We start from the raw sequence: 57671 nt of genomic DNA, 5'->3' as shown, positions 1-57671 counted from the left end.
AGATCGCGGGCGGTGTGGCCCATCTCCGCGTGCAGACGTTCGCTGTCGCGGCCGAGTTCACCCATGTCGCCGAGTACCAGCCAGTGCTCTTCGCCACCCATTTCGGAAAGCGCCTGGAGGGCCGCGTAGAGCGAGGCCGGATTGGCGTTGTAGGTGTCATCAACCAGCTGCCAGCCGTCCGGGTGGCGGCGAAACTGCAGCCGTCCGGGCAGGCTTGCCATGTTCGAAAGCGCATCGACAATGCGCGCTGTCGGCACATCCAGGGCGACGGCCACCGCCGTGGCGGTCAGGGCGTTGTAGAAGTTGTGACGGCCCGGCAGGGCCGGCTGAAACTCGAAGTCGCTCGCCGGCGTATGGACGCGCCCGAGGCCTCTTGTCAGCACACCGGAGACGTTGGCCGCCCCGTCGATACCGAAGCTGATGATTCGACGATCGCCGGCGAGCTCGCGCCACAATGGGGCGTACTCATCGTCGGCATTGATCACGGCGGTTCCCTCGACCGGTAGTGCCGTAAACATCTGACCCTTGGCCCGGGCCACCCCTTCGAGGCTGCCGAAGCCCTCAAGATGCGCCGCGGCCGCATTGGTCACGACACCGATCGACGGTTTGGCAAGGCCGGCGAGATAGCCGATATCGTTCGGACCGTTGGCGCCCATTTCGATGACGGCGAACTGGTGTGAGGGATCCAACCGCGCCAGGGTCAGCGGCACACCGAGTTCGTTGTTGTAGTTGCCCTGCGTGGCCAGGGTTGGACCCTCGCTTGCCAGGATTGCCGCCACCATTTCCTTGACCGTGGTCTTGCCGTTGCTGCCGGTGATGCCGACAACGGTCACGTCCAGCCGCTCGCGCCAGGCCCGGGCAATGACGCCCATGGCTTCGCGCACATCGTCGACAACCAGTTGCGGCAAGGCATCCTCGACCGGGCGGGCGACCAGCGCCGCGGCGGCGCCGTTCTCACGCGCCTGGACGATGAAATCGTGGCCGTCGTGGTGCTCACCCGGCAAGGCACAGAACAGGTTGTCGGCCTCGACGCGCCGGGCGTCGTGGGTCATGCCGCGGACCTCGGCGTCCCCGCCAACCAGGCGACCGCGCGCGAATTTCGCCATTGCCGAGAGGGTGAACTGCATCATGCCGCCACCCCCAGCGCTTCTCGCACGCTGACGTGATCGTCACAAGGCAGGCGTTGGTCACCGATGACCTGGTCGGTCTCATGGCCCTTGCCGGCCACGAGCACGATATCGCCGGGCTCACCGCTTGACAGGGCATGCGAGATCGCCCGGGCGCGATCGCGGATCACGACTGAACGCTGCGGCTGCTGCATGCCGGCCTGGATGGCACGGATGATGGCCAGCCCGTCTTCACCTCTCGGATTGTCGTCGGTCAGCACGATGTGGTCGGCCAATCGCTCGGCAATCCGGCCCATGCGCGGGCGCTTTTCGATGTCACGGTCGCCGCCGCAGCCGAACACGCACCACAGCGTTCCGGCACCGAGTTCCCGCGCGCTGATCAGGGCGGTCTCGAGCGCATCGGGCGTGTGGGCGTAGTCGATGATGGCCAGCGGCGCGCCGTCGCGGCCGATGGGTTCCATGCGGCCCGGTACCGGTTCGAGCCGGGCCAGGGCCGCGGCGATGGCCTCGGAGTCCTTTCCGCGCTCGGCCAGTTCGGCAGCCACGATCAGCAGATTCCAGAGGTTGACGCGTCCCAGCAGGCTCGAACGCGCCTCGAGGCGGCCGCATGAAAGCTCGAACTCCGCCGACAGGCCGCTCATATCCGCGCTCAACAGCTTCGCCTTGGCCCGGGCATCGGGGTGGTAGGCCTGCGAGTAACCCACGACACGGCCACGGCCGGCAAGCTGCCCGACCAGGGATTCCCCGAAGTCGTCATCGAGGTTGATGAGCTTTCGCTCGCTGTCGAACTCGGTGAAAAGGCGGGCCTTGGCGGCACCGTAGCTTGCGCGGTCGCCGTGATAATCGAGGTGGTCGTGACCCAGCGTGGTGAAGATTGTGCTGGTAAACGACAGCCCGTCGAGCCGGCCCTGATCCAGGGCATGGGAGGAGGCCTCCAGAACGACACTGTCAAAACCCTCACGGGCCAGATCGGCAAGTTGCCGATAGACGCTGAAGATGTCGGGCGTGGTGAGCGAGCCGGTCTGATGTTGCCCCGGGCGCCCGAAGCCGAGGGTGCCGATCATGGCGCCGTCGAGCGCCTGGGCCAGCAGCCATGCGACCGAGGTCTTGCCGTTGGTGCCGGTCACGGCCACGAGATCCAGGCCGTCGACGGCATCACCCCAGAAACGATGCGCCAGCGTGGGCAGACGATCGGAGAGACCGGGCACCGCGAGTTCGGGCAGCCCAAGGTCTTCGGGCGAAGCCAGCCGTCCATCGTGAACGACCGCCACTGCCCCCTTGTCGCGTGCCTGGTAGACGAATTTCATGCCGTGCTCCGTGGCGCCGGCCAGCGCCACGAACAGGTCACCCGGCCTGACCTGCCGGGAATCGAGGCAGAGGCCCGAAACGGTCGGCCACTCGCCCTCCGGCAGGTCCACCAGGCCGTCGAGGAGTGCCTGCATGTTCAACAGCCGGTCACTCATGGGACTCCTCCACGCGCGTCAGCAGCATGCCGGGGTCGTCGGGCGGCACGTTGAAAAGGCGCAGACCGGCGGCCATCACGTCGGCGAAAAGGGGGGCGGCGACCTGGCCGCCGTAGTACTCCTCGCCCGAGGGATCATTGATTACGACCACGGCGACCAGCTCCGGGTCGGATACCGGCGCGAAACCGGCGAAACTGGCAACGTAACGATCACCGTAAGTACCGGCAGCCGCCTTGCGCGAGGTGCCGGTCTTGCCGGCGACGCGATAGCCTTCGACCCGGGCAGCCTGACCGGTGCCCTCGGGGCCGGTGACCGTCTCGAGTATGCCGGCAAGCTGGTCCGCCAGGTTGGGATCGAGTACCGAATGCGGGGGATTGTCGGAATCGGCAATGAAGGTGGGCTGACGCAGACGGCCCTGGTCGGCGATGGCGCCCATGGCACGCGCCAGCTGCAACGGCGTCACCGAAAGTCCATAACCATAGGCCAGCGTGGCCTGCTCGAGCTTGCGCCAGCGCTCGTAGTCGCGAAGCACGCCGGCCGATTCGCCGGGAAAGCCCGTGCCGGCAACCGAACCGAAACCGAAACGCGAATACATGCTCCACAGATGCCGAGCGTCCATCGACAGCACCAGCTGTACGACACCGACGTTGGATGACTTGGTCAGCAACTGCTCGACCGTGAGTTCACCGTAGTTGCGCACGTCGCGGATATCGTGGCCGGATACGTTGATCACGCCCGGGGAGGTGTCGACCACCATGTCGCGCTGCGCGATGCCGGCCTCCATCGCGGCAGCCACGGCGAAGGGCTTCATCACCGAGCCGGGCTCGAGCACGTCGGTCAGCGCGCGGTTGCGCAAGCCTTCGGAAGGAATACGCGTGGCGGCATTGGGATTGTAGGAAGGGTAGTTGACCATGGCGAGGATTTCGCCGGAGTCCACATCGAGCACGACGACCGAACCCGACCGGGCACCGTATTCCATGATTGTGGTCTTGAGATCGCGAAAAGCGAGGTACTGCAGCCGCCGGTCGACGGTCAGCTTCAGGTCGCGACCCGGGCTCGCCTCACGGATCAACTCGACGTTCTGGACGACGCGGCCGAAGCGATCCTGGATGACCCGCTTGGCGCCGGGCTGGCCCTGCAGCCAATCGTTGTAGGCCAGTTCCAGGCCTTCCTGGCCCACGTCGTCGATGTTGGTAAAACCCAGCACCTGGGCGCTGACTTCACCGGTGGGATAGAAACGGCGGTATTCACGCTGCAGGAATACGCCCGGGATCTCGAGTTCGCGAATCTTTTCGGCCAGGTCGGGATTGATCTGACGACGCAACCAGACGAACTCGCGGCCGGCACGCTGGGTCAGGCGCCGCTCCATGTCTTCGGCGTCGGCATCGAGCAGGCTGGCGAGCATGGGAATACGATCGGCCGCCTGCAGCAGCTCACCGGGATGCGCCCACACCGACTCCACCGGCGTGGATACGGCCAGTGGCTCGCCGTTGCGATCAAGGATGCTGCCGCGCACTGTGGGAACCGAGACCTCGCGCAGGTAGCGCGCCTCGCCCTGGCTCTGCAGGAACTCGGTCTCCATGACCTGCAGGTTGACCGCACGCGCCACCACGGTTACCGCCGCCAGCAGCATCAGGCCAGCGGTGATCCACACGCGCAGGGTGCCCCGATTGTTCGGCTTGTCGGTCATGGCGAGGTCACCAGGATTCGAACGTCTTCGGGCGATTTCATCCCCAGCTCATCGCGCGCCTGGCCCTCGACCCGGCCAGCATCACCCAGCCATGCCTGCTCGAGCTGCAGACGACTCCACTCCATGCGGGCCGCGTCACGCTCGGTCTCGGCCTCCTGCAGCGCGACAAACAACTGGCGCGATTCGTGGCGCAAGACCACCACCCCGATGGCGCTGGCCATTACTGCCGCGGTCAGAAGGAGCAGGAGCAGCCAGCGGATCATGCTGCCTCCCCGACTGTTTTCTCGGCCACGCGCATGCGGGCACTCCGAGCTCGCGGGTTGCGTTCCACTTCGTCTTCATCGGCCTGCACCAGGCCGCCGATAAGCTTCAGGCTCGGCACGAATGTCTCCATCGCGGGCAAACGACGGCTGGCGGGCGGCGGCTTGGCGGCCTTTGCAAAACGGCGCTTGACCAGCCGGTCTTCGAGCGAGTGAAAGCTGATGACGACGAATCGTCCGCCCGGGGCGAGCAATTCGATCCCCTCATCCAGCGCGCGCTCGAGCGCGCCGAGTTCGTCGTTGATGAAGATGCGAAGCGCCTGAAAAGTGCGCGTGGCCGGATGACGGGGCGATGGCGAACCCGGTACCGCATCGCTGACGATGGCGGCCAGTTGCGCGGTCCGCTCGATGGGCTCTGTTTCACGAATCTGGACGATGGCGCGAGCAATGCGACGGGCAAAGCGCTCCTCGCCGTATTCCTTGATGACGCGGGCAATATCGGACGCATCGGCACGGGCGAGCCACTCGGCCACCGACTCACCGCTTTCGGGATCCATGCGCATGTCCAGGGGGCCGTCGTGCTGAAAGCTGAAACCGCGCTCGGGGTCCTCGAGCTGGGGCGAGGAAACGCCGACATCCAGCAGAAGACCGTCCACGCGACCACCAAGGCCAAGCTCGTCGACAATCGAACCGATCTCGGCGAAATTCGCCCGCCGAATCGTCACCCGGCCGTCGTCGGCATATTTCGCGCGGGCATCGGCAATGGCCTGTGGATCTCGATCTGTTACCACCAGTCGCCCTTCCTCGCCGAGCCGGGCCAGCATGGCTGCGCTGTGCCCGCCCCGACCGTATGTGCCATCGACGTAAACGCCATCGGCACGAATCCTCAACGCATCCAGTGCCGGCCCTTGCAGCACCGGTACATGTTCGTGGCCCTTGGACATGACTAAAGGACCAGTTGCGCCATTTCTGGCGAGGCCTGCTCCTGGATCTCTCGCTCCTCGGCAGCACGGCGTTGATTGAGGATGTCCTCGTTCCAGATTTCGAATCGCTGGCCCATGCCCATGAAGACCACGCGTTTTTCCAGCCCGGCCACCTGCCTGAGTGTGGCCGGCATAAGGATTCGGGAATTGGCGTCCAGTTCGAGCTGCGTGGCCGAACCCACCAGCCGACGTTGCAAGCTGCGATGGCTGGGATTGAAGGTGGACAGCCCCATCACTTCGTCGCGGATTCGCTCCCACTCAGGATGCGGGTACAACCACAGGCAGCCGGAATCGAAAGCGGAGTAGGTGAGCACCAGCCGATTGTCGCAATCTGCCTCGAGCGCCTCGCGGTAACGCGTCGGCACCGCCAGGCGGCCCTTGGCGTCCAGATTGATTGCGGTTTCACCAAAAAACACGGCTCGACACTCGCTTCCACTCCAATACCACTAAATCCCACAATTTCCCACTTCGCGCCACCATAGCCCTGGGGCGGCAGAGTGTCAAGCAGTTTCAGGGGGTTGGGGCCGGTCGGTGGTCGGTGGTCGGTGGTCGGTGGTCGGTGGTCGGTGGTCGGTGGTCGGTGGTCGGTGGTCGGTTGGCTGGTTGGCTGGTTGGCTGGTTGGCTGGTTGGCTGGTTGGCTGGTTGGCCAATGATCTCAGATGCCACCGAGAAACACGCGGTGAAGCCGCCCCGCGAAACCATCGGGTGCCGAACCAGCAAACAAGCGAACAAGCCAACCAGCCAACACCGGTTCACTATGCCGCGGCCGAGGCGGGCCGCTTCCGGCCTTGGAGATCAGTTCACGATGCGATAACAGGGCTGATAAGGCTTGTCGCCGGGGAGCTTCATGCGGTGCTGGTCGACGAAGCGCTTGAGCAGGTCGTCCAGGGCGCGAAGCACCGCCGGTTCACCCTTGATTTCGAACGGGCCGTGCTCGCGGATCGCGCGCAGGCCGTTGGGCTTTACGTTGCCGGTAACGATGCCCGAGAACATCCGGCGCAGGTTGGCCGCCATTTCGTGCACCGGAAGATCCGGCGAAATATCGAGAGCCGCCATGCTCTCGTGGGTGACTTCGAATGGCTCCTGAAAAGCCAGGTCGGTCTTCAGCATCCAGTTGAAGTAGAAGGCGTCGTTGGTGTCCACACGCCACTGCCGCACCCGCTGCATTCCCTCGGCCATGTGCCGGGCCACGGCCACCGGGTTGTCGATGATGATGTGATAGCGCTTGCGCGCAGCTTCTCCCAGGGTCAGCCCCACGAAGCGGTCGATTTCCTCAAAGTAATCGCGCGCCGATTCGGGGCCGGTAAAGACCAGCGGAAACGGCATGTCCTGGTTCTCGGGGTTGAGCAACACGCCGAGCAGGTAGAGGATTTCCTCCGCCGTCCCCACGCCCCCGGGAAAGACGATGATGCCGTGCCCCAGACGCACGAAGGCCTCCAGGCGCTTTTCGATGTCGGGCATGATGACCAGATCGTTGACGATCGGGTTGGGTGATTCGGCGGCGATGATGCCGGGCTCGGAAATACCGATATAGCGGCCGGGCAGCGTTCGCTGCTTGGCGTGGGCGATGGTCGCGCCCTTCATCGGTCCCTTCATGGCGCCCGGCCCGCAGCCGGTACAGATGTCCATGCCGCGCAGGCCCAGCTGGTAACCGGTTTCCTTGGTGTAGTCGTATTCCTCGCTGCTGATCGAGTGCCCGCCCCAGCACACGACCATCTGCGGGTCGAGTTCGGTATCGAGAAGCTTGGCGTTGCGCAGGCTCTCGAAGACGGTGTTGGTGATGCCGTCCGAACTGTCGAGATCGAAGTAGGGGCTCGGATGGATCTCGGTGTGGAAATAGACGATGTCGCGCACGACCGATGACAGCAACTCACGAATGCCGCGGATCATCTCACCGTCGACGAAGGCACAGCCCGGAGCGTTCTCGAGGTCGATTCGCATCCCGCGGTTGACCTGGTGCACTTCGATGCTGAAATCGGAGTAGGTCTCGAGCATTTGTTCGGCATCGTCGCCCTGCTCGCCGGAGGTCAACACGGCCAACGCGACCTGGCGGAGCAACTCGCCCACCTCTTCCGTGGCATCCGACAGCCGCGCGACTTCCGCACGTGATAGCACCTTGAGGCTGCGGGCCGGATAGACGCGAGTGGAAACCGTGTCCTTCATGCACTCACTCGTATGTTCTGCAGTCTTGTTCATCAGTTCTGTATTCATTTCCCAACCGGTCATTATGAACCCCAAATACAGAAACGGCCAGCACGCGGGCTGGCCGTTTCCTTCGAGTCCCCCGACCGAAGCCGGGCGCTCGAACCTTTCTAATCCGCGCGATCAGAAATCATAGCGCAGGGTCAGGCGGATTTCGTAGACCGAACGCTCACGATCGGTAAACGCAGTGGGGTCACCGTCAAAATCATTGTAACGGTAGACGCAGTCTCCGGCGCTCTGGCAGACCTGACGCGGCTGGTCGCCGGTCAGAGCATCAGCGCCGTCGATGCCGTTGGCGGCCACATCGGCGGCCGACACCAGGTCTGCTGCCACGACCGGCGCCTGACCGAAGAACGGTCCGTTCGTATAACGACCCCAATCATCGTTGATCAGGTTCAGGAAGTTCTCGATATCGAGGACGACCTTGAACCGGTTGTCGCCGACGAAACGATCCAGCCCCGGAATGCTCGGGATCTCCTGCTGGAAGCGCAGGTCCCAGATATTGTTCCAGTCGTTGGATACCGACGAGTAGGGGTCATGGATTTCACCGGTCGAGATGTTGTTGTCGCGAACGTACTGGGCAAACTCGTCAAAGTTGAAGCCTGAACCATAGACAACGCGTGGGTCGCCATTAAGATCCGGGATATAGAGCGGGCTGTTATCGAACGGATCTTCACCCAGACCGGCGCGGCCGAACAGAGCATTGTCGTCTGACACGTCAAACGAAGTGCTGAACACGTCGCCCTTGAATACGCGCCCGAACAAATCGACACGGGTAGCGTAGCTGCCGAAGAACGCTCGCTCGTAGCCAAGGTTGAGCTTGAAGGAGTGCTCGACCTGGAAAGGCGACGTACGCGGGTCCGGATTGTTTCTGTCGGCCGCGAAAATCGAACGCCAGTTGGAAATGCCCCGCGAGGAAGTACCCTCGGAAACGATTTCCGTGTCCTGGTAGGCATAGCTGAAGTTGAAATTGACGCCACTGTCGAAGTACTTGGCCAGACCCACCGAGATGACGCTGCTGTTGGCGCCGCTGCTGTTGGTCAGCTGAGTAAGGTTTGGAATACCCAGGTCTTCCAGGTCGGCGTAGATCGGGCGGCCGTCCGGAGCGGTGCCCAGGGGCAAGGCCGCATCGTTTTCATGGGCCAGATTCTTCCAGATGAAACCGTCACGCGCCTCGGTATACAGATACTGTGCGGTGAAGCGGTAATTGTCGCCCAGGTCGAGACCGCCGATTTGGAAATCGAAAGCCTGCTCGAAGCGCACCGAACCTTTCCAGTCCGACGGCGTGTCGAAGTCTTCGTCGATGTAGTCGATCGGCATGGCCGTGCCCTGCGCGACCTGGTCAATCAACTGCTGCGGCACCTGGGTGAAATCCACGCCCTGCACACCGCCGGCGAAGGCGCCGAAGGTGGGATTCTGGAAGGCATTGGACGTCCAGACCTTCGGATCGCCACCGGCGTAGAGGCCAAAGCCACCGCTGATGCTGGCGCGATCCCACGGGCGCCAGAAGAAGCCGATGCGCGGCATGATCAGATCGTTGCCGTCGATGTTGTTGCTGGTATCCACGCCGTACTCGTCGAACACGGCCTGGCTGAATTGCGGCGCATCGCTCTGATCAAAGCGCTCGTAGCGCACACCGTAGCTCAGCTCGAAGTCCGGCGTAACCGACCAGGTATCCTGCACGAAGAAGGCCCAGTGATCGTAGCCCCACTGAGCAGCGCCCTGCTGGGCGTCGTTCGAGGAAACGTTGCTGTAGAACACGTCGGCCGTGCCGTTGACCAGATCATCGTAGCTGCTGAACTGGAAGTCGCCGTTGGAGAACGGGATAAAGGCGTTGAACAGGTCGTACTGCTGGTACTCGGTACCGAAAGTGATCAGGTGATCGCCCATGAAGTACTCGCCGGAGGCGAAGACCTGCAGCCGCTCATCGTCGAAGGCGTTGGCGTGACGGAAGTTGTCACAACCGGCGATGAAGCTGTTGCCGTCTTCGGTGAGCAGGCCTTCAAGCGGGCTACCGGCAACACTGTCGAGGTCGAAAAAGTCGAGCGAGATCTGTCCGAACTGGGTACCTGCGCGGCAGTTCTGGCCACGAACCTTTTCGGTGTAGTTAACGCGCAGGTTGGTCGAGAAGTTGTAGGTCCAGTCCGAGAAAAGCTCGGCGGTGTAGGCCTCGATCGACAGCGGGATGTCGTACCAGGCCGATTCGAACTCATCGGCGCCGACGCTGGTGTCGTTTTCTTCCGACTTCTGATAGGTCAGCGAAAGCCGCTGGGTGCTGGTGATGTTCCAGTCCACCTTGGCCAGCGTGCGCTCTGAGATTTCCGGCACGTTGACGACCTGCGGGCGGCCGCCCGGATCGAAGCCGTAGGTGTCCTGGATGGCCTGACGGGCAACCTCAAAGAAGCCCGGATCAACGCCATTGAACTGGTCGGAGTTGGTGAAGTCCACCGGCGAAGCGTTTTCGTATTCATCGTAGGAAACGAAGAAGAACAGCTTGTCCTTGACGATCGGGCCGCCCAGGGTGAAGCCGTATTCCTCTTCCTCGAAATCGCCCGGATCGAAGGTGCCGCCGTCGAAATCCTCGCCGATCATGGAGTCATCCTGATAGGCGTAGTACAGCGAGCCATCGAACTCGTTGGTGCCCGACTTGGTGACCACGTTGACCAGGCCGCCGGTAAAGCCGCTGGATGTCACCGAGTAGTCGGAGGCAACCAGGGTGGCCGATTCCACGGCGTCGAGGTTGATCGGGGACCGGGTGGTGGCATACGTACCGTCGGACAGGCCGAAATCATCCTGCTGCAGCGAGCCGTCAATGGCGAAGGCGTTGAAACGCGGGTTCGTACCCGCGACCGACATGATGCCGACCTCCTCGCTCTGAACCAGCGGATCACGGGCCAGGGTGGAAATGACGTCACGATCGGCCGACGGCTGATTCTGGATGTCGCGCGCACTGAAGGTCGAACCGACACCGTTGTTCAGCGCCGTCGCCTCGGAAATCGCGGTACCGACGACCTGGAGTCGATCCAGATCGCGACCGGTCTCGCTCAGGGTGAAAACGAGCGGATCCTGCGAGCCCGGCTCGAGGAAGATATCCCCTTCCTGCTCACCCTCGTAGCCCTCGGCCTGAACCGTGATCTGGTACGGACCACCGACGCGGAGACCGCTGCGGAAGAAGCCGCCCGTTTCGCCGGTTTCGGCCTCGGAGACCGTGCCGGAAGGCAGGTGAAGAATCTGGACAGTGGCGCCGGAAACGGCGTTGCCGCCCTCGCTGACCACACGACCACGAATATCGGCAGACGTGCTCTGGGCGACGGCGTCGATTGCCGGCAAACTGACGAGCGCCAGCATACCGAGCACCATGAACGCCGACCAGACGCGCGAAAGTCGCGAAAAGCCTACAAATTTCATGAAGTTACTCCATTGGGTGACATTTTGGATCCGATACACTTCAAGGCACGGCCCGCAGCTCGTTACCTCGGCGACGAGTGCGACCAATTCTAGAAACCCTCGGTGACAGCGGGATTACAGTATTTTAACTTTCCGACCACATCGCGACAACTATCAGAACAAACTTTCGCTCGGCCGGACGCAGCGATCCCTCATCACCAACTGTTGCATTCCCCGTTCTCGCGACCCGACCGACTGAATTCACCCTCCGAAGAGTGGCTGTCGCGGGCCCGAAAACAGAGTCAACTATACGCCCAATGCCGCCTCGATTCGAGGGTCTGACCCGCGCGAGAAAAATGCCGCCAGCAGGCTTGCCCCACGGGGGCAGTTGCACTAGAATGGCCGGCTTCCGTCGGGGTGTAGCTCAGCTTGGTAGAGCACTGTCTTCGGGAGGCAGGAGTCGCTGGTTCGAATCCAGTCACCCCGACCACCGCTTCTTCTCCCCATCTTCCCTGCCGCGCCGAGCCTTTACAATGAGGGCCGGATTGCAATGAGGGAACCATCCATGACCCTGCTGATTCTCGGCCTGGTGCTGTTTCTGGGCACGCACTCGATCAGTATCATTTCCTGGCGCTGGCGCGACTCGATGGTTGCGAAGATGGGCGAGATGCCGTTCAAGGGTGTCTACGGCCTTTTGGCCATCGTCGGGCTGGTGCTTATCGTCATCGGCTACGGCCAGGCGCGGATGGATCCGACCTGGCTTTACCAGCCGCCGGCCTTCCTGCGCCATGTGAACATGCTGCTGATGCTGTTCGTGTTCCCGGCCCTGCTGGCGGCGTATTTTCCCGGCCGCATCCAGCAGGCACTGGGGCACCCGATGCTGGTGGCGGTCAAGGCCTGGGCGCTGGCCCATCTGCTGGTCAACGGCACCCTGGCCGACGTGTTGCTGTTCGGCGGCTTCCTCGTCTGGGCGGTGGCCGACCGGATTTCGCTCAAGCGCCGGCCCAAGCGTGACATTCCGCAGCTGCCGGCCTCGCGCGCCAACGACATCATCGTGGTCGTGGGCGGGCTGGCGCTCTACGTCGCCTTCGCCTTCTGGCTGCATCCGATCCTGTTCGGCGTCCCCGTCATCAGCTAGCGGACCGGCCGATGAGCGACTCGGTCGAATCGGCACCCCAACGACGAGAACCCGCCGAACTGCTGCGCCGGGTGGCGCTTGTCGTCCTGCTCGGCGCGCTCGCCGGCATGGTCTCGGCGGTGCTGGCCAACGGCTTTGTCGCCGCCATCGGCTGGCTCAACGACCTGCTGCTGATATCGCCGCGCAGCCGGATGATGGAAGAAGACGCCTGGCTGGTCACGCTGGCGATCATCATCGTTCCCACCGCCGGCGGACTCGTCGGCGGCATCCTGCATCGCTTCATTCCGGACCGGCGACCGCACTCGCCCGCCGACTTGATCGCCGCCGTCCAGACCCGCAAGGGTCGCCTGCCCCTGCGCACCGGCCTGCTCACGGGCGTATCCAGCCTGGTTTCCCTGGGCTCGGGGGCGTCGGTGGGCCAGTACGGGCCACTGGTTCACGTCGGCGGCAGCGTCGGTTCCGGACTGGCGCGGCTGTTTCGCGCCGATGTGAGCAGCGACAATATCGCGATTGCCTGCGGCGTGGCCGCGGCCATCTCCACGGTCTTCCACGCGCCGATTGCCGGCATCCTGTTCGCACACGAGGTTGTATTGCGCCACTTCGCCCTGCGCGCCTTCGCGCCGGTGGCCGTGGCCTCGGTGCTCGGGCACGTGACCGCCCAGTTGATCTGGCCGCAGCCGCCGCTGTTCCAGGTGGCCGAGGCGGAAGTCGCCCATCTCTGGGAATTCGGACTGTTCATCATCCTGGGCATCGCCAGCGCCGGCGTGGCGGTCGCCTACATGTCGGCGCTGCTGCGCATGGCCCGCATCGCCAGGCGCATGAAGGTGCCGGCCGTGCTACGCCCGGCGCTGGCCGGCCTGGGGCTGGGCCTGACCGCGCTGTGGGTGCCGGATATTCTCGGCATGGGTTCGGAGACGCTGCGCCTGGCCTTCATCGAGGGCGCGTTCACCCAGTGGGAGCTGCTGCTGGTGATGACGCTCAAGCTGCTGGCCACCGCCTGGTGCCTGGGGATGGGCTTTGCCGGCGGCGTGTTCAGCCCGGCGCTGGTTATCGGCAGCCTGTTCGGCGCACTGTTCGGCAGCGTAGTCGCCACGGTCTTCAGCCTGGATCTGTCGGCACTGGTGGTCTACGCCGTCTGCGGCATGGTGGCGGTGACCGCGCCGGTCATCGGTGCGCCGCTGACGACGGTCATCATCGTCTTCGAAATGACCGCCAGCTATCCGCTGACGATTGCCGCGCTGGCCAGCGTGGCCCTGGCCAACCTGGTGGCCTCGAGATTCTTCGGGCGCTCCTTGTTCGACCGGCAATTAACCGAGCGCGGCCACGATCTCTCCGGCGGCCGCAGCCGCGCCATCCTGCGCACGCACACGCTTGCCGAGCTGATTTCGGACGACTATGTCACGGTCCGGCCGGACGCCCGGGCGGGTGAAGCGCGCGAGGCGATCGTCAAGGCCGGCTCGGCCGAAGCCTACCTGGTCGACGCCCGCGGTTACTACGTGGGCACCGTCCACCTCCACGAGCTGGTCGCCGCCGATGATGACGAGCCGGCTCAGCGATGGTGCGACAGCAATGCGCTGAGCATGCGCGAAGACGAAACGGTCTGGGATGCGATGAACGCGATGCGCCACTTCGTCGGTGAGGGGGTCGCGGTCCTCGACAAGGACGGGCGCCTGGCGGGTACCGTATTCGAGTCGGAACTGATCAACGCCTACCTGGAATTGCTCGAACGGATGCGCAAGGAGGAACATGCCACGGCCTGACCGGACTTTGATTTGCGCGCTTCTGGCCGGCCTGACCGCCGCACCGCTCGCGGCCGAGGAGGAGCCGCTGGTGATCGCGACCTGGGGCGGTGCCTACGAGCGCGTACAGCGTGAGGTGCTGTTCGAGCCGTTCGAAGCCGAGACCGGAGTGCCCGTCGAAACGATGCCCTACAACGGCGGCACCGGCATTCTCGAACAGGCACCGGACCTGGTGGACATGGCCATAAGCGAATCCCTGGCCGCCTGCGCGGACGATCGCCTGGCGTCGATCGACGATCTCGAACTGCCGCCGGGCAGCGACGGGACCCCCGCCCGGGAAGACTTCATCGGCGGCGCCCGCCACCGCTGCGCCATCACCCATACCGTCTACGCCACCGTCATCGCCTACGACAACCGGGCGTTTTCCGGCCAGCGTCCCAGCCGGGTGGCCGATCTGTTCGATACCGAGACCTTCCCGGGCAAGCGCGCGCTGCGCAAGACGCCGGCCGACAACATGGAATGGGCGCTGTTGGCCAGCGGCGTGCCGCGCCAAGAGCTCTACAACCTGCTGTCGACCCCGCGCGGCCTGGACCTGGCCTTCCGGCGCCTGGACGACATTCGAGATTCCATCACCTGGTGGGAGGCCGGCGACGAGCCGGTTCGACTTCTAGAGTCCGGCGAGGCGGTCATGGCCTCCGGCTACAACGGTCGCTTCTTCAACGCCCAACTCGATCCCGGCAGCAGCATCGAGATCATCTGGGACGGCCAGGTGCAGGAATTCCAGACCTGGGTGATTCCGGCCGATGCCGGCCGGCCCGAGGCCGCGCGCGCATTCATTCGCTTTGCCACGCAAACCGAGCCGCTGGTCGAACTGGCCGAACGACTCGCCTACGGGCCGGCGCGGCACTCGGCCGAGGCCCAGATCCGGCGCCACCCCGAAACCGGCATCGACATGCGCCCGCATATCCCCACCCACGCCTACAACAGCGCGAACGCGGTGGCCAAGGACATCGTCTGGTACGCCCATACCCTTGACCGCATCCGCGAACGATTCCGCCGCTGGCTGGACACAGACGCTCAATAGTCGAAGCGAACACCCGCGTAGAGCCATCGCCCCGGCAGCGGCGCGAACCCGGCCTCCACCAGGCGCTTGTCGAGCAGATTATTGCCCTCGGCGAACAGTTCGACGTTCGATACCCGCCATCCCAGGCGCAGGTCGACCAGCGTGCCGGACTCGCCCGTGCTCCGATCCTGGTAACGGGCGCGTGTCGTCAGGCGTACGGACTCACCCAACCGCCAGACCGCGCCGCCGGTCACGCCCCGCTCGGGGTAGTCGAGCGCGTACTTGATCTCCAGGCCACGCGCGTCCAGCTCGGTGTCGAGCACGGTTGCGGCCAGGTCCACGCGTTCGAGCCAGCGCTGCTCGGGAAACCAGCGCCACTCGATTTCGCCGCCGCGGCTGCGGTGACCGTCGAACTGTCCGGCTTGCCACTGGACGTCACCCGGTGTGCGCGCCCAGTCGATGAGCGTATCGGTGCGGCGCTCGAACAACGCCAGGTTGATCCGGTGTGCACGGAAGCGAAAACGCAGGCCCGCCTCGGCGTAGTCGGAGCGCTCGGGTTCCAGTTCCGGGTTGCCCAGGTTGCCGCCAGTCTGCAGGAACAACTCGGTGTAGGACGGCACGCGCGCCGAGCGCGCCCATGACGCGAAGGCCGTCCAGCGTTCATTGATTTTGTGTCGAACGGCGAGCGTCGGCAGGCCATAGCGCCCGTAATCGCTGTAGTCGACCAGCGAAACACCGGCCTCGACGGCCGTGCGCTCGCCCAGCGGCTGGCGGTGCACCAGCCAGGCCTGGGTCTCGTCGCGATCGTGACGATCGAGCGCATTGGAGTCGATACGCTGGCGCGAATGCGAAGCGCCGAGCGCGCTCACGCCGCCGCCCCAGTTGCGCCGGCCTGACACTCGCAGGCCCTGCACCCGGGTGGCATGGCGATTGATGAATGCATTGCCGGCCACCAGCGTGCGGAACCAGTCGTCGTGCTCACGCCACCACAACTGCGGCGTCAGCGCCCAGTCGCCCGCGCTGGTGTCGGCGGCCAGCCAAGCCGTTCGCGTCTGCGTGCGCTCGCGCTGGTCGGGAAAGTCGGCCGTGTAGAACTTCCAGGCGCCGAAGTCGCGGTTTTCCGCGCCGAGGCCCCATCTCAGGCCGGCCGTGTCCAGATTTACCCCGCCGGTGTAGAGCCCGCGGGTCAGATCGGCGTCGGCGCGCTTCTCCGGCAAGTGACCGTCGGTTCGCAGGTGGTCGAAGCTCAGGCGATGATCGCTCGACCCCACTGCAGCGGCGCCGGAAAAGCTGCCTGATCGGGTGTCGTGGCTGCCCAGGCGCGCCTGTGCGGTCAGCGTAGTTTCGTCACTACGACGGGTCACGATATTGATCACCCCACCGGTGGCATTGCCACCGTAGGCCATCGCACCGGGGCCCTTGACCACCTCGATGCGCTCGATGTGCTCGATCGGCACGGGCAGATTGAGGTTGTGGTGACCCGTCTGCGGATCGCCCATGGGCATGCCGTCGAGCAGGATCACGGTCTGCTCGAAGCCGGTGCCGCGAATGCCGACATCGGCCTGCACGCCCGGTTCGCCGCGGCGCTGGACATCCACGCCGGCCACGCCGGCAAGCAGGTCCGCCAGGGTCGCGGCCGGCCAGGTCTCGATCCGGTCGCGGCCGATGACGGTCACCGACTGGAAGCTCTCGGCCAGGCTACGCCCCGCGGGGCTGGCGCTCACCGTAACCGGGTCGAACACCGCGGTGGCATCCGGCTGCGCCCGCACCGGGAAGACCGCGGCACCGAGAAACAGAACCAGAATGAGCCAATATCGGGCGGTAATGGACACGCTTTTCAACTCCTTGCATCGAGGAAAAGCGCGACAGTCTACCGTAAATAGACTCTAAAAGTTTACAGCCTCAGAATCGGCCTCGCAGGCCGAATCCAACATTGCGCCCCGGCAGCGGCGCGAAGTTCTTCAGGAAGGACGTGTGCACGCGCGCTTCCTCGTCGAGCAGGTTGGACAGCTTGGCGAAAGCTTCGAGCTCGGCAGTACCGAGCGGGAAAAAGTAGCTGACGTTGAGGTCGAGCATGTCGTAGCCGTCGGTCTGCGTCTCGTTGGGAGCCAGTTCATCGGCGTCGGTGACGTGCTGGTATTCCAGGCTGCCGCGCAGGTCGCCGCGATGCCAGTCCACGCCGGCGGTATAGCGCGCCGGGGAAATACGCGGCAGGTTCTCGCCCGAGTCCAGTTCGGCGCGCACCCAGTCGTAGCCGGCGCGCAGGTCGAAGTGACCGGCGGCCGTGCGCGGCAGGTGCCACACCGCCTGCAGTTCCCCGCCGTAGAAGGTTGCGTCCTGCTGCCGGGTCTGGCGCAGCGGCAGGCCATCGAGCTCCTCGCCGGTCTCGTCCAGATAGATGAAGTCGTCGATTGCGTTGTAGAACAGGCTCGCTTCCACGTCGAAATCGTCGCCGTGACGGTGAACGATGAAGTCCAGTCCGTTGGTGACTTCCTCATCCAGGTCGCTCGCACCGCGCTCGAAGGTGAAGGTGGCCGCGTGCGGGCCGTTGGCGAACAGGTCGCCCTGCGACGGCGCGCGCTCGGCGTAGGAGTAGTTCAACGAAGTCTGCCAGCGCTCGTCGATGCGCCACAACGCACCGGCGCTTCCCGATACGGTCGTGAAACTACGCCGCAAGGGCCCCTCATCCTCGTGCTCTTCCTCGTGCTCGTGGCCCTCATCATGCGCCAGCAATTCGTCGACCTCGATCTCGTTGCGCTCCACGCGCGCGCCCAGCGTCCAGGTCAGGGGGCCGGTTTGCTTTTCCTCGAGCGCGAACAAGGCCCAGGAACGCGTATCACCGTCGGGTATGTAGGCTTCCTCGCCGATGGCCGAAAGGGTCTTGTTCTCGAACTGGAAACCCAGCGCGCCGCGCCAACCGGCAAGCGGCTGGTGCTCCATTTCAAGCCGGGCGTTCCAGGCCTCGACGTCGAAGATCGTGTGAGCATCTTCAGGGCCATGCTCATCGCCCTCTTCATGCTCGTCACCCTCTTCTTCATGTCCACCGCCGACATCGCGTTCGGCGTGCGTGTAGTCGCTGTAGCTGGTGCGAAGGGTCGCGCGGGTAAAGCCCGGCAGGGGATCGTTGAGCGCGCCCTTGGCGTCCCAGCGCGTCTGCTCGAGATCGATGAAGACATCCTCCCCTTCTTCGCCGTGTTCGTCCTCCTCGTGATCGTCTTCGGAAAGGCGCGCGTAACGGAAAGCGTCGAGACCGTGCTCACCGTGTTCGTCTTCATCTTCGTGCGCATGCGGCGCAGGGATACCGTAATCGGTCTCGAACTGCTTGATCGAGACGCCGAAGAAGCCGCGCTCACCGATCCAGCTCAGGCCAGCCGAACCGGACTTTGACTCAACGAAACTGTTGGGCAGGACACCGAAGGCTTCGTCCTCTTCATGACCTTGCTCCTCCTCATCGTGTTCCTCTTCGGGCTCGGCCTCGGCCAGGCCGGGAATCTCGTAGTCCCCGGCATCGCGCCAGGTGCCCGAGATGTTCCAGGCCCAGTTACCGCTGCCGCCGTCGAGTCGCAGCACGCCGGTGCGCTCATCGGCCACCGTGTTGCCTCGCAGTTCGAAGCGACCCTCCAGCGACTCGGCCGGGACACGCTCGGGAATGCGTCCATCGATCACATTGACCACCCCACCGATGGCTCCCGAGCCGAACAGCAGGGTCGACGGGCCACGCAGAATCTCGACGCGGTCGATCAGCATCGGCTCCACGCTGACGGCGTGGTCGTCCGACTGCGCCGAGACGTCGACGGCGGGCAGGCTGTCCTCGAGCACCTGCACGCGGCCGGCGCCCAGCCCGCGGATCACCGGCCGGCCGGCACCGGGACCATAGCTGGTCGAGTGCACGCCCGGCTGCTTCATCAGCGTCTCGCCCAGGGTCAGGCCGCGCCGGTCGTCGAGTTCCTCGCCGAACAGCACGTCGATCGGCTGGGCGGAATCCAGCTTGCTGCGTGCGATCGGCAGGGCGCTGACCACGACCCGCTCCAGTTCCGTATGTTCGGTGTGCGAATCGCCATCTTGTTCGGTTTCGGCATCCTGCGCCATAACAATCAGTGGCAACAGGCCGGTCAGCAGAAGTGTCGATCGAAGCATCAAGGTCTCCATCCGGTCTATAAATGTAATGTTATATCAATTCATTATTGCCGGGAATTCCTCAGTGGTCAAGACGTCCGATTGGCAGGAAGCGTCTAGAATGCTCATCGAACCCGGCTCAAAGATCCGTAATAGTGAACCGAATCGAAATCAGACGCCCCGACGACTGGCACCTGCACCTGCGAGACGGCGACATGCTTGCTGCCGTGGTCCCGGCCACCGCCCACGTTTTTGGCCGCGCCATCGTCATGCCCAACCTCAAGCCGCCGGTGCGAACCGTTGCCGACGCACACGCCTATCGCGACCGCATACTGGCGGCGCTGCCGAAGGGCAGCCGCTTCGAACCGCTGATGACGCTGTACCTGACCGAAACCACCACGACCGACGATATTCGACAGGCGGCCGAAAGCGATTTCGTGCACGCGGTCAAGTACTACCCGGCCGGTGCGACCACCAACTCAGATTCGGGAGTGCGCGACCTCGAGCACGTCTACCCGGTGATCGAGGCGATGGAGAAACACGGCCTGCCGCTGCTGATGCACGGCGAAGTCACCGACGGCGACATCGACGTCTTCGACCGCGAGGCGGTGTTCATCGAACGCCACCTGGAAAAGCTGAGAGCGCGCTTTCCCGCGCTGAAGATGGTGCTCGAGCACGCCACCACAAGCGACGCAATCGACTACGTGAAATCGGCGCCCGGCCCGATCGCGGCGACCATTACCGTCCACCATCTGATGTTCAATCGTAATGCCCTGTTCGACGGCGGCCTGCGCCCGCACCATTACTGCCTGCCGCTGATCAAGCGCGAGCGCCACCGCCGGGCCCTGGTCGCCGCCGCCACCAGTGGCAGCGAACGCTTCTTCCTGGGAACGGACAGCGCCCCGCACCCGAAGCACGCCAAGGAGTCCGACTGCGGCTGCGCCGGCGTCTATTCGGCGCCGGCGGCGATCGAACTCTATACGAAAGTTTTCGAAGCCGCCGATGCACTGGACAAGCTCGAAGGCTTTGCCAGCCTGCACGGCCCTGCCTTCTACGGCCTGGAGCCCAACGCCGATTGCATCGTCCTCGAACGCTCGGACCGGTGCATTCCCGAACGAGTTCGCTGCGGCAAAGACATCGTCGTCCCTCTGTTCGCCGGACAGGCGCCAGGCTGGCAGTTGTTCGAGGGTGCCAGCCCCCCCGGGTGACTGAACCCCGGCGGCAATGTGGCGTCCCAGCTCCCACGATGCCCGAAACCACCCCTCACCTGCTGTCCACACGCCTGCGGCGCATCCGGCGCCGGCTCGGCCGCCGCCTAGGCACACGCTCGGTGCTTACACTGCAGTTGGCCGGCTTCGCGCTGGTGGCGCTGCCGCTGCTTATCGCACTGATCATCGCCGGCGGGCAGATCGACCGCGTCACACGCGAGGGCGAACAACTGCTCGACCGCAGCCTGTCGGTCACGCGCTCAGCGCGACAGATCGGTGAGCGCGTGACGGCCTTCGAGCGCGCCGCGCGTCAGTACCGCGTGCTGCGCGACCGCGAGGCACGCAGCAGCCTGCTGGGGCGCCACCGCACCCTGACCGAGGATCTTGAAAACTTCATGATTCTCACCGCCACGGAACCACTCGTTCGCCATGCCGATGCGCTCCGGGAGCGAAGTCAGGTCCTGTTAGACCGGACTCTGGATGCACAAACCGACGAAGACTGGCCACGGCACCTGGCCGACGACTTCGGACGCCTCAACGAACGCGCCAGCACCCTGCTTCTCGACAGCGAAGCGGCCGCCGGCGAGGGGCTCGAACGGCTCGAGCAAATGGGCGAGTCGGCTCGCAATTTCTCTTTCCTGAGTCTCGGCCTGACCGTTCCGCTGGCCATCGCTCTGGCGCTGTTGATGGCGAGTTTTCTGAACCGGCGTGTACGCCGGCTCGACCAGGGCATGCGGGCCCTGGCGCGGCCGGAGCAGGCGCGCATCGAGCAAATCACCAGCCCGCGCGACTTGCGCGCGCTGTCGATCCGCATGGAGTGGGTGCGCCGTCGCCTGACGCGAACCGAACGCGACCGGCGCCGCCTCGTCGGTCAGGTTTCGCACGAACTCAAGACACCATTGAGCGCCATCCGCGAGGGCGCCAGTCTGCTGTCCGACCAGAGCTTCGGCGCGCTCGGCAGTCAGCAGCATGAGGTCATCGGCATCATCCAGTCCAACATCGAACGGCTGCAGGAACAGATCGAGAACCTGCTGCGCTTCAATCGCCTGCAAAGCGGGACGCAACCGCACCTCCATCGGAAAGTGCGGCTCGATGAACTGGCCGGCCGCGTACTCGCCAACCACCGGCTGGCCATGGAGGCGCGCAACATGCAGGTCGAACTAGACGCTTCCGGGCCGGTGACCGTCGAGGGCGACCCGGACATGCTTGCCACAGCCCTCGACAACCTCGTATCCAACGCCCTGAAGTTCTCGCATGACGGTGGCACAATCGGCGTCGATATCCATAACGGTGACGACCATGCCATCATCCGGGTCGCCGACCGGGGCCCCGGGATCCAGGCTCGCGATCACGATCAGCTTTTCGAGCCCTTCTACCGGGGCGACAGCAGACACACGCGCACCCGCCCCGGCAGCGGGCTGGGCCTGGCGATCTGCCGGGACCTGGTGCGTGCCCACCGCGGCGATGTCGCCCTGGTCGGTCAGCCCGGCTGGTCCACCGTCTTCGAAATCCGTATTCCATTGAAGCAACCACGAGACTCGAACCCATGAGCGTTTCCGTTCCGCGACTTGTCGCCGTAATCATCCTTGCGGGTATCGCGCTTTCCGCCGGCGCCCGACCGGACGGAGAGGGAAATGACGACGCGATCACCCCCACCGATATCGTGGTACGCGTAGACCGCGCGCTGCGTATCGATGACACCAACGCGCATACCTGGTACGCCGGCCTGACGCATATCGAAGACTGGACCGCCCGACTCGAGCGCTCACTGCTGGAAATACTCGGCCCGGCCGAAATCCGCAATGCCGACCGCGCCCTCGAGGGCCTCGAGCAGCTGGCGCAGGACACGCCGACCGACCGCCGCCTTGAGCAAGGGACCAGCACGACCCTCAAAGTCATCACCGAGCTGCTGGCCCGGCAGATCGACAGTAATCGCGACCGGCAACGACTGTCACGAGCGCTGGATACCGAGCGCGAAGCACACCTTCGCACGCTCGAGAAACTGGCCGCACTGCGCGAGATCGATGAAGAGCTCGAGGAGCGTGATCGGGAGCCGGACAGCGAGGAGCGCTAGCCATGGCTGAAGCCGCCCCGACGGGACACGACTCGAGCGACAATGCGCCGCGCATTCTGTTGGTCGATGACGACCCGGGATTGCTAAGGCTGATCTCCCTGCGCCTGAGTTCCAACGGTTACCGCGTCGATACAGCCGCCAGCGGCGAAGACGCGCTAGGCCGGGCAGCGAGCCACACGCCCGACGTAGTCGTCACCGACCTGCGGATGGAGGGCATGGACGGCATGGCGCTGTTTCGCCAACTACGCGAGAGCGATCCAACCCTGCCCGTGATCATCCTGACCGCCCACGGCACCATTCCCGATGCCGTCACCGCCACAAGCGAGGGCGCATTCGGCTTTCTGACCAAGCCTTTCGACAGCCAGGAACTGCTCGAGACCATCGCCGAGGCCATCGACACCCGCTCCGGCCAGCCGCGGGCACCGGGCAGGCAGGATCACGGCATCATCACCCGCAGCCAGGCCATGGAGCGTCTGCTGTCGGAAATCGAACTGATCGCCGAAAGCGACGCCAGCGTTCTCATCCACGGCGAGAGCGGCTCGGGCAAGGAGATTATCGCCCGCGCCATTCACAATGCCGGGCCGCGCCGCGATGGACCTTTTGTGGCCATCAACTGCGCCGCCGTCCCGGCGGAGCTACTTGAATCGGAACTGTTCGGTTACCGCAAGGGCGCGTTCACCGGCGCCGACCGCGATCACGACGGACTGTTCGTCCAGGCTGCCGGCGGAACGCTGCTGCTCGACGAGATCGGCGACATGCCGCCGGCCTTCCAGGCCAAGCTGCTGCGCGCCCTGCAGGAAGAACGCATCCGCCCGGTCGGTGCAACCGAGGAAATCGAGACCGACGTGCACGTCATCTCCGCCACCCACCGGGACCTGGAACAGGCCATTCGCGACGAACGGTTTCGCGAGGACCTCTATTATCGGCTCAACGTCGTTCAGCTCGACATTCCAGCGCTGCGCGAACGACCTGAAGACATCGTGCCCCTGGCCGAGCACTTCCTTGCTGACATCCAGGCCGACAAGCCGGAGGGCGAGCAAATCCGCGGCTTCTCGCGTGAAGCCCTGCGTGTGCTGCTTGGCCATGACTGGCCGGGCAATGTTCGCCAACTTCGCAATGTCGTCGAGCAGGCCTGCGTACTGTCGCGCCGCGGGCCCGTTCCCGCTGATCTGGTACGGCGCGCCCTGCGTCGGGAATCCGGGGGGATCAAGCCACTGGCCGAGGCCCGCGACAGCTTTGAGCGCGACTATCTCTCTCGCATCATGCGCATGAGCCAGGGCAATGTCAGTGAAGCCGCACGCCTGGCCGGTCGTAACCGCACTGAGTTCTATCGCCTGCTCAAGCGCCACCGGCTCGACCCGTCCGACTTCAAGCCCTGAACCCGCCTGTCGCCAATCGGCGACACTCGCGATCGGCGCACTCGCAGGGTTCGTAGCACGATGCCCCACCGACCTGTCGCCTGAAGGCAACAACTTTATCCGCCGTCTGCCCTGCCAGAAATCGTACACCCCTGATTAACCAGTATTTTTCCGATTTGGCACGGCATCTGCTGGGGAGTAACCGAGCCTCAAGGCTTGTTTTTTCGAGCAACGCTAGAAGGAGTTGATCATGATGAAACTCAGAAAACTTTCCCTCATGTCATTCATCGCCGCACTCGCCATGGCTGCATCGGTGGCCGTGGCCCAGAACCCCAGTTTCGAGGAAATGGACCGTAACGAAGACGGACTGATCAGCGGCAGCGAAGCCATGGCCCTGCCCTGTCTCGCGCAAGCCTACGACCAGATCAAGAAAGAGGACGACGCGGGGCTCAATCGGAGCGAATACAACGCTGCGATCCAGAAGCACTGTCAGCGTTCACAGCCCCAGGAAGATGACTGGCCCGAGTCATAAGCGCAACACCGGCGTCTTGCCTGGGCCGGCATGACGCACCCTGCACTCCCCAACCGATTGCCCGTCGGCACCACGTTGTCGGCGGGCTTTTTTGTGTCGGCCGTCCAACGCAAGGGGGCATAATACCGGTTGGTCTGTCAGTCATCGCCAGCAGGCATGGGATTCATTGCTTCAGTCATTTCCGCCGAGCCGATCAGCCCAGTGCCGCAGCAGCCGGTGGCCTTCCAAATGCTATACACCAGGACGCTTCGGCCATGATCCGCCTGAACAGCAGCGATGAAGACCTCAACCGCGCTGCCGAGCTGCTGGCGCGAGGCAAACTCGTCGCCCTTCCCACGGAGACGGTCTACGGCCTTGCCGCCGATGCCAGCAACGCCGACGCCGTTGGCCGGATTTTTGCCGCCAAGGGCCGGCCGGCCGACCATCCGCTTATTGTCCACCTGCCGGGAACCGAAGCCCTCGAGGAATGGGCCGACTCGCCCCCCGAGTCGGCCCGTCGCCTTGCGCGCGCCTTCTGGCCCGGCCCGCTGACCCTGATTGTGCGAAAGGCCACACGGGTTTCCGATGTCGTCACCGGCGGCCAGGAAACGGTCGGCCTGCGGGTCCCCGGCCACCCGGTGGCCCTGAAACTCCTGAAGATTTTCGGCCGGGCGCTCGCCGCGCCCTCGGCCAACCGCTTCGGGCGCATCAGCCCGACCACGGCCGAGCACGTCCTCGACGAGTTCGCAGACCAGGACACGGTTGCCGCCGTAATCGACGGCGGGCCTTGCGAAGTGGGCGTGGAGTCGACCATTGTCGATTGCAGCGGAGCGCAGCCGAGAATTCTGAGACCGGGCATGATCAGCCTTGAACAACTCAGCCAGGTGCTCGGCGAAGTGCCGACTCGTGCCGGCGAATCGGAGGGCCCGCGGGCATCGGGACGCCTGCCCTCCCACTATGCTCCGGCAACGAGAGTCGAATTGGTCGAAGCGCCTAGCCTGGCCCGGCCCGATCCACAAGCGGCCGTGCTGGCGCTGGCCCACACGCCGGATCCGGGCGGCTTCATGGGCTGGCGAGCATTACCGGTCGAACCCGCCGCCTATGCCAGGGGCCTCTACGCCGCACTGCGCTCACTCGACGCTCTCGGCGCCAACCGCATACTTATCCAGCGCCCACCCGACGAGCCGGCCTGGGTCGCCATTCACGACCGGCTCGCGCGCGCCGCGGCCTGACCGCCCTCAGCCATAAGCAAGCAGCAGCGCCAGACTGGAAACACCGAGGGCGAGAACGGAAACCGCCAGCGCCGCCAGTCCAAGGTTACGACCCCGTCGCCCGTCGCGGCGTGCTTCGCGCAGGCCGCCGAGCGTGCCCCCGCAGTCGCCCAGTCGATAGCCTCGACGGGGCACCGTCTCGATGACCGGCTCGTCGATTCCCAGGCGATCGAAGTGGCGGCGCAGGCGAGAGACGATGACCGTCAGCGCGTCTTCGCACACGTCCCCGTCGCCCCAGATCGCGTCGAGCAATTGGTTTCTCGAGATGACCTCACCCGGTTTCGATTGCAAAAGGGCGGCAAGAAGTTCCGCCTCCCTCGGCGCAAGATGCCGACTGCGCCCGCCTCGTTCGAGCGTGCGCGAGTCGACGTCGAAGTCGATTTGCAACCGTGACAGCAACGGGTGTTCCGTTCGCGCTTGTGACCCGGTAACCAGCACGCCATACCTCCCCGAAAACACGCTCGAGCGCGTAGACGCTTTCCTTTCTAGCGACTTTCAGCCGGCTTCGCAAGTATTTCGACAGGACAGCCGGAGGCCCCGCCTCCATGATCCGACCCCGGTGCGATCGGAAACCGGCGCACCCGTTACCCCACGAACAACGAGCGGCGATGAGCCGCAACGGAGACTTCAACAATGAAATCGATTCGGATCATTACCCTGACAGTTCTTCTACTGGGCTGCACCACTGCAGCCTGGGCCCAGGACCATAGCCGCTCCTGGGAACCCGGCGCCGTCCTGTCCCTGACCGAAGTGCACGTCAAAGACGGAATGTGGAATGCCTACATCAACGATCTCAAGGCCAACTGGCGCCGAAGTCTCGAAGCACAAATCGAAGCCGGCGACGTCCTCGGGTACGGCATGTACGCCGTGGTTTCCCCCCGCGGCGACGAGCCCGACCTGATCTTGCGGGTGAGCTATCCCAACTGGGCCGCCTTCGACCGCGGACCGGGCTACTTCGAGGAGTTGATGAAGAATACGTTCGGCGGGATGGACGAGGCGCGCGAAGCCGGTATCGAGCGCGGCGAACTGCGCACGCTGGGCAGCGAAATAATGCTGCGCGAAATCAAGTTCGTCGATTAAAGGAACGGGCTGGAAAGCAGCGCCGCGGGCGATCTCGCCCGCGGCGGCTTTTGATTTCTGATCAGCATGCCCCGGCCGGGCCGGTTCGCGTCTCAGAAGAACATCGGCCCGACGGAGCGGGCCGATTCAGAAGCGAAAATCAGGGCGTGTCCAGAACCGGCATCGGCCCCGGGCCCATGAGCTGGCGCAGCTGGCGGCGACTCGCTTCCTGATTGCGCTCGAAATCGCCGGCCGAGACGCAGGTGGTCCGGCGGAAATTTGTGCCGACCGTGTGCTCGCGGCGACAGATGACATGGTTCTCGGGGTCGCCGATGACCACTCCCTGCAGTTCCTCGTGGAGGTTGAACACGCGAATCTGATTGTCTTCACCGAGCTGCTCGACGGTTTCCACACCGGCCAGTTCATTGCGCAACTGGCGATTTATGCGCTGAAATTCCTTGTATTCGCGCCTGTTGAAGTCGCGGATATCCCCGCTTTCGACTGCGACCTTGAGATTGTCGAGGAACTCGATATATTCGTCTACCGAAACCGTTTCCGACAGGTCGGCCACGGGTTCCGGCTCGAGTTCGGGATTCTGCTGGGCCTGGCGCTGGTTCTGGCCACCGCCGGCACAGGCGACGCAAACGACGGTTGCGGTGATGATGAATAGCTTCTGCCACATGATTGGTACTACCTCGCATTTTGGTCAGGTGGATGAACTACGAAAAATTTAGTATCTACGAAACCAATAGTAGAACATCGTCGGCCTCTTTGGCAAATCGTATTTGGCCCGGCTGAGCCAGCACCTGGAAACCCCTCATCGTCTCACCTGGCGCCGTAAGGCCTTGAGCTGGCAGTCAGTGACCGGCCCGGGGTTTATACTCGCGATGTTCAACACCGCCGGTGCCTGCCCTGAGCCAACCAGAAACGCAACATCGCGACCTCTACCCCGACGCACTGCGCGCACTGGCGCTGCTGATCGTCGTATTCGGGCACTGGTTCGCCACCCTGCCACGGATGGAAGGCGGCGAGCTGATTGCCATCGATCACATGCTGCATGCCTGGATCCCGGCCGCCTTTCTGACCTGGGCCGTTCAGGTTGTACCCCTGTTCGTGTTCGTGTCCGCCGCGGTCAGCACCGACGGTGCCGCCCGGCGCCTGCACCGGGGCCACTCGCAGCTGGCGTGGTGGGGAAGCCGCGCGCTGCGCCTGGCGCGGCCCACCGTCACTTACCTCGCGGCCCTGACTTTGCTGATGATCATCGCCAATTTCACCGGGGGACGCTTTCTGGGTACCTTCGACGGCTCGCTGACCGTCCACCTGTGGTTCCTGATCATGCTGCTGACTGTCCAGGCCCTGCTGCCACTCAGCGTGGAAGCCGACCGGCGCTTCGGTCTGGGGGCGGTCATCGCACTGATCTTGCTCGCGGCCGCTATCGACATGCTCCGCGCCGGCGCTTTCTGGCCCACACAATGGCCTACTCTGGGCGCGCGCGTGACCGGCACCGACGGCGGCATCGGATGGCTCAACACCTTCTTCGTCTGGCTGCTGCCGCAGCAACTTGGCATCGCCTGGAAGCGCGGTCGATTCCAGGGGGCCGTTACCGGCCTGCTCCTGGTGATTCTGGGCACCGCTTGGCTGGTCGGTACAGTCATGAGCGGCTATCCCGTGGGCATGATCGGCAACGACCTGGAAGGCAACAGCAACATGCTGCCCCCGACCCTGGCGCTGATGGGCGTCATGTGGCTGCAGGTGGGCCTGGTGCTTCTGTGCGAGCGCCCGGCGCGCTGGCTGCTCGACCGCGAGCGCCTGGCCGGCATCGTCGCCTTCCTCGGCGCCTTCGGCATGCCGCTGTATTTATGGCACAAGCTGGCCGAACTCCCCGCCGCCTGGCTGGGCGAGAAGATCGGCGCGCCGATCGATGCAGGCACGCCCGGAGACCCCGGCTTCTGGAGCGGCCGACTCTGGTGGATCGGCCTGTGCCTGCTGATGGTCGTTCCCGTCCTGGCGATCGTGGCCTGGATCGAAATGCAGCGACGGCGAACCGTGCCGCACGCCGAGTCGCCCCCCGCGATCGTTATCGGCGGCCTGGCGCTGTTGCTCGGCCTGGGCTGCGCGCTGGTTTTGGGGACGATGCCGGGCGCGCTGATTGGACTGGCCGGGGTGGTACTGGCTTCGCTGCTGCTTCGCCGGCACTCACAAGCCTGAACTGCCGTTGGATCGAAGGATGGCTATTTCGACCGAACAGTCTCGCTCCGGCAGCGAAATTCGCCGTTGACGCGCTTTTCCAGCGGGATGATGGGAAACTCGCCGGCCAGGTCCGGATCGTCGATGGTGTACTGGACCACGCCTCGATCGCAATCGGAAAACTCGATGGTCATGCTGCCGACTTCCACCGACTCCTGCCCGGGCTGGGCCGGGGCGTCAAAGCGCCCGCCCGTCGAAGCGTACAGAGGGCCGCTCGCGACATCGCCGTCCACATCGAGTGAAGCAGTCAGCCAGCGATTGTCGACCGCACCGACCGTGTCAACACCCTCGGACGAATCGGTTTCACCCGCGTCGACATAGGTAAACCAGGCCACGAAGAGCAGGTCGGCAAAGGGCATGTGATCAAAGGTCAGGCCCTGCCCGTGCCCGATCAGCTCCTCTTCATCGGCCACCCACTGGCCATCGGCATCCAGCGCGAAATCGAAGGCCTGCGGCGTTTGTTCGTTGCAGGCCGACGCTTCGCTGTCGGGCGATTCCTTGCAGTGCGCCACGTAGTCGACTTCCATGGTCGCCTGGTCGAGATCCGGATCGATGGCGCCGCCCAGGTTGCCGCCCATGGCCAGGTTGAGCAGCACGAACATCGGCTCCTCGTAGACCGGGCAATCACTGACGTCGTAGCTGCGCATCAGCTCACCGTCCATGAAGAAAGCAATCTCGTCAGCGCTCCATTCCATGGCGTAGGTATGCCACTCGGTCACGTCGGCCGCGCCGCCGGGATAGGGAAAGCGGGCTTCGCTGCCGCAGGCGCCACCGTAGTTATTGAAGAAATTGACGATGTAGGAATCGGGTTCGTTGGAAAACCACTCCCACACGTCGATCTCCGAAGCCCCCGGGTTGGGCCACCCGACGTTGTCGTCGTCGCCCTTGACGGGTTGCTCGTCGATGCGGTTTTCCAGCATCCAGAACGCGGGCCAGGTTCCGCCCTCGAGATCGTGGAAGCGGATTCGCGCCTCGATACGGCCGTAGAGAAATTCCCGTTTGTCCTTGCTGTTGATGCGCCCCGAGGTCCAGCTCTTGGGCGTGCCGTTCAGTCCGGGGCAATTGATGTCCTGCCGGCGCGCGATGATCTTGAGCGTGCCGTCGGAGACGTCGTAGTTTCGATCCGGAGACGAGTCGTCGTCGGTATAGCACTGGACTTCGTTGTTGTAGTTGGCGGCCGTCTGGGCCGTCCAGTTGTCCCAGTTCACGCCTTCGCCATCGAAGCGCTCGATCCACTCGAGCTGCCAGCCTGCAGACGCTGAGGCGGCAAGCGAAAGCCCGACGCCAACCAATAGAATTCTGACCATGATGACAACGCTGTCTTTTAGACCAGCCGCTAAGATAATCCATCGGACCGGCACGCGTCCATCGCGACGAAGCCATCGAGAAAGAGCTGGAAGGCATCCTTCCCCGCTACGTTGGTTGCTCCGGGCCGGAAAACCGCCAGGTCGGGGGTCGGGACCGCGAGCGCAGCCGCTCGCCGCTCAATCGCTTCGTTCGGCCCGTCGACGTAGTGCCAGTGCCAGCAACAGCATGAATGCAGGCGCGGTGATTCCCCAGGGGAACGCCAGCATCAGCAGGGCATGCGAAAAAACAGGATAGAAATAAACGATGCCGATCAACGGCGTCGTGAGCACGTGCGCGATCAAGGCAATCCGGACCCAGCGCTCGGATCCGACTCGGTCGAAAGCCGGAATCGCCAATAGTGCCGCCAGGCCCATGGCGATATAGCCCACCGCGTCATAGTTCCAGAACATCGAATGCGGCGACTGTTCCAGAACCCGGATAACCGAAGCCTCCCCCGCAACCTGCGCCGGAATGACAGTCGCCAGCTGAACGACATAATTGGCGGTTACGAACACAGCGTAGATGACGGTGAAAATCAGCGCTGCGTGTGTCCAGAAACGTTTCTGGGGTACGGTCAGGTAATGCAGTGCCAGCATCATGAGCACGAATGGCACCACAATGCACAGTGACGTCGCATAGATGAGAACGGCATCCAGCGGAAAGGCCGTCAGGCCAAGCAATTGCATGCTTTGGACGATAAGAAAGGCGAGGGTCGCCGCAGCTGCACCAAGCCCCGACCAGTACCCTACTTTGCTGACTCGTACCGCCATGATGAGTGTTCCCAATAGGCTTCCGACCAATTCAAGCAAGACTTCCCAACGAGCCGGGATCGAGCTCTCACTCTATTTCAACATCAGTGCGACGGCAATAATTATGCGAATACTCCTATCCCCCGGGATTTTCCAGTAACTGTGTCAGTCCGATCATGTCACGGAACAAATACACAAATGCGATTGCCAGAACCAAAAGAAGGAATGGAATCAGGATCCGTTCCAAGCGTCCGGGCCCCTCGGATAATGAGATGTGCTCACCCCGATCACGAACGTGCTCTATATAGGCTATACACGTAGCCAGCACAAAAACCGGGCGAATGCATAGCTTGATCACACCAACTGCGACAACGAGCGGCACACCAGCCCAGAGATAAGCGGCATAGACCCAATTCTCAGCCTCGAATGCATCGACCATGCTCAGGAAGAAAATGGCAGCGATGTAGGTACCGATCCCCACAATCCAGCACAGAACGCTGTATGCCGCACGCAAGCGCACGGCAACACCGGTCTTATCGAGAACAAACGATACGGAATCCTTTCCGGCGGCGATCAAGCCCTTGCCGGTCACGATAGCCGGAACGATGGCCATCGTCGCGGTCTTCCACGCGTAGTACAGCACCTCGGTTGCGGCCAGCCAGGCCAGATCGCTACCCCAGCCACGCTTGGGCAACCGGGCCAGGATTCGCTCTGTTGTGATCCACGAATCGATCCACTGAAACACCCAGAGAGAGCCGACCGACCGGAACGACAGCGACAAGCAAGCGGCGAGCGTGGAGCTCCTGCCTTCGCTGCGCAACAGATGCGCCGCTGCCATGGCACCCGTAAGAAGGCCGATGAAGAACGCTGCAACCCCCACGCAGACGAAACTCCAGGCAAGAAAAACCAGGTTGATTCCAAGTTCTGCCAGATCGTCGTCGCTCTCCCAAACCTCGGGAGGAATCCAGCCCAGAAACTGCACCCAGACGTAATACATGATTCCGATTGCCACCCACTGCAGCGCAGAGAAGACCAGGATCTCCTTCTCCTCGAGAATCAGAGAAACTGCAGACCGAACGAGGCGGGCATCCCTTTTCCAGAAACTGTCCGCCGATGCGGCGGAACGTGCTTCACGGAATTTGCGGTCATTGGCAAGGTGGTCCGCGACGAAACTCAGCCGACCGCCGCTGATTTCATGTTCGCTGTCAGAACTCTCGACTGTCATACCTGCCCAGGCGGGTTTCCCTCAGGGACAGAACGGTACCAAACGATTCTCCATCCTGCACTGGCGCCATTTGCGCAGTGGCGCACACCGAAGACGACGCTCTCCTGGCCTGGTCGCGAGTCGGCTCGGGACCGAAGTTGCTCAAAGCGGCCAACTGGTTGACGCACTTGCAATACGACTGGGAAAGCCCGGTCTGGCGTCACTGGATGGAATTCCTCGCCGGCCACCTTTCATTCGTGCGCTAGGATGAACGCGGCTGCGGCATGGAGGTCGTTCACCAGGCTGCAGAGGAATCACCCGTCGGACTTGCGGCCGGTGATCATTGCGCGCACCAGGTTTTCGCGGTGCAGTCGGCTGGTGACCACGACGCCTACGACGTGGACGATGACCAGGCCGAGCATCAGGTTAACCAGCACTTCGTGAGTGTCTTCCCAGAAGTGCTCGTCAGCCGACCAGAGCGCCTGGGCGCCATCTTCCCCCGCCTCGACGACCCAACCGGCCAGCGGCCCGGCGTTTTCCTCGAGCGCGTAGAGCACGATACCGCTGAAAGCCAGCGCAGCCATACACGCAAGCAGCAGCAGAATCATGATGCCGCCGGCAGGATTGTGGCCCCGGTAGTGCCTTGCCCGTCCGCGGAAGAGATTGCCGAGATACTGCGAGACCGTCGACGGCGAACGGACAAAGTCGCCGAAGCGGGCATGCTCGGTACCGACGAAACCCCACAGTACCCTCAACAGCACGATAGCGACGATCGAGTAACCGATCCACACGTGCAGGCCCATCACCTCGTCTTCCATGATGTAGTTGGTGAAAAAGCCGGCAACCAGCAACCAGTGTCCGACGCGCACCACCGGATCCCAGACCCGGGTCGATGAAGTATTCTCTGGATGACTCATGACGATGCTCCGAGCAATTGACTGGGAGCAAGCATGCAACCGGCCGGCTTTTATTAGAATCCGGCAAATGACCTATTGGCCGTGAGATCCCGAATATGTCGAATGACACATCCACCTCCCCCGGCACACCACTGCTGTTGATCGTCTTCGGCGTGATCGCGCTGTTGATCGGCTGGGACCTCCTTTCGGACTCCGCGAAGGGCGTCGAGCCGATACACGTCATGGTGGAACTGGCACTGCTGGTGCTGGCGGCCAGCATGTTCGGCTGGTTGCTCGCACAGGTCATCCGCGGACGGCGGCAATTGAATCACTTGCACACCCGGCTCGATTCGGCGCGCACCGAATCCCGACGCTGGCGCGCACGCTACCGCTCCACGATTCGCGGCTTGAGCGAGGCCATCCAGGATCAGTTCGAGACCTGGCAGCTGAGCAAGGCCGAAGCCGAGATCGCCCTGCTGCTGCTCAAGGGGCTGAGCCTGAAGGAGATAGCGGCCGTGCGCGAAACCGGAGAGCGGACGGTACGTGAACAGGCTCGCGCCGTTTACCGCAAGGCCGGACTGGCCGGCCGCTCGGAACTGTCGGCGTTCTTTCTAGAGGATCTTCTACTGCCCGACCCCGATGCAATGCTCGACAGGGAATGAGCGTCATTCATGGAATCGGAAATCCGCAGCCTCGAACAACTACTGGATCGCATACGAAAGGTCGACCCGATTCACGATCCCGTGCATCTGGACGCAATCCTGCAGGCCATTGGTCGACGTTCATTCGGGCCGATCATCCTGCTGACCGGCCTGATCACCCTGGCGCCGCTGATCGGGGATATTCCCGGCATACCGACCCTGATGGCGCTGCTGGTGCTGCTGACCGCCGGCCAGTTGCTGCTGGGCCGAAAGACGTTCTGGTTACCGGGCTTTCTCCTGCAGCGGTCGGTGCAACGGGCGCGTCTACACCGCGCGCTGGATCACCTCGAGAAGCCGGTCCGCTTCATCGATCGATTCCTGCACCCGCGCCTGGAAGTAATCACCCGCGGTCACGGCACGCTGGTCATTGCCACAGCCTGCATCTGCATCGCGCTCACCATGCCGGCGCTGGAATTCATTCCCTTCAGCGCTAACCTTGCCGGCGCCGCCCTGACCGCTTTCGGCCTGTCCCTGATCGCACGCGACGGCTACCTGGCCGTTTTTGCGCTGACCATCACAGTGGGAACGTTCTGGGTGGTCATCGCCAACCTCTCCAGGATCGGTGTCGGGTAGGCGGTCAAACCGCTGACGTGCCGTCAGTCCCCCGCCTGAATCGCCGGACGCTGACTGACGGCTCGATACCAGCGCACCAGGTGAGTCAAATCGTCGGGTAGCGGCGCTTTCAGGCCCCACTGGGCGAAATCCACGGTCACCAGTGCCGTGATGTCGGCAACGGAAAACGCCTCGCCCGCGACATGCTCGGTTTTCGCCAGGATGGCGTCGAGATCTTCGAGAAACCAGCGAAAGCGCTGGCGGCCACGTTCGGCCAGCTCAGGAATCTGGGCCACCGGCCTTCGGCCGGGCACCGCATGATCCTTCATCCTGGGCGCGATGTTGCGGAACCCTTCCATCACCGCCAGCATCCCGTTCATTTCGACCCAGCGGTCGCGGTCGTCTATGCGGGCACGTTCTTCCGGCGTAGTGCCCAACAACGGCGGATCATCGGGCTGAACGGATTCCAGATAGCGGCAGATCGCGGCACAGGAGCTCAGGCACGTGCCGTCGCCGAGTTCGAGCACCGGCAGGGTACAGTCGGGACTGATGGCCGCGAACTCGTCGGTCATGTGCCCGCCCTTGCGCATATCGACAGTCACCTGCTCGATTTCCATGCCCTTCTCGGCCAGGAACAGGTGAACACGACGCGGGCTGGGGGCTTCCGGATAGGTATGCAGTTTCATGCCGTCTGTCTCCTGGATCAAGCTTCACGATCCGGCATCATAACGCCGCCATGACCTCTCAGGGCTCGACGGTATGACTGAGACGCAACTTGTCGTTGTCACGGTAGACACGCACTCGCCGGCGCTCGAACAAGCCGAGAAAAGCCGGTTGCATTCGCTCTTCCCCGGCGCGCGATTCCTCGCGGGCCAGGGTTTCGTGTTCCTTGATCAGGGTCGATCGAACCAGTGCGTAGAGTTCCGCCCTGCCCTTGTCGCTGGCTTGCGTGGGGGTCTCGCCCGATTCCTGCAGCTCACCCAGGGCGTCGAGCACGCTTGCACCCCACAGGCGCAGGTTTGTCCAGGTGGCGGTGAATTCATTCAGGGCGCGCCGGGGATCCGGAATACGATCGACCAGTTCGGCGAACTCAACGAGTTGCCGCGGCAATTCCGCCAGGCCGAGCAGGCCGCAGTCCGGATTGAAGTGCAGACCATTGGCGTACATGTAAGTCACCATCCGGTGGCGCCGATTGGCCGCAGTGCGGCGATCGGCACGTTCCAGGCGCGTGGCCTCGGAGCGCATCAGGGCCTCGGCCGTTTGATAAAGCTTGGCCACCTGTTGCCGTGTGATGTCACGACGACGAAAATCGCAGGCAAGATGGTCGAGCATCTCGATCACGCGCGGATCGAGCCATACACCCAGGCCGTTGCGGTTGTCCCGCGGGTGCTGGAAGAGCGGCGTGATGCGCTTCTTGCTCTTGATGGTCTCCGAGCGGAGGCTGACAATATCCAGTAACCGGCCGTCACACTGCTGCATGGCCGACTCGAGGTCATGCATGACCTGCCTGTCTTCCTTCTTGCCTTCGCGCTTGCGACGGATCACCTCGGCAAGGTGCTTGCCGACACGCTCCTGCGCCAGCTCACGGCCCTTGATCCGTCGCGCCTCCTCTTCCGGGGGGATGCAGTCGACGAGGGTCCCGTAGACGATTTCCCAGGCGGTCGTACCGCGGTTGGCGATGTCCTGTTCCAGCAGCAGCGCATCGATGCGCGGCAACTCCCCGCCCTGCTTCCTCAGTACCGTCGGCTGCGTGCCCTGGCTCAATCCCAGGCTGGTGAACTTCCAGCTCGAATAACGAATCGAGGTGGGCAAGCCTTCCCCTCGGGCCAGGTTGTCGACCGCCCCCTCGCGCCCGAAATGGATACCTGAAAAGTCGCCTTCGAAGGTCGATTCACCTGCGGTCATGATTTCGAGTTCTTGGTTCGAGAGGCGGTCCCAGCCTTTTCGCCTGGCCTTGAGCAGGGCACGGAAGGCCGCACCGGGTTGGTTGAGGATATTCTCCGGCTTGAGATCGGTATGGGTGACGTCGTCCTCGAGCATCTGATGCCCATTACGAAAGAGGTTGGCCGCCATGCGCAGGCGATGACTGAGTGAGCACTCCTCGAGCAGACGTCTTTGCGCCTCATCGTCGGAAAGCATGCCCGCCTCGCTCCAGTCGAGCACGGCCAGCAGCAGCTTGTGCTCGTAGTCGATGGTTACCTGGTGCAAGAGCGGGCCGATATCGCGAGTGAACAGGCCGCTCCAGTCCGTCTCGACGGCTTTCCGTCCCGCGGCTCCCCGCCGGGCCCTGACATTGGCGCGTTCACTGAGCAGACTCGTGGCGCTGGTGAGGATTTCATCGGAAAGTTCGGGATGGGCACTGGCCTGCGCAACCAGCGCCGGCGCCTGCACGCCGTGAACATACTGATGAGCCTGCATCAGGCGGACCAGGTCACCCGCCGACTCGAAGGGCACGGCCTTGACGGCCACACGCTGCCGGCCGCAACGGTAGGCGGCGACGTTACGGTGGCTGCCCATCACACGTGGCGCTTCATCCTCGCCGCGGTCCAGCGTCCACTCGAGCCCCTTCATCACGAAACGGTCGTTGTCGTGAAACCAGGCTTCACATTCGCCCGGCCCGCCCCAGATGCGCTCTTCGGCGTTTCGGCGCCAGGAATTTCGGCGCAGGCTTTTCAGCCGCCCATCGGCGCGGGCTTGCACGAACGACCGGAAGCGCTTTTCGAAAGTATTGCCCGGGGCGAGGAATTGCAATTTGCCGTTGGCACGACGAAACGCCAGCCCCTTCGAATTGCCAACCAGCACGTTGGTCACCGATTGCGTGTAGCTGCCGTCATCCTGCCGGTGAGGGCGAACAGACAACCGCAGCGATACCGGCCCCTCCGAAGGTGTCCGCACGGCAAAGTCGAAGCCCTGCATGGCCTCACGGAAAGCATCGCGCCCGGCACCCGGCAGCTGCGTTCGGGTGATGATGTTGTGGTTGAAGTTCTGAATCGCCGCCAGCAAGTCGATTTCGCTGGCGCCGTTATCGGGCAGCAGGAGTTCCTTCAACCAGTCACCAAGTTCCCGGTTGATGTCACTCTGTGCGGCCATCAGCGTAAACACGCGCCGGAAGTAAGCTTCGCGCAGCGTCTCCTTCGTGCGGACTGCCTCGACCGTTCGAAAGCGCCCCTTGAGGCAGAGCGGATCTTCTATGCGTGCGAACAGCCGGGTCTTGCCCAGGTTGGCCTGGTACGCCGCCTCCTCGTGCGGGATGGTGTAGCGATACGCCAGCTCCACGTAGACCACGGCCGGATTGTCGGTCGGGAACAATCGACGCGGGCGCGCCTCCAGGTCGGCGAAGCACGCGGTACCCAGTGCGGAATCATCCTGGCCGGTGCGGTGCTGGACCAGCGGAATATGGGGAATGCGTCGGGAGAACTCGTCGACGAGCCCGATCTCACGACGCAGCAATCTCTGCAGCCTCGACTCCGACAGCGCCCGATCCTTTCGGGCGGCGGAAAACAGACGTGCAAGAAGGTGCGCGGTCAAGGGATTCTGATTTCGTTATGGGGCCGGGGTCAGCCCGGCGCACTTTACTGGAGGGTACCGATTGCGGCAAGTCGAGTGCAACTGCAAAAACCGGGCGCTGACCGGCGCGCTCGAGGTCAGGCTCAGCGGGGACGATAGCTGCCGGGCGCTATAATGTAGCGATGCCTGCCTCGAATTCCCTGCGCGATCGGTTGCCGTTCACGGCGCTGATCGATTCCCTTCGTGCCGGCTACGGCATCGATGCGTTAAAACGCGACCTCATGGCCGGCCTGACGGTTGGCATAGTCGCGATTCCCCTGGCAATGGCTCTGGCGATCGCCGTCGGGGTGGCACCGCAGCATGGGCTGTACACCTCGATGGTGGCCGGCTTCCTGATCGCACTGACCGGGGGTTCCCGCTTCAACATTTCCGGACCCACGGCCGCCTTCGTAGTCGTGCTGATGCCGGTCGTCGCCGAGCATGGCGTCGGCGGCCTATTGCTGGCGACCATGATGGCCGGAACCATCCTGCTGTTGATGGGCCTGTCCGGCCTGGGCCGGTTGATACGCTTCATTCCCTATCCGGTGGTGGTGGGCTTTACTGCCGGCATCGCCGTGGTCATTGCCACACTCCAGATCCGCGATTTGCTCGGTCTCGCGGCGACCCAGGGCGGCGGACATTTTCTCGAACAGCTGCACGGCATCGTGGTGGCCCTTCCTTCCACCCGCCCGCAGGACCTGGTCGTGGGCCTGCTGACCCTGGCCATTCTGCTGGCCTGGTCGCGACTGAAGACGGCCGTTCCGGCCCCGCTGGTCGCGCTTTTGGTGGCGGGCGTGGGCGCCTGGCTGGCGTCACGCTACTGGCCGGGTTTCGACGTGGTTACCATTGCCAGCCGCTTCAGTTACGAATTGGGCGAATCGAGCGGCCGGGGCATCCCGCCGGTTCTCCCCGCTTTCGACTGGCCCTGGCAGCTACCGGGTGCCGATGGCGAATCTCTCGAGTTCAACTTCGCCCTGTTGCGCGACTTGATGGGGCCGGCGCTTGCCATCGCCATGCTCGGTGCCATCGAGTCGCTGCTTTGCGGGGTGATTGCCGACGGCATGACGGGCACCCGCCACCGCCCCAATGCCGAACTGGTCGGCCAGGGCATTGGCAATATGGTCGCGCCGATGTTCGGCGGCATCACCGCCACCGCCGCCATAGCGCGCACGGCCACGAGCGTGCGCTTCGGGGCGGTCTCACCCGTTGCAGGCATGGTCCACGCCATAGTCGTTCTGCTGGCCATGCTGTTTTTCGCCGGCGGCCTTTCACTACTGCCCATGGCTTCCCTGGCCGCCCTGCTATTGATCGTAGCCTGGAACATGAGCGAAGCCGGGCATTTCATTCGCATCGTCAAGACCGCACCACGCGGCGACGTGGCCGTGCTGCTGACCTGCTTCGGCCTGACGGTCGTTTTCGACATGGTCGTGGCGGTAGCCGTGGGCGTAGGGCTGGCCGCCATGCTGTTCATTCAGCGCATGGCCGAGCTGACATCGACCAGGCAGGTAAGCGGCACCGCCGCCGGGCTACCGTCCGACCTGCCACCCGATATGGCCGCCTTCCGCATTCGCGGCCCGATGTTCTTCGGCGCGGCCGAGCGCGCGCTGGCCACCTTGCACCGGTTGGAGCCGGAAGTGCGCAGCGTCATCCTCGACATGCGCGAGGTACCGAGCATGGACATGTCAGCCATCGTGGTCTTCCAGTCCATGCTCGATCAGCTGCGCAAGGGCGATGTCGCCCTGATCGTGACACACGCCGAGCCGCGTATCATCGCCAAGCTCAGGCGCGCGGGCATTCGCCGGACCCGTGGACAACTGACCTTCTGCCGTAACAGCGAACAGGCGTTGCGGATCGCACGCAACTGGCAGTCAAACGAAAGCATCACAACGGAAAAGGACTGAATCGAGCGATCAGGTTGGCGGCGGTTCGGACAGTGCCAGAATCCTCAGCAGCTGACGGTGCCAGCCACCTTTCGGGCCGTGAAACAAGACGGCTACAAGCCCATTGCCACGATCAATGCCGCCAGGCCGGTGAGCACCAGCGCCGTGACGGTCAGCCAGCGGATCATCATGCGTCGTGCCGCGTCGGCGCCTTCACCTTCGAGCTGCCGGAACTCGTGATCGTTCAGCGCGGTTTCGGCGACGTGCTCGGGATTGTCCAGCAGCGCCACGGCATCCTCGGCCTGTTCGGGCAGCACGGCCCAGAGCGCGGCCCGGTACCGGCCCTGGTGCGCCAGGTTGAGTCGCAGCGATGTCATGTCGGAAACATGCGTTGCTATCCCGCGCGAACGCAGGAAGGCCGCCCGCTCTTCGGCTTCCGAATGCGACGCGTACTTGGCGATCATCTCCATACGATTAACCCGGCAGCAATATAGATTGAATTCAGCCGCACTATGCTTTCCGGCCGCATAGAAAGCTACCATGACCGGATCACAAACGGGATACGCGCATGATCACCCTTCACCATCTCGAAAACTCGCGCTCGCAGCGCGTGCTGTGGTTGCTCGAGGAACTGGGCGTCGATTACGAAATCCACCGCTACGAGCGCGACCGCAAAACCAGCCTGGCCCCGCCGGAGCTGCGCGAGATCCATCCACTGGGCAAGTCGCCGATCGTCACCGACGGCGATCGCGTGCTGGCCGAGTCGGCAACCATCATCGAATACCTCGCGCGAACCTACGGTGGCGGCGAGTGGGCCCCGCAAACCGACGACCCGGCCTACTGGAACTTCAGCTACTGGATGCACTACGCCGAAGGGTCGCTGATGCCCCCGCTGCTGCTCAAACTGGTGTTCACCAAGGTCCGCACCGCCTCACCCCTGTTCGTACGCCCGGTCGCGGCCGGAATCGCCGGCCAGGTAGACCGGACCTTCACCGATCCGCAGATCCGGACGCACTTCGCCTTCGTCGACGGTTACCTGGCCGAACACGAGTGGTTCGCGGGCGAATCGATCACCGCCGCGGACATCCAGATGAGCTTTCCGCTGGAAGCCGCGGTGGCCCGTGGTACGGTCGGCGAGGCGTATCCGCACGTGGTCGAATTCGTCCGTCGCTTCCAGTCCCGGCCCGCCTATCGGCGCGCGCTGGAAGCCGGCGGCGATTACGACTACGGACCCGCCTGACCGGCCTTCACGCAACCTGCACGCCAGCGTCACGCCGCACTGACATCCAGGGCGTATACCTCCAGGTGAAAGGGGTGTACTTCAACCTTTGTGCATCATTCTGGAGATTGCCTCATGAAAACCGTATTTGCCACGAGTATCGCCGTCACACTGCTGTTTGTATCCGCCCTGGCCAATGCCCAGGGTCGACCCGACCGGGCCGGCCCGCCTCCGGGCGTGGTGCCCGGCGACCAGACCATTGCCGAAATCGTAACCGAGTCGGCCTCGGCCGATCCGGCGGAGTTCAGCCTGCTGCTTGCCGCCATCGGCTACATTGCCGAGACCAATCCCGACAGCGCGCTGATCTCCGGCCTGTTCGACAAAGAGCAATACACGGTGTTCGCGCCCAACGACCAGGCCTTCCTGGCGCTGGTGGGTGCGGTCGCCGGCCTGCTCGACCAGGACATCCTCAATAACGAAGGCCCGTTCGCCGCCATCGACGACTTGCTCGGCGCCGGCACCATCGAGGCTGTCGTGAGCTATCACGTCACGGAAGGTCGGCGAGCCTCGAACAGCGTTGTGCCGCGCCGCGGGGAGCGCAGCATCGAGACCCTGCTTGAGGGCGCGAGCTTCAGCGTGGACAGCTCGGGCAACATCGATGCCGTCGGCAGCGATGCCACCATCGTGGGCCCCAACACCAGCGCCAGCAACGGCGTGATTCACGAAATCGACGCCGTCCTGCTGCCCATCGACCTCGGTCTCTGAGGCACAGCACCAACGTCAAACCACGGCCCCGGTTCATGCCGGGGCCGTATCCTTGAAGGCTTCATCCACCTGCGCTTGTTATGATCAAGGCAAGTTCCCACCGGAGAAGTCCATGGCTACTCGCCGATCCATCCCGTTTTGCAAGCCCGCACTTGCGGCATTGATTCTTGTCCTGACCACGGTTCCCGCCCTCGCCCAGGACGTGGGCAAACCCATACTGCACGGCAAGCACTGGGTAGCCGTCACCGGCAAGCCGCTGGGTGCGACCGCCGGGGCGCGGATGTTCCACCAGGGCGGCAACGCCGTGGATGCGGCCGCGGCCATGCTGGGCGCCACCGCCACCATGTGGGACACGCTTGGCTGGGGTGGCGAAACCCAGGCGCTGATTCACAATCCGGAAACGGGCGAGGTCATCGGCGTCAACGGCGTCGGCGTGGCACCGACCGGCGCGACTCCCGAATTCTTCCGGGATCAGGGCATGCAGTATCCGCCCGAGTACGGCCCGCTGGCCGCGGTCACGCCCGGCACCCCGGGCAGCCTGATGGTGATGGTTGCCGAGTACGGCGAACTCAGCCTGGCCGAGGTACTCGCCCCCGCCATCGAGATGGCCGAGGGCTACCCGATCGAAAAAGCGCAGGCGGACAACATGGAGCGCCGGCGTGAAGTGTTGGAGCAGTGGCCGTCTTCCAGGCAAGTATTCCTGCCGCACTACGACTCAGACAACCCCGATCAGCGCGCCGCGCCGCGCGAAGGCGAAGTGTTCGTGCAGGAAGACCTCGCCAACACCCTCAGAAAGCTGGTCGAGACCGAGCAGCAGGCGCTGGCCGATGGCAAGAGCCGCAAGGAAGCCATCTACGCCGCCTACGACCGCTTCTACACGGGTGATATCGCCGAGGAGATCGTCTCGGCCACGCGCGAGGCCGGCGGCCTGTTCACCATGGAAGACCTGGCCGAGTGGGAGGTCAAGCTCGAGGAACCGGTGAGCACCGATTACCGCGGCATCGACGTCTACAAGCTGACCACCTGGACGCAGGGCCCGGTCATGCTGCAGGCGCTCAACATCCTGGAGGGCTTCGACCTCAAGGCCATGGGCTACAACTCCAAGCGCTACATCCACACGCTCTACCAGGCCATGAACCTGGCCTTCGCCGACCGCGACTTCTACTACGGCGACCCCTACACCCCGCCCGAAGAGCCGATCGAGGGCCTGCTGTCGAAGGACTACGCCGCCGAGCGCCGCGAACTGATTCGCGAAGACCGCAACCTGACCGACTACCTGCCCGGTGATCCGTACCAGTACCAGTCCGGCGACAACCCGTATGAGGAACTGCGCCAGAACTGGCAGATCGTGCCGCCCGAGGCCGAAGCCGAAGGTGAGGAAGGCTTCCAGCAGGCCAGCCTGATGAACTTCGAGGAAGGCTTCCGCGCCGGCACCACAGCCATCCAGGCCGCCGATGCCGACGGCTGGGTCGTCTCCGTTACCCCGTCCGGCGGCTGGGTGCCGGCCTTCATCGCGGGTAATTCAGGCATCGGCCTGAGCCAGCGCATGCAAAGCTTCGTCCTCGACGAAGCGCTCAACCCCTACAACGTGGTCGCACCCGGCAAGCGCCCGCGCGTAACGCTCACGCCCTCGATGGCCTTGAAAGACGGCAAGCCGCTAATGGCCTTCTCGGTGCAGGGCGGCGACACGCAGGACCAGAACCTGCTGCAGTTCTTCCTCAACATGGTCGAGTGGGACATGAACGTCCAGCAGGCCGCCGAGGGCAAACAGAACATCATGAGCTACCAGATGCAAAGCAGCTTCGGCGCCCACCAGGCCGAACCGGGCCGCATCGAAGTACCGCGCTCGCTCTCGCCCTACACTACCGACCAGCTGCGCACGATGGGCTACGACGTCGATCGGGTCGATCGCGTCTACAACCCGACGCAGGCGATCTGGTTCGACTGGGAAAACGGCACCATGCAGGGCGGTGCCAGCGACTACGGCGAGGATTACGGCATCGCCTGGTAATCGCGGGTTCTCGCGAATCTCCCAGGGCTCCGGCCCGTTTCGGGCCGGAGGCACCGTCCAATCTCAATCCTGCCCTGATCCGGCGACCGGCAGGTATTCCTCGAACCAGGCGAGATTGCGCTGTTTGGACTCGAGCATGAGCGCAGGCCTGCGAAAGCCGTGCCCGGTCCCGGGGTAGATCACCAGTTCATGCGGCGCATCGTGACGCCAAAGCGCCTTGGCGAGGTGGATCGCCTTGACGGCGCCGGTCTTCTCGCCGGCTTCGATCAGCGTGGCAGTCTCGCTGATAAATCGTTTCTGGAACACCGGTGAGAGTTCCAGGTAGCGCTCGGGATCTTCCCAGGGCGTGGCGCCCAGCGCCGGTTCATGAAGATCGAGGTTACGCCTGCCTTCGAGGGAAAAGTAGCTGCTCAGGTAGTTGCTCATACCCTCCGCGATCGAAGCCACCTGGACGCCAGGCAAACCGTCGGCGGCCATCGGCGCCAGCCACGCCCCGTGGCTGTGGCCCATGATGCCCAAGCGCTCAGCGTCAAGTTCCGGACGTTCGCTCATCGCCCGCACGCCGCGGCGCACATCGGCGACGTCCTCACGCCCCGGCGTGAACCGCCGGAATTCCGGCCCGAAGCTGTGCGTGCCCCGGTAGTGAACGACGAGGATTGAATAGCCCCGGTTCGCCAGCACCTGCAGCGGGAAAGGCCACATGTCGCGGGGAAAGAAATCGTAGCGGTTCGTCATCGCCAACCCCGGCCCGCCGGCCAGAACCGTCAGCAGGGGCGCGGGATCGGATTCATCGGCATCGGGCGGCGTCATCAGCCAGCCGTGAACCCGTCGCCCGTCGGTCGAGTTCCAGCTCACCTGCTCGACCGGATTGAGTGGCAACCCGGCCCGATCATCGTTGAAGCGGGTCAGTTGAACCGCCTTGTCTTCGGCCGGGTGGCCGAAGTAAACCTCGGGTGGGCGGGTCGTGCTTTGCTCGACCCAGGCGGCCCGTGAGCCGTCCGCGGAAAAGGCGTACGAGCCATGGTCGCCATGTGCAGTCCGTACTGCACTGATCGTTCCGCTTCCCACGCTTAGCGCGAAGAGACCTTTCCGGGCCCGGTGCGTGCGTTCCAGCAGGAGGCGGTCGGGCTTGTGCCAGGCGATACCGGAAAGCACCAGCTCGGTCTCGTCGGAGTCGGTGACGGTCCGGGTATCACCTGATTCGAAATCGTGCACGACCAGCGACGGCGCGGCACCCGGCCCAGAATCGTAATCGGTACGCAGGAAGGCTATGCGATCCCCAGAAGGCGACCAGCGCGGCGCGCGATGACTGATACGCCCGCGAAAGGCGCTGCCGTCCTTGCCGTCGCGGCCCTCGCTCAACACTTCGAAATCGTCCGAGCGGAGATCGAAGACCATCAGGTCCGTACCCGCCAGGGGCCATCCCGACGCGCGCCGGGCACCTTCGAATGCGGTCAACGCCAGACGGTCGCCTTCCGGCGAGAAAGAAAAGCCCGTGACTGTGTGATCCGGCACCACGACGCGGGGTTCGCGCTCCTGCAGGTCCTGCAGATACAGCACGGTCTGGCGACGCGGTCGGGGCGGGCGATCGAGCTGCCCGGACAGCAGCTGCGTCGTACCGAAAGTGGCAACATCCACCTCCACGCCCGCGCGCTGCGATTCGTCGCCGACACCCTCGCCGCGAATGGGTCTTGCAACGCTGTAGGCCAGCCTGCGCCCGTCCGGACCGAATTCGAAGTCACGCACGCCGCCGGGCGCGCTGGTAATGATCTCGGGTGAACCGGAGCCGGGACGAGCAAGATGGACCTGCGGCCCCTTGTCCGCACGGGCCAGCCAGGCGATGCGCTCGCCGTCCGGATGCCACGCGATCGATCTTGCACCGCGAGACAGGTCGAGCTGCTCCGGTGCCCGTTTCGCATCGGTGTCGAGCAACCAGTGCCTGACCTTGTTCTCGTCGCTGTCCGGATCGGCCCGCCGGGTCGTGGCCAACGCCTGTTCGCCATCCGGCGAAAGCGTGAGCGCGATGATCTCGGCATGGTCGATGAAGTGAATCGGGCGCAACGCGCCCTCGCCGAAGACAGTGCCGGCCACCAGAATACCGGCCAGCAGCGGCGTTTGAATGAAGGTCCTGAATTGCATCTGGACTCCCCGGGTTTGTGACCCAAGTTGAATGTCCCCTTCATGCAAACATGCACCGGCCGATAGACCCAAGTGACGAAAGTGACAGGGACTTTCGGCATACAGCGGCTCGAAACGGTCACCGCGTCAGCAGCCGGAAGGCCCTGCAGGAAAGCATGCAACCCCCTAACGAAAGCCCTCGCATCCATGGACTACCTTTTCATCGTCAACCACCCTCTCTTCTGAAGGTCCCCCCGAGTTGCACGAAGCTCCCGAACGCTGGGGATTGGCCATCGTGGATGTCGAAACCACAGGCCTGGATCCTTCCAATAACGAAGTAATCGACCTGGGTGCGATCTACACTGATCTCGAAGGCAACGAGATGGACCGCTTCTTCATCCGCATCCAGCCTGAGCACCCCGGCCGCGCCGCACCCGCGCAAGCCCTGAAGGATCATTCGCTCGGACGATGGCCGTAGCTGAGTACGCGGGTGACCCGCCAGCCATCGTCGCCCTTGCGCCACACGGTGGTGAAATCCGCCACGCCGGGGCAATCGCCCGTGGCGAATTCGCAGAAGCGGTGCTCGCCGATGGCGATGGCGCCGAAGTTCGCGACGGGATGAACGTCCAGCGTGCCCTCGATACGCTCACGCCAGTAGTTTCCGCAGGCGTTGTTGCGCGTATTGGCAATCATCTCGTCGCGTGAAAATGTGACCCCGCCCTGGTCGTGATAGAACTCGACGTCCTCGGCAAAAAACGCTTCGTGCCGTGCCAGCTCAGACGGATCTTCGCAGCTGTTGAAGGCCTCGAACATTGCCGTGTCCAGTTCGGCGATCGTGGCGTGGAGATCGGTCGGCTCCTCGGCGACAGACGGTGCGGCGACGAATATCAAAAAGGCCAGGCCAAACAGGCGCAGGAACGTAGGGCTTTGCGGATCGCTCATTGCGTGGCTTCCCGGATTGTTGAGTGAATGACATTGTCCTTGGAAGCGAAGCGAACGACGCGTGCCAGAGGTCACGCCCACCCACCCTGCAAGGCCTCGGCAAGCCCATGCCTCGAGGCGCCTGAAAACGCCTAGCGTGAGCCCCAGGCGGTTCATGTTGCATAATGGTCGTACCAATCGTCAGCGACTGCGCCAGACAACAAGGTTAGGGGATGAGCAACGATCGACGCGACGATGACCGCACGTATCTCGAAGAGGACGCCACCCGCGCCCTGAGTGAAGACGACAGGGATCACAATACCCAAAGCGCGGATGACGAGCTGAAGCTCCCCGGCTATCGCGTCATCGACAAGCTCGGCAGCGGCGGCATGGGCCAGGTGTTTCTCGCCCAGCAGTACGAGCCGGTCGAGCGCCAGGTGGCGCTCAAGCTGATCCAGCACAAGATCCGAAGCGCGACCAGCGAGGTGCGCTTCCTGGTCGAGCGCCAGGCCATGGCGCAGATGAACCATCCCGCCATCGCGCAGATCTTCGAGGCCGGAACCAACCCCGACGGCTACCCCTACTTCGCCATGGAGTACGTGCCTGGGCAGACACTGACCGAGTTCTGCACCAAGCACCGCCTGGGGCTGCGCGAACGTCTGGAGCTGTTCGTGCGCATCTGCCAGGGCGTGTCGCACGCCCACCAGAAGGGCCTGGTGCACCGTGATCTCAAGCCCGCCAACATCCTGGTCACGCGCGTTGACGACCAGCCGCGACCCAAAATCATCGATTTCGGCATCGCCGTGACCGAAAGCTCAGCCAGCGACCGCCGTCACCAGGGCACGGCGGGCACGCCGCACTACATGAGCCCCGAGCTGTTCGACGAAAGCGTGGGCATCGACATGCGCGCCGATGTCTATTCGCTGGGGGTAATCCTGTGCGAGCTGCTCACCGACTGCCGACCGTATCCCTCGCAGCTGTTCAAGAAAACCGACACGCGCGTCATCCGCGAACAGCTGGCCGAACTGTATCCGCCACCGGCACCCTCGAAGCTGCTCGAATCGGAGCAAGCCGATATTGCAGGCGCCGCCGAGCGACGCGGCACCAAGCCAAAGCGCCTGGTGCGCCAGCTCAAGGGTGACCTCGACGCCATCACGGGCAAGGCCATCGCCCACGATCGCGATCAGCGTTACGCCAGCGTGCCGGAACTGGCCGACGACGTCCGACGCTATCTCGACCGCCAGCCGGTGCGCGCGGTCAACGGCGGGCGCTGGTATTTCGCGCGGCGTTTCGTGCAGCGCAACGCCCTGACGGTGACCGCCGCCAGCCTGGTGGCCGTCTCGCTGGCCGCCGGCCTCACCCTGGCCATCAAGGGGATGACCGAAGCGCGCGAGCAACAGCAGATCGCCGAGGCCAGATCGGCGGAACTGGAACGCATGATTGACTTCCAGCAGTCCATGCTCGGCGACCTGCAGCCACGCGAGCTGGGCCAGAGTTTCGTCGAGCGGCTGCGGGAACAGCACGCGCAGTCGTTCGCCCACGACGCCGACGAGGAAACTGTCGAAGCCGGTATCGAGGCCTTCGAACTGGCCGTCGGGCAGATCAACCCCACCGACCTGGCGCAGGACCTGCTCGACGAGTTCATGATGCAGCGCGCCATCGACAACATCGAAATCGACTTCACCGACGAGCCACGCCTGCAAGCCGACCTGTTCGAGACTGTACGCGACATCTACTTCAACGCCGGCATGGTGGACAACGCCCTGACGCTGGCCAAGCGTGTCGTCGAACTGCGCGTCGAGGCCCTGGGCCCGGGCGCCACCGACACGCTGGAAGCACGCCGGCAGTACTACCGCATGCTCTCGCGACAGGCCGACTACGAGGCCGCGCGCGTCCAACTCGACGCCATCCTGGAGAACATCGACCCCGACAACCCCGACCAACTGCGCGTGCGCCACGCCGCCTGGGACAGCCTCGCCAACCACCTGGTCCGAACGGGCGAGAACGAGCGGGCGCTGGAAATCGCGCTGGAAAACATCGAACGCGCCGAACAGGAACTGGGCGAACACCACGCCGACACCGTACGCGCGCTCAACACCCTGGGCTACGTCCACGCCCTGTCGGGGCGCATCGAAGAATCGCTGCCCCACTTCCGCGCCGCCGTGGAGCGGGCACGCGGCCACTTCGAGCACTGGGAGGATTCCTACTACAGCGCCCAGCTCAACGTCGGCGCGGCCCTGAGTTACCTGGGGCGCTCGGAAGAAGCCCTGGAAGTCCAGCAAGAGGTCTACGACATCCTCGCCGGCCACTACGGCCGCCGCCACGATTCCACACTCAAGGTGATGAACAACATGGCCGTCACGCTCATGGATCTGGACCGCTTCGACGAGGCCACCGCCATGATGCGCGACATCCTGCGGCTGACCCGCGAGGCCTGGGGCCCCCACAGCCCGCTCACACTCAGCTCCATGCAGAACCTGGCCGACCTCTACCTGCGCACCGACCGGCCCGAACAGGCCCTGGAACAGATGGAACCGGTTGTCGTCTGGCGCGAGCGGCTGATGGGGGAAGACCATTCCGACGTCCTCAACGCCCGCTACATGGCCGCCAGCGCCGCCCTGGACGCTGACCAACCGGGTAAGGCCGAAGCGCACCTCCAACCGGCGCTGGATATCCGCCGGGAGCAACTCGACCCGGGTGATCCGGCCCTATTGGAAACCCTGCGCCTGGCTGCCGATATCCATCGCCAGGCCGGCGATTTGCAGGCCGAAACGGCACACCGGCAGGAGGAGGCAAATCAATTGATCAAAGCCGGCGAAAATCCCGGCCCGGAGGCCCTGGAGTCGACCATTCGCCTGCTGAAGCTCTACAAAGACCAGGACGAGTCAGAACGCATCGAGCCGCTAGCGCAAGACATCAATAGCTGGCTCGAAGCCGGCGGCCCGGAACTGGATGAACTACGCCAGCGCTATAGTCGCATCACTGCCGACGAGGCAGCGCGGAATTAGTCTTCTCGTGGACCCAAGCGCAAAAAAATGCCCGCACCCGTTTGGAGAAACGAGTGCGGGCGCCACGTGCATCGATCGAGTTGGGAGAGGGGGACCCGTTAACGATGCGATTCAACCGACTGTGCGGCTGATTGCACGTGGTTCTGGATGCTCTTGCGAGCAGCCAATGACAGGATGCCGGACACACGAAGAACTGTCCGTTCGGTAGCGCACAGATACTACGACTTCGAACGGCTGAATATAAGTGGTGCCTGAGACTCCATGAGCGCCGACTTCCAGCCCATTGATGATGACCTTATCTCCTGCAACATCAGGGCCGATTTATCCGGATCCCCCGAAGGAGAGAGACATGCCTTTAGAGCGCACACAAGACAGCATGCTGGGTGATTTACTCAAAATTATATTGGCGGTTATTTTGCCGCCTCTTGGGGTATTTCTCGAAGTTGGTCTGGGGAAGCATTTCTGGATCAATATCATTCTGACATTGCTCGGATTTATACCCGGCATTATTCACGCTGTTTATATCATCGCCTCCAGATGAGCCTTAAACATGCACACACAAAACAACCCTGATTCCATCAATCGTGAGACGTTAGAGAAGCTTCAAAAGCTTTCCGACTTGATGGACAGGGCTTTTATCATTCCCGGCACAAATATTCGTTTCGGTTTTGACTCCATTCTTGGGCTGATCCCGGTGATTGGAGACACGTTAACCGTCGCCGTATCAGGCTACATATACAGCTTTGCCAAACAGGCCGGCGTTCCTCCGCACAAGCGCATGCGGATGGTATGGAATATTTTCATTGACTGGCTCATCGGCCTTATCCCACTATTAGGGGACATTTTTGATGTTGCGTTTAAAGCCAACAGCAAAAATGTCCGCATCATAAAGACGCATATTGAAAGACAGCTTGATACCGATAACATTGCCGGTGATTATGAACGTTCCGCCTGAAATCAGGAATCAGATTTACCGGGCCTCAATCCTGATTCGGTATGCAATTGTGTCTGCAGTGCTCTCCTGCGTGATCATTCCCGCCTCATCCTATGCCCAAACGGCATGCCCTGGAGTTCACGTGGAGATTCTGGACATAAAGAACAGTACCGGAACCGTGGCTTGCGCACTTTTCGATGCACCGGAGGGCTTCCCTACTGAATTCCTCCGCCATGCGACGCGGATCATGATGATGAAAATTGAGGACACGAAGGGGCGTTGTGACTTCCTGAATATCGAGCCCGGCACGTATGCCCTGGCCGTCATTCATGATGAAAACATGGACGGCAAGATGGACACCAACTGGCTGGGAGCCCCTACGGAAGGGTATGGGTTTTCAGCCAAGGCAAAGATTTCCATGAGCGCCCCTTCGTTCGAGGACGCGAGCTTTTCGTACGACGGGAAAGACCTCAATCTCACGATCGGCTTGACCTACTAAGGCACAACCAATCCTGGAACCATCCTGATCACCCCCACACTGCCTGTCTTGACGGTCCCGGCGCTGCGGCCGGAACGGCAGGTTATCTGTTCAACTTTGATGCGAGGATTTAAATGCCGTTGCGGCGGCTGCCGCCATTCAGCTCTAGTCCGCGACGCTACACTCCGAAAGCTTCTCGCCGAAAGGTCCGGCCCGACGCTCGAGGTGTTCTGAGGTATCACGATCGCTGCCCACGGTCACACGACCCAGCGCACCGAACGGATTGGCCCGAAATGCTTGCAACAATGCCTCCAGCCTCTCCCCCGAGTGTTGCTGCTTCAAGCGTTCTTCAACGCGCTCACGAACTTCCGGCAAGGCTGCTTGTGAGGCCTCTATGCTGCCGTAGACGACATACGGCCCGCCGGGGTCGTTCCCCATCGGGCCGATTCTCACGCCCGATATGGAAAGCTGATGCCCCTCGGTCATGGGCACGCTGATGACGCCGTTTTCATAGCTCCCAATCGGTCGCCAGTCGTGGATCGGCTCCATGGACAGACTGACGACGGCCCGTTCAGGCACGTCGACGACAATCTTTTCCCCGAATCCCGTGATCGACCCGAGAACGAAGGTGTCGTCCATGAGCACCTTGCTGTGCTTGAGACAGAAACGCGTGAGCCCTGCATCAAGCGCGGTCAAGGGAGCAGGCGGGAGCGCTTCGGGAATCGACTTGGGCACCAGCGAGAGCTGGATCAATGAACCATCGGGGAAGCTGTCGAGCTTGAAATTTCGTGGCTCGAAGTTCCCGACGTGAAATTCCTCCTGAACGATAGCGTCGTCGTCTTCGCCGAACTTCAGGTCGGCATCATCGATCCAGAAAGTCACCTTAGCATTCTGGGTGGCCGGATCCAGTCCCACGATGAGATTCCAGGGCACACCCCGGTAGTGCGGGTTGCCTTCTCGCACGTGCCACTCGTAGTAGCCCCGCCGAACCTCGAACTCACCAATCGTCCTGATCGTTACCCTGCTTTGGTCTCCAGACTGCTGCTCGAACAATCTCAGAGTGCCCTTGATTTCCAGATCCGTGCCCAGCACGGACGCGCTGGACAGGGCCAATACCAACATGATGATCAGTCGCATCAGGAACGCTCCTTGACTTTCAGATAGGGGATATTCCGCCCGCCGGGCACGTAAACATCGTGCACCTGCGCCGTACCGGCCGTTCCAGCGGGCCCATCACTCGGCGGCGGCTGGAGCTCGTCGAGGCTGAGCAGGTATAAGTTGGCGCCAAGCGAGAGCACCAGGGAGGCTGCCAAGGCCCACGTGAGTGCCCACGACCGGCGAGGCTCGGCGGATCGAATCAAACGTCTAGCGCGAGAGGTGTACTGTCTATCAGGCTCCACGAGACGCAATTTCTGCAAGCGTTGTTCAAAATCATCCATCTTCGAGTACTCCAGTTCTGAGTGAAGCGATGCCGCGGCGATACCAGGAGGTGACGGTGCTTAGCGGCGTCTCACGAATCTCCGCAATTTCGCGAAAAGTCATGCCGCCAAAGACATGCATCACGATGGTCTCTCTTTGATCACTGGTTAGCGCCTCCATGGCCTCGCCCACTTGATCCACAAAGGCCGCTTCCTCCGGCTCCGCCCGGCTTGTATCGGCGGCCCGTGCCAGGAATTCCGAAGCATCTGCGACGAACCGCTGCCGGTCGGCCGCCAGGCGAAGCGCCTCGTTACGCACGGAGCGACACAGATAGGCTTCCAGATTTCTCGGGGAGGCACCGGAAGAAACCACGGCAAGAATCGCTTCATGAACTGCGTCCTCAGCCAGTCTGCGGTTGCCCGTGACCCCCATGGCGATGACATAGAACTTCCGGCTGCAGCGATTGAAGACGGCCTCTGCTTCCTTCCAGTGCATCAAGTCCTCCCGTTTCCCCTGCAGAGTACTCAGGACCGGAAATTTGTGCAGCCGATGGATTCTTGCGCGGTGGGATGCGTTTCCCGATTCACTCGATCAACCGGACGCAACCCTGCCGAAGCGACACGCCCCAGCCCGGATGATGCTCATGAAGCGCTTCTCGGCACCATCGCATATCGGGAATGCGCCGGGAACTCGGGGACGCTTGAGCAAGCCCCGATTCAGAGGCCCTGAGGGTTTACCGGTATCCTGGTTTTCAGTCCGCTTCGCGGCACAGCCGGACAGAGGCGATCGCCAGGCAATCGCCCTCGATATTCACCGACACCTGCCGCCACGGAGGCTGGCGCTCGACGCCTCGGAAGCCGCCGGACTCGGTGGGCACCAGGATCATGCCCGGCAGGTCGCTGGCCGGGCCAAGTGCCGTGCCGCGATAGTTGCCGTCGTCCTGCCACAAAACCGTGGCAATCCGGGTGCCGATCCCAGCCTTGATACGAATGTAGGATCCAACCGCGCCGTACTCCGCAAACCGGCCGCCCGGTGCAATCGTCAGGCTACCCACCAGCTTGACTTCGGCGCCCTCGGGGAAACGCTCGAACAGCGCGATCAGCCGCTCGCTTCGAGCGGCCATTTCCTCGTCGGTAAAGCCCTTTAACACTTCGTCGCTGCCGACATCGATCCGCTCGAGGATCGTTCGCGTACGCTGGTCGAACCGATCCAGGGATTCCGCTTTCTCGGCCGGCACGTTGTTCAACGCCCGCAGCAGTTGCGGCCCCGTCGCTTCGGCGATCAGCCGCGAACCGTCGGGTTTGAGGGATAGCCGGCCGGCTTCACCGGACCATTCACCTGCCAGACGCTCGGCTCGGTCCGGATTCCCGTCGCCCGGTATATCGGGCGGCAGTGGGAAGTCGGAATCGAGCAGCGCCGACAAAAGCATGGGCCGCAGGTTGGCGGCCGGCACGGTGGCGCTATTGCCCTGGATATAGAGGTAGAAATCCCGCTCGGGGAACCACAGGAAATCGGCCGAGTAGATGCCGTTGCCGCCATTGTGCGAGATCAGCTTACCCATCGGGCTGTCGCTGACGGCCCAGCCGTAGGCGTAGAATGAGTCTCCGCCGCCTTCGTCCACGTAACCTTTCGTCCAGCGCGCCACGGCCTCGGCATCCAACAGCCCCTCGCCGCGAAGAAGCTTCACCCATCGGCGCATGTCCTCGACCGTGGTGTGCAACCCGCCGTTCGCGCGCAGGTGCCAGCCGGGCCCGTCCTCGCGCCAGCCTCGATTGAACACCTCGCCCCAGGGTTCGCCGTCTCGGTAGCCGAGCGCGCGGCGACTTTCGTCCCACTCGGGCAGCAGATAGCCGGTGGACGTCATACCGAGCGGCTCGAACAGGAACTCGCGAACGAACGATTCATAGCCCTGCCCGCTGACGCGCTCGATCAGAATGCCCAGCAGGGAATAGCCGGTATTGGAGTAGGCATAGCCGCTCCCCGGCTCGAATTCCAGCTCGGCCGCAAAGGCCCGCTCCAGAAACTCGTCGGCACCGATGGCCTCGTTATCCGGCCCGATCCCGCCCGGGAATCCGGCTGAGTGCGTCAATAGTTGATGCAGCGTGATGCCCTGCTTCTCGGCCGGCACACCGTCGAAGTGATCCACCAGCGTCTGATCCACCGCGAGGTCGCCCTGCTCCACCAGCACCAGAATCGCCGCCGCCGTCATCGGCTTGGTGATCGAGCCCATGGTCTGCACGGTATCCGCGCGATAGGCCCGACCCGCCTCGCGATCGGCCAGGCCGTAGGCCTCGACCCGTTGCGGCCCGCCGACGAAACCCGCCGCCACAGCGCCGGAAAAGCCTTGGCTTTCAAGGCCTGTCAGCAGGGCATCGAGGCGATCCAGATTGGGCTTGGGTTCCAGCGATTGCGTGTCACTGGCCAGCGACGGGGGAGACAACGACAGCGCCCCAATCAGCAGAATGGAGAGGATTCTCATTGCGTGATTCCTGGGAGAGTGCTTTGCATAGACGCGCGGGAAGCAAAAAACGTCGCAACCATATTTGAATAAGGGAATACCCGGCGGGAACGGTCAATTGACCGAAACACATCCCACGGTTCGCGATACTCCGAGAAAGAGTGACCAGATGCCGCGCTCAAGGCAACCACCAAAGCGATCCAGCGCGGGCTTTCATCACCCTTCTGGAGCTACTTCATCGACAACAGCTCGTTCGGTAGCATCTACCAAGTGCTTCAAGAAGCGAATCGCTTTCTCAAGATCCTCCCGTTTCACCAAGTGCGGCGCAGGCGCACCAGCCTGCAGCGGCTTAGCTCTATGGACAGCATCACCCCGCTTCGACAACAGCTCATCGAGTTTGGCGAACGCTGATTCGGGCTCGTAACCACCCCATCTCCAGGCCTTCGTTACGTCAAGAGACAAGTAGTCCAAGAAGAGCTTTCGGGTCTTTTCACCATTGGGATTGTGAAAACGCTTTAAATCGGACTTAAGCTTGCTCAGAACAAGGCCCGCTAATTGTTCGTCTTTCGCTCTCGTGAGTCGCGCATCAACAATTTCTTGCACCAAGTCCTCAACGTAAGTCTCCCATGCGGTGAACGCCATCACCAATCCAGCCCGCTTCAAGACTTCCGTGTTTTCTGGGGGCGGCTGGGTATTCGCTGCATCAAAATGCTCGAGCAAGACCTCCGCATCCTGAATCGCGCTATCAAAGGTAATTCGTGCCTGGGACATTTGTTATATCCGCGCTAACGCCTTGCTCACCGGAAAATTGGGAGCGCAGCGAGCAATTTTTCCGAGTGCAGCAATTTGTTAAATACACCCACCCCAATTAACTGCGTTTTCTTTTATTTTGCAGTTCATCATTGAAATCGGAAAGGCACGCCAAATCGTCTTCGATCTCTTGCATTGTAGGATATGGGTCTCCGACGGCAGGAGCACTATCATGGCCACGGAAGTACGTGCTGCACCTGCTCATTCCTTGCTCTACTCGATCAAAATCCGATTGACTTATATCATCAATCAACCGCCGCAATCTATTTGTTTGGACGGCCCTACCGAATCTAGTCACTACTTGATTCAATAGCTTTTCTTCAACCAGTCGTTCCCAAGCTTCTCTTAGATACCCATAAAAAGTGAATGACGCTTCACGGAACTCTCTTTCTGTGCCGTTTTCATCAATCTTTCGAAGCTCACCAACTTTTGTTTGAAGTTGCTTAACTCTTTTACTTGTTGTCAAAGCATCCCAAGGAGGTGCTGAACGGACTATGCCGGCTCGTTTTCTACTTCGTTCAAGGCATATTTCATTCAAACTAGAGCCGTCTACATTCTCAATTTCTTCGAGTAAAAGTTTATAGAAAACAATATCGTGTGTTAATACCACAACTTGCCTGTCTTTAGATTCTTCAACAAGTCTTTTAGCGACTCTGTAACTCCATTGGTGACTTAGAGAGTTTACAGGGTCATCAAATATGACAGCAGATTTCCTTCTGTCAGCTTTCATTTCAGCAAGAAAGCAGGCAATGCTAATACATCTCTGCTCGCCTTCACTTGCCACTTTGGAGACCAAGGGTTCTCGACCATCCAATATCTCCAGCTTCATGAGCTGAGCACCGGACTTTCCTCTAGTTTTAGGAGAAACCTTGAATCTACTGAAGCCAAATCTATCAAGTTCAGAATTAAAAGCTTCCACTAAAGGCACAACCACTTCTTGCTTGCAAATCTCGGAATTCTTTTCAGTAATTGGCCGCGACTTGCATTGCTCCTGAAGGCTCTCATATTTAGCCACTAGCTTATAACGTTCTATATTAGAAATTATTGAGGTTATATTATCCCGGAATAGCTTCTTGTCGACCAATTCCTGTAGATCGGATTCTTTTCTTTTTATAATTTTATCGGAATCGTCATCTTCAGATATAGACGCGATAGAGGCTTCAATATTACTTACGAGATTATTTATCTTCTCTAAAACTTCTGTCTTTGTGGGAGTTACTTTTTCTGGCACAACCTCGCCACAAAAAAGGTCCTTTCTCGATTCAAGATCTTCAAATAACTTTAAAAGTTGTATTCGGAACCCACAAAAATGTTCATCCGCCAATGTGATGGCAGAGGTATATGGAGCTAAATCGAATCGATAATTTCTAATATTTTTCTTTTTCGAATCCAGATGACTCTTACTATCAGACGCAATTTTCACAGCGTCGCTCGCGAGAAATTCTACAAAGTCTGCCATTTTGTCAGACGAAAATTTGCCAATATCCTGTAAGCATAGTGGACATAATTCATTCTCCTGGGGTGGAAAAGAATTACCTTGATCCAGGGATGTGATATAGCGCTCCGCGGAATCCCACATCAACCGCCAGTCATCGCCTCCAATATCTCTAATTGGCAAACCCGAAAACGTTTTATCTTTTAAATCATCAGCTATTTTCTTGGCTCTGTTGAATTCCCAGTGGGTTAAGCATACACATGCGGATTGATACTGCGGAAGTCGAGCTTCCCTGCCAGCAGGAAGATCATGGTCCTGGCTGT

The 57671-nt window shown here is 62.6% G+C and carries 50 protein-coding genes and 1 tRNA gene (1 of these 51 running past the window's edge); 24 read left to right on the top strand and 27 right to left on the bottom strand.

The window, feature by feature from the left end:
- The 8 genes from ACDC66_RS13760 to ACDC66_RS13725 all read right to left on the bottom strand — a co-directional run.
- A protein-coding gene (locus tag ACDC66_RS13760) for a UDP-N-acetylmuramoyl-tripeptide--D-alanyl-D-alanine ligase (protein ID WP_376697306.1) crosses the window boundary here: on the bottom strand, positions 1 to 1130 show its 5' portion. The gene continues 214 nt to the left of window position 1, outside the view; only the first 1130 of its 1344 coding nucleotides appear in the window; it begins with the start codon at positions 1128 to 1130; the stop codon falls past the left edge of the window.
- Entirely contained in the window at positions 1127 to 2590 is a 1464-nt protein-coding gene (locus ACDC66_RS13755; protein WP_376697305.1) for a UDP-N-acetylmuramoyl-L-alanyl-D-glutamate--2,6-diaminopimelate ligase, read from the bottom strand. The genes ACDC66_RS13760 and ACDC66_RS13755 overlap by 4 nt, the downstream gene beginning before the upstream one ends.
- Complete coding sequence (locus ACDC66_RS13750; protein ID WP_376697304.1) at positions 2583 to 4280, bottom strand: peptidoglycan D,D-transpeptidase FtsI family protein; 1698 nt, start codon at positions 4278 to 4280, stop codon at positions 2583 to 2585. The genes ACDC66_RS13755 and ACDC66_RS13750 overlap by 8 nt, the downstream gene beginning before the upstream one ends.
- Positions 4277 to 4543 carry a cell division protein FtsL gene (gene ftsL / locus ACDC66_RS13745; protein ID WP_376697303.1) on the bottom strand — a complete coding sequence of 89 codons (267 nt, stop codon included), beginning with the start codon at positions 4541 to 4543 and terminating at the stop codon, positions 4277 to 4279. Before ftsL ends, ACDC66_RS13750 begins: the two co-directional genes overlap by 4 nt.
- Positions 4540 to 5484: a 16S rRNA (cytosine(1402)-N(4))-methyltransferase RsmH gene (rsmH, locus tag ACDC66_RS13740; RefSeq protein WP_376697302.1), complete on the bottom strand. Its 945-nt coding sequence runs from the start codon at positions 5482 to 5484 to the stop codon at positions 4540 to 4542. Before rsmH ends, ftsL begins: the two co-directional genes overlap by 4 nt.
- Before the next feature lie 2 nt (positions 5485 to 5486).
- Positions 5487 to 5939: a division/cell wall cluster transcriptional repressor MraZ gene (gene mraZ / locus ACDC66_RS13735; protein ID WP_376697301.1), complete on the bottom strand. Its 453-nt coding sequence runs from the start codon at positions 5937 to 5939 to the stop codon at positions 5487 to 5489.
- A gap of 380 nt (positions 5940 to 6319) precedes the next feature.
- Positions 6320 to 7687 (bottom strand): nucleotide 5'-monophosphate nucleosidase PpnN, encoded by a 1368-nt coding sequence (gene ppnN, locus ACDC66_RS13730; protein WP_376697300.1) that lies wholly within the window; start codon positions 7685 to 7687, stop codon positions 6320 to 6322.
- Between the two features lie 162 nt (positions 7688 to 7849).
- The gene (locus tag ACDC66_RS13725; RefSeq protein WP_376697299.1) at positions 7850 to 11134 is read right to left on the bottom strand and encodes a TonB-dependent receptor; all 3285 of its coding nucleotides are present in this window, start codon (positions 11132 to 11134) and stop codon (positions 7850 to 7852) included.
- Positions 11135 to 11526: 392 nt separating this feature from the next.
- Here ACDC66_RS13725 and ACDC66_RS13720 point away from each other — a divergent pair.
- The 4 genes from ACDC66_RS13720 (at position 11527) to ACDC66_RS13705 (ending at position 15074) form a co-directional block, all read left to right on the top strand.
- Positions 11527 to 11603 (top strand) — tRNA-Pro (locus tag ACDC66_RS13720).
- Positions 11604 to 11663: 60 nt separating this feature from the next.
- The gene (locus ACDC66_RS13715; protein ID WP_376697298.1) at positions 11664 to 12251 is read left to right on the top strand and encodes an NnrU family protein; all 588 of its coding nucleotides are present in this window, start codon (positions 11664 to 11666) and stop codon (positions 12249 to 12251) included.
- Between the two features lie 11 nt (positions 12252 to 12262).
- The gene (locus ACDC66_RS13710; RefSeq protein WP_376697297.1) at positions 12263 to 14011 is read left to right on the top strand and encodes a chloride channel protein; all 1749 of its coding nucleotides are present in this window, start codon (positions 12263 to 12265) and stop codon (positions 14009 to 14011) included.
- The gene (locus tag ACDC66_RS13705) at positions 13998 to 15074 is read left to right on the top strand and encodes an ABC transporter substrate-binding protein (RefSeq protein ID WP_376697296.1); all 1077 of its coding nucleotides are present in this window, start codon (positions 13998 to 14000) and stop codon (positions 15072 to 15074) included. Before ACDC66_RS13710 ends, ACDC66_RS13705 begins: the two co-directional genes overlap by 14 nt.
- On the opposite strand, the gene ACDC66_RS13700 is transcribed toward ACDC66_RS13705, so the two are convergent.
- Both ACDC66_RS13700 and ACDC66_RS13695 read right to left on the bottom strand, forming a co-directional pair.
- Complete coding sequence (locus ACDC66_RS13700) at positions 15068 to 16885, bottom strand: TonB-dependent receptor plug domain-containing protein (RefSeq protein ID WP_376697295.1); 1818 nt, start codon at positions 16883 to 16885, stop codon at positions 15068 to 15070. The genes ACDC66_RS13705 and ACDC66_RS13700 overlap by 7 nt on opposite strands.
- A 70-nt stretch (positions 16886 to 16955) precedes the next feature.
- Entirely contained in the window at positions 16956 to 19190 is a 2235-nt protein-coding gene (locus tag ACDC66_RS13695) for a TonB-dependent receptor (RefSeq protein ID WP_376697294.1), read from the bottom strand.
- Positions 19191 to 19324: 134 nt separating this feature from the next.
- Here ACDC66_RS13695 and pyrC point away from each other — a divergent pair, with 134 nt between their 5' ends.
- From pyrC to ACDC66_RS13665, 6 genes are all read left to right on the top strand, one after another.
- Positions 19325 to 20377 carry a dihydroorotase gene (pyrC, locus tag ACDC66_RS13690; RefSeq protein WP_376697293.1) on the top strand — a complete coding sequence of 351 codons (1053 nt, stop codon included), beginning with the start codon at positions 19325 to 19327 and terminating at the stop codon, positions 20375 to 20377.
- A 38-nt stretch (positions 20378 to 20415) separates the two neighbouring features.
- Positions 20416 to 21927, top strand: a complete 1512-nt coding sequence (locus ACDC66_RS13685) for a sensor histidine kinase (protein WP_376697292.1) — start codon at positions 20416 to 20418, stop codon at positions 21925 to 21927.
- Positions 21924 to 22451 carry a hypothetical protein gene (locus ACDC66_RS13680; protein ID WP_376697291.1) on the top strand — a complete coding sequence of 176 codons (528 nt, stop codon included), beginning with the start codon at positions 21924 to 21926 and terminating at the stop codon, positions 22449 to 22451. Before ACDC66_RS13685 ends, ACDC66_RS13680 begins: the two co-directional genes overlap by 4 nt.
- A 2-nt stretch (positions 22452 to 22453) precedes the next feature.
- Positions 22454 to 23830, top strand: coding sequence for a sigma-54-dependent transcriptional regulator (locus ACDC66_RS13675; RefSeq protein WP_376697290.1), 1377 nt, complete (start codon positions 22454 to 22456; stop codon positions 23828 to 23830).
- 229 nt (positions 23831 to 24059) lie between these two features.
- Positions 24060 to 24341 carry a hypothetical protein gene (locus ACDC66_RS13670; protein WP_376697289.1) on the top strand — a complete coding sequence of 94 codons (282 nt, stop codon included), beginning with the start codon at positions 24060 to 24062 and terminating at the stop codon, positions 24339 to 24341.
- Between the two features lie 254 nt (positions 24342 to 24595).
- Entirely contained in the window at positions 24596 to 25552 is a 957-nt protein-coding gene (locus ACDC66_RS13665) for an L-threonylcarbamoyladenylate synthase (protein ID WP_376697288.1), read from the top strand.
- A 6-nt stretch (positions 25553 to 25558) separates the two neighbouring features.
- On the opposite strand, the gene ACDC66_RS13660 is transcribed toward ACDC66_RS13665, so the two are convergent.
- Positions 25559 to 25990, bottom strand: coding sequence for a winged helix-turn-helix domain-containing protein (locus ACDC66_RS13660; protein WP_376697287.1), 432 nt, complete (start codon positions 25988 to 25990; stop codon positions 25559 to 25561).
- 234 nt (positions 25991 to 26224) lie between these two features.
- Between ACDC66_RS13660 and ACDC66_RS13655 the strand changes: the two genes are divergently transcribed.
- Positions 26225 to 26671 carry a hypothetical protein gene (locus ACDC66_RS13655; protein WP_376697286.1) on the top strand — a complete coding sequence of 149 codons (447 nt, stop codon included), beginning with the start codon at positions 26225 to 26227 and terminating at the stop codon, positions 26669 to 26671.
- A 139-nt stretch (positions 26672 to 26810) separates the two neighbouring features.
- Here the strand turns inward: ACDC66_RS13655 and ACDC66_RS13650 are convergent, their stop codons facing one another.
- Positions 26811 to 27332 (bottom strand): hypothetical protein, encoded by a 522-nt coding sequence (locus ACDC66_RS13650; RefSeq protein ID WP_376697285.1) that lies wholly within the window; start codon positions 27330 to 27332, stop codon positions 26811 to 26813.
- Between the two features lie 221 nt (positions 27333 to 27553).
- Here ACDC66_RS13650 and ACDC66_RS13645 point away from each other — a divergent pair, with 221 nt between their 5' ends.
- Positions 27554 to 28858 (top strand): acyltransferase family protein, encoded by a 1305-nt coding sequence (locus ACDC66_RS13645; protein ID WP_376697284.1) that lies wholly within the window; start codon positions 27554 to 27556, stop codon positions 28856 to 28858.
- 23 nt (positions 28859 to 28881) lie between these two features.
- Here the strand turns inward: ACDC66_RS13645 and ACDC66_RS13640 are convergent, their stop codons facing one another.
- From ACDC66_RS13640 to ACDC66_RS13630, 3 genes are all read right to left on the bottom strand, one after another.
- The gene (locus ACDC66_RS13640; RefSeq protein ID WP_376697283.1) at positions 28882 to 30204 is read right to left on the bottom strand and encodes a glycoside hydrolase family 16 protein; all 1323 of its coding nucleotides are present in this window, start codon (positions 30202 to 30204) and stop codon (positions 28882 to 28884) included.
- 177 nt (positions 30205 to 30381) lie between these two features.
- Positions 30382 to 31014 carry a hypothetical protein gene (locus ACDC66_RS13635; protein WP_376697282.1) on the bottom strand — a complete coding sequence of 211 codons (633 nt, stop codon included), beginning with the start codon at positions 31012 to 31014 and terminating at the stop codon, positions 30382 to 30384.
- 115 nt (positions 31015 to 31129) lie between these two features.
- Positions 31130 to 32218: a hypothetical protein gene (locus ACDC66_RS13630; RefSeq protein WP_376697281.1), complete on the bottom strand. Its 1089-nt coding sequence runs from the start codon at positions 32216 to 32218 to the stop codon at positions 31130 to 31132.
- A 77-nt stretch (positions 32219 to 32295) separates the two neighbouring features.
- Between ACDC66_RS13630 and ACDC66_RS13625 the strand changes: the two genes are divergently transcribed.
- Positions 32296 to 32463, top strand: coding sequence for a hypothetical protein (locus tag ACDC66_RS13625; protein ID WP_376697280.1), 168 nt, complete (start codon positions 32296 to 32298; stop codon positions 32461 to 32463).
- Positions 32464 to 32511: 48 nt separating this feature from the next.
- On the opposite strand, the gene ACDC66_RS13620 is transcribed toward ACDC66_RS13625, so the two are convergent.
- Positions 32512 to 33114: a cytochrome b/b6 domain-containing protein gene (locus ACDC66_RS13620; RefSeq protein WP_376697279.1), complete on the bottom strand. Its 603-nt coding sequence runs from the start codon at positions 33112 to 33114 to the stop codon at positions 32512 to 32514.
- A gap of 95 nt (positions 33115 to 33209) precedes the next feature.
- Here ACDC66_RS13620 and ACDC66_RS13615 point away from each other — a divergent pair, with 95 nt between their 5' ends.
- Both ACDC66_RS13615 and ACDC66_RS13610 read left to right on the top strand, forming a co-directional pair.
- Entirely contained in the window at positions 33210 to 33755 is a 546-nt protein-coding gene (locus tag ACDC66_RS13615; RefSeq protein WP_376697278.1) for a helix-turn-helix transcriptional regulator, read from the top strand.
- 9 nt (positions 33756 to 33764) lie between these two features.
- On the top strand, positions 33765 to 34367 hold the full coding sequence (locus ACDC66_RS13610; protein WP_376697277.1) for an exopolysaccharide biosynthesis protein: 603 nt from the start codon (positions 33765 to 33767) through the stop codon (positions 34365 to 34367).
- Between the two features lie 23 nt (positions 34368 to 34390).
- Here ACDC66_RS13610 and ACDC66_RS13605 read toward each other — a convergent pair whose 3' ends face one another.
- On the bottom strand, positions 34391 to 35032 hold the full coding sequence (locus ACDC66_RS13605; RefSeq protein WP_376697276.1) for a glutathione S-transferase family protein: 642 nt from the start codon (positions 35030 to 35032) through the stop codon (positions 34391 to 34393).
- A gap of 58 nt (positions 35033 to 35090) precedes the next feature.
- The gene (locus ACDC66_RS13600) at positions 35091 to 37874 is read right to left on the bottom strand and encodes a hypothetical protein (RefSeq protein WP_376697275.1); all 2784 of its coding nucleotides are present in this window, start codon (positions 37872 to 37874) and stop codon (positions 35091 to 35093) included.
- A gap of 161 nt (positions 37875 to 38035) precedes the next feature.
- On the opposite strand from ACDC66_RS13600, the gene dauA reads away from it, so the two are divergent.
- Positions 38036 to 39793, top strand: a complete 1758-nt coding sequence (gene dauA, locus ACDC66_RS13595; protein ID WP_376697274.1) for a C4-dicarboxylic acid transporter DauA — start codon at positions 38036 to 38038, stop codon at positions 39791 to 39793.
- Positions 39794 to 39885: 92 nt separating this feature from the next.
- Here dauA and ACDC66_RS13590 read toward each other — a convergent pair whose 3' ends face one another.
- Positions 39886 to 40242, bottom strand: a complete 357-nt coding sequence (locus ACDC66_RS13590; protein WP_376697273.1) for a hypothetical protein — start codon at positions 40240 to 40242, stop codon at positions 39886 to 39888.
- A 98-nt stretch (positions 40243 to 40340) separates the two neighbouring features.
- Here ACDC66_RS13590 and ACDC66_RS13585 point away from each other — a divergent pair, with 98 nt between their 5' ends.
- The 3 genes from ACDC66_RS13585 to ACDC66_RS13575 all read left to right on the top strand — a co-directional run bounded on the left by ACDC66_RS13585 (position 40341) and on the right by ACDC66_RS13575 (position 43767).
- The gene (locus ACDC66_RS13585; RefSeq protein ID WP_376697272.1) at positions 40341 to 41012 is read left to right on the top strand and encodes a glutathione S-transferase; all 672 of its coding nucleotides are present in this window, start codon (positions 40341 to 40343) and stop codon (positions 41010 to 41012) included.
- A 114-nt stretch (positions 41013 to 41126) separates the two neighbouring features.
- Entirely contained in the window at positions 41127 to 41756 is a 630-nt protein-coding gene (locus tag ACDC66_RS13580) for a fasciclin domain-containing protein (RefSeq protein WP_376697271.1), read from the top strand.
- 112 nt (positions 41757 to 41868) lie between these two features.
- Entirely contained in the window at positions 41869 to 43767 is a 1899-nt protein-coding gene (locus tag ACDC66_RS13575) for a gamma-glutamyltransferase family protein (protein ID WP_376697270.1), read from the top strand.
- A gap of 63 nt (positions 43768 to 43830) precedes the next feature.
- Here ACDC66_RS13575 and ACDC66_RS13570 read toward each other — a convergent pair whose 3' ends face one another.
- A complete protein-coding gene (locus ACDC66_RS13570) occupies positions 43831 to 45906 on the bottom strand; it encodes a prolyl oligopeptidase family serine peptidase (RefSeq protein ID WP_376697269.1) in 2076 nt (691 codons plus the stop codon).
- Positions 45907 to 46180: 274 nt separating this feature from the next.
- Here ACDC66_RS13570 and ACDC66_RS13565 point away from each other — a divergent pair, with 274 nt between their 5' ends.
- Positions 46181 to 46363, top strand: a complete 183-nt coding sequence (locus ACDC66_RS13565) for an exonuclease domain-containing protein (RefSeq protein ID WP_376697268.1) — start codon at positions 46181 to 46183, stop codon at positions 46361 to 46363.
- Here the strand turns inward: ACDC66_RS13565 and ACDC66_RS13560 are convergent.
- Positions 46339 to 46827 (bottom strand): nuclear transport factor 2 family protein, encoded by a 489-nt coding sequence (locus ACDC66_RS13560; protein WP_376697267.1) that lies wholly within the window; start codon positions 46825 to 46827, stop codon positions 46339 to 46341. The two genes, ACDC66_RS13565 and ACDC66_RS13560, sit on opposite strands and share 25 nt — an antisense overlap.
- A 212-nt stretch (positions 46828 to 47039) precedes the next feature.
- Between ACDC66_RS13560 and ACDC66_RS13555 the strand changes: the two genes are divergently transcribed.
- The 4 genes from ACDC66_RS13555 to ACDC66_RS13540 all read left to right on the top strand — a co-directional run bounded on the left by ACDC66_RS13555 (position 47040) and on the right by ACDC66_RS13540 (position 51247).
- Positions 47040 to 49814, top strand: coding sequence for a protein kinase domain-containing protein (locus tag ACDC66_RS13555; protein ID WP_376697266.1), 2775 nt, complete (start codon positions 47040 to 47042; stop codon positions 49812 to 49814).
- A 376-nt stretch (positions 49815 to 50190) separates the two neighbouring features.
- On the top strand, positions 50191 to 50355 hold the full coding sequence (locus tag ACDC66_RS13550; protein WP_376697357.1) for a YqaE/Pmp3 family membrane protein: 165 nt from the start codon (positions 50191 to 50193) through the stop codon (positions 50353 to 50355).
- Positions 50356 to 50364: 9 nt separating this feature from the next.
- The gene (locus ACDC66_RS13545; protein ID WP_376697265.1) at positions 50365 to 50769 is read left to right on the top strand and encodes a DUF4112 domain-containing protein; all 405 of its coding nucleotides are present in this window, start codon (positions 50365 to 50367) and stop codon (positions 50767 to 50769) included.
- A 121-nt stretch (positions 50770 to 50890) separates the two neighbouring features.
- Entirely contained in the window at positions 50891 to 51247 is a 357-nt protein-coding gene (locus tag ACDC66_RS13540) for a DUF2141 domain-containing protein (protein WP_376697264.1), read from the top strand.
- A 144-nt stretch (positions 51248 to 51391) separates the two neighbouring features.
- Here ACDC66_RS13540 and ACDC66_RS13535 read toward each other — a convergent pair whose 3' ends face one another.
- The 6 genes from ACDC66_RS13535 to ACDC66_RS13510 all read right to left on the bottom strand — a co-directional run.
- Positions 51392 to 52363: a hypothetical protein gene (locus tag ACDC66_RS13535; protein WP_376697263.1), complete on the bottom strand. Its 972-nt coding sequence runs from the start codon at positions 52361 to 52363 to the stop codon at positions 51392 to 51394.
- The gene (locus tag ACDC66_RS13530; protein WP_376697262.1) at positions 52363 to 52539 is read right to left on the bottom strand and encodes a hypothetical protein; all 177 of its coding nucleotides are present in this window, start codon (positions 52537 to 52539) and stop codon (positions 52363 to 52365) included. The genes ACDC66_RS13535 and ACDC66_RS13530 overlap by 1 nt, the downstream gene beginning before the upstream one ends.
- Before the next feature lie 118 nt (positions 52540 to 52657).
- Positions 52658 to 53140: an RNA polymerase sigma factor gene (locus tag ACDC66_RS13525; RefSeq protein WP_376697261.1), complete on the bottom strand. Its 483-nt coding sequence runs from the start codon at positions 53138 to 53140 to the stop codon at positions 52658 to 52660.
- A 256-nt stretch (positions 53141 to 53396) separates the two neighbouring features.
- Positions 53397 to 55124 (bottom strand): serine hydrolase domain-containing protein, encoded by a 1728-nt coding sequence (locus ACDC66_RS13520; RefSeq protein WP_376697260.1) that lies wholly within the window; start codon positions 55122 to 55124, stop codon positions 53397 to 53399.
- A 195-nt stretch (positions 55125 to 55319) separates the two neighbouring features.
- On the bottom strand, positions 55320 to 55874 hold the full coding sequence (locus tag ACDC66_RS13515; RefSeq protein WP_376697259.1) for a HEPN domain-containing protein: 555 nt from the start codon (positions 55872 to 55874) through the stop codon (positions 55320 to 55322).
- A gap of 97 nt (positions 55875 to 55971) precedes the next feature.
- Positions 55972 to 57671: AAA family ATPase (locus ACDC66_RS13510; RefSeq protein ID WP_376697258.1), on the bottom strand; the 1700-nt coding region annotated here is incomplete at its 5' end.

This window comes from Wenzhouxiangella psychrophila, from assembly GCF_042310375.1.
GTDB lineage: Bacteria > Pseudomonadota > Gammaproteobacteria > Xanthomonadales > Wenzhouxiangellaceae > Wenzhouxiangella.
This window is presented reverse-complemented; position numbering and strand designations above follow the sequence as displayed.

Coding starts and splice junctions, on each gene's coding strand:
- ACDC66_RS13685 (WP_376697292.1), top strand. CDS start 20,416: ATGCCCGAAACCACCCCTCACCTGCTGTCCACACGCCTGCGGCGCATC.
- ACDC66_RS13695 (WP_376697294.1), bottom strand. CDS start 19,190: ATGCTTCGATCGACACTTCTGCTGACCGGCCTGTTGCCACTGATTGTT.
- ACDC66_RS13755 (WP_376697305.1), bottom strand. CDS start 2,590: ATGAGTGACCGGCTGTTGAACATGCAGGCACTCCTCGACGGCCTGGTG.
- rsmH (WP_376697302.1), bottom strand. CDS start 5,484: ATGTCCAAGGGCCACGAACATGTACCGGTGCTGCAAGGGCCGGCACTG.
- ACDC66_RS13640 (WP_376697283.1), bottom strand. CDS start 30,204: ATGGTCAGAATTCTATTGGTTGGCGTCGGGCTTTCGCTTGCCGCCTCA.
- ACDC66_RS13525 (WP_376697261.1), bottom strand. CDS start 53,140: ATGCACTGGAAGGAAGCAGAGGCCGTCTTCAATCGCTGCAGCCGGAAG.
- ACDC66_RS13670 (WP_376697289.1), top strand. CDS start 24,060: ATGATGAAACTCAGAAAACTTTCCCTCATGTCATTCATCGCCGCACTC.
- ACDC66_RS13610 (WP_376697277.1), top strand. CDS start 33,765: ATGGAATCGGAAATCCGCAGCCTCGAACAACTACTGGATCGCATACGA.
- ACDC66_RS13545 (WP_376697265.1), top strand. CDS start 50,365: ATGCACACACAAAACAACCCTGATTCCATCAATCGTGAGACGTTAGAG.
- ACDC66_RS13615 (WP_376697278.1), top strand. CDS start 33,210: ATGTCGAATGACACATCCACCTCCCCCGGCACACCACTGCTGTTGATC.
- ACDC66_RS13710 (WP_376697297.1), top strand. CDS start 12,263: ATGAGCGACTCGGTCGAATCGGCACCCCAACGACGAGAACCCGCCGAA.
- ppnN (WP_376697300.1), bottom strand. CDS start 7,687: ATGAAGGACACGGTTTCCACTCGCGTCTATCCGGCCCGCAGCCTCAAG.
- ACDC66_RS13680 (WP_376697291.1), top strand. CDS start 21,924: ATGAGCGTTTCCGTTCCGCGACTTGTCGCCGTAATCATCCTTGCGGGT.
- ACDC66_RS13750 (WP_376697304.1), bottom strand. CDS start 4,280: ATGACCGACAAGCCGAACAATCGGGGCACCCTGCGCGTGTGGATCACC.
- ACDC66_RS13520 (WP_376697260.1), bottom strand. CDS start 55,124: ATGAGAATCCTCTCCATTCTGCTGATTGGGGCGCTGTCGTTGTCTCCC.
- ACDC66_RS13675 (WP_376697290.1), top strand. CDS start 22,454: ATGGCTGAAGCCGCCCCGACGGGACACGACTCGAGCGACAATGCGCCG.
- ACDC66_RS13550 (WP_376697357.1), top strand. CDS start 50,191: ATGCTGGGTGATTTACTCAAAATTATATTGGCGGTTATTTTGCCGCCT.
- ACDC66_RS13620 (WP_376697279.1), bottom strand. CDS start 33,114: ATGAGTCATCCAGAGAATACTTCATCGACCCGGGTCTGGGATCCGGTG.
- ACDC66_RS13630 (WP_376697281.1), bottom strand. CDS start 32,218: ATGACAGTCGAGAGTTCTGACAGCGAACATGAAATCAGCGGCGGTCGG.
- ACDC66_RS13590 (WP_376697273.1), bottom strand. CDS start 40,242: ATGGAGATGATCGCCAAGTACGCGTCGCATTCGGAAGCCGAAGAGCGG.
- ACDC66_RS13535 (WP_376697263.1), bottom strand. CDS start 52,363: ATGCGACTGATCATCATGTTGGTATTGGCCCTGTCCAGCGCGTCCGTG.
- ACDC66_RS13560 (WP_376697267.1), bottom strand. CDS start 46,827: ATGAGCGATCCGCAAAGCCCTACGTTCCTGCGCCTGTTTGGCCTGGCC.
- ftsL (WP_376697303.1), bottom strand. CDS start 4,543: ATGATCCGCTGGCTGCTCCTGCTCCTTCTGACCGCGGCAGTAATGGCC.
- ACDC66_RS13605 (WP_376697276.1), bottom strand. CDS start 35,032: ATGAAACTGCATACCTATCCGGAAGCCCCCAGCCCGCGTCGTGTTCAC.
- ACDC66_RS13650 (WP_376697285.1), bottom strand. CDS start 27,332: ATGTGGCAGAAGCTATTCATCATCACCGCAACCGTCGTTTGCGTCGCC.
- ACDC66_RS13655 (WP_376697286.1), top strand. CDS start 26,225: ATGAAATCGATTCGGATCATTACCCTGACAGTTCTTCTACTGGGCTGC.
- ACDC66_RS13555 (WP_376697266.1), top strand. CDS start 47,040: ATGAGCAACGATCGACGCGACGATGACCGCACGTATCTCGAAGAGGAC.
- dauA (WP_376697274.1), top strand. CDS start 38,036: ATGCCTGCCTCGAATTCCCTGCGCGATCGGTTGCCGTTCACGGCGCTG.
- ACDC66_RS13635 (WP_376697282.1), bottom strand. CDS start 31,014: ATGGCGGTACGAGTCAGCAAAGTAGGGTACTGGTCGGGGCTTGGTGCA.
- ACDC66_RS13570 (WP_376697269.1), bottom strand. CDS start 45,906: ATGCAATTCAGGACCTTCATTCAAACGCCGCTGCTGGCCGGTATTCTG.
- ACDC66_RS13665 (WP_376697288.1), top strand. CDS start 24,596: ATGATCCGCCTGAACAGCAGCGATGAAGACCTCAACCGCGCTGCCGAG.
- ACDC66_RS13715 (WP_376697298.1), top strand. CDS start 11,664: ATGAGGGAACCATCCATGACCCTGCTGATTCTCGGCCTGGTGCTGTTT.
- ACDC66_RS13575 (WP_376697270.1), top strand. CDS start 41,869: ATGGCTACTCGCCGATCCATCCCGTTTTGCAAGCCCGCACTTGCGGCA.
- ACDC66_RS13705 (WP_376697296.1), top strand. CDS start 13,998: ATGCCACGGCCTGACCGGACTTTGATTTGCGCGCTTCTGGCCGGCCTG.
- ACDC66_RS13515 (WP_376697259.1), bottom strand. CDS start 55,874: ATGTCCCAGGCACGAATTACCTTTGATAGCGCGATTCAGGATGCGGAG.
- ACDC66_RS13580 (WP_376697271.1), top strand. CDS start 41,127: ATGAAAACCGTATTTGCCACGAGTATCGCCGTCACACTGCTGTTTGTA.
- ACDC66_RS13725 (WP_376697299.1), bottom strand. CDS start 11,134: ATGAAATTTGTAGGCTTTTCGCGACTTTCGCGCGTCTGGTCGGCGTTC.
- ACDC66_RS13585 (WP_376697272.1), top strand. CDS start 40,341: ATGATCACCCTTCACCATCTCGAAAACTCGCGCTCGCAGCGCGTGCTG.